Source organism: Streptomyces agglomeratus, from assembly GCF_001746415.1.
In the GTDB taxonomy this organism is placed as follows: domain Bacteria; phylum Actinomycetota; class Actinomycetes; order Streptomycetales; family Streptomycetaceae; genus Streptomyces; species Streptomyces agglomeratus.
This window is the reverse complement of the sequence record NZ_MEHJ01000001.1, coordinates 8,257,377-8,315,047: the sequence shown is the minus strand read 5'-3', so window position 1 is coordinate 8,315,047 and position 57,671 is coordinate 8,257,377. Positions and strand designations below refer to the sequence as shown.

Genomic DNA, 57,671 nt, shown 5'->3' with positions numbered 1-57,671 from the left:
GGCGCCTGCTGCGCAGACTCGCCGGCCTGGTCGCCGACATGCTGGTCACCAAGCACGCGTATACCGACCGGTTCTTCCAGGCCCGGCGCCGCGAACCGATGAGCGTGGCCGCGGAGATGCAGTGGTCCCTGCTGCCGCCATTGACGATGTCCGTACCGCAGGTCGCCGTGTCCGGGGCCCTCGAACCCGCCTACAACATCGCCGGCGACAGCTTCGACTACGCCCTCAACGACAACATCCTGCACGCGGCCGTCATCGACGCGATGGGCCATGGGCTGGACGCCGCCACCATGGCGACCGTCGCCGTCGGCGCCTATCGCCACGCCAGACGCTCCGGCATCGACCTGGCCCAGAAGTACGCGTTCATGGACCGGGCCATCGCCGAGCAGTTCGGGCCCGATCATTTTGTCACCGCGCAGATGATGGACCTGGACGTCATCACCGGCCGCCTGCAGTGGGTCAACGCCGGCCATCCCGCACCGATACTGATCCGCAACCATGAGGTCGCCCGGCAGCTGGAAGGCCCCACCACCCTGCCGGTCGGCTTCGGCGGCGAACTCCCTACGATCACCCAGTACCAACTCCAGCGCGGCGACCGGGTTCTCTGCTACACCGACGGCATCATCGAGGAACGCGACGCCGACGGCGAACCCTTCGGCGAAGAACGCCTCATCCGCTGCATCAACGCACACCCGGACCAAGAAATCCGCGCCGCAGCTCTGTTTCTCTCCCGCGCCCTCAAACAAGAACGCGGCCAACGCACCAGCGACGACGCAACCATCTTCCTGATCGAATGGCGCGGCGCCTCCGCCGACCACCTCGCCGTCCTCGAATAACTCCTCGTGCCGAACTGCCCGCTGCCCCACACCGCGAGCACCCAAGGCGAACAGCGTCCGCACGATGCTCTGCTTCTCAACGTGGCCGACCCGGGGTTCTCCGCCTACCGGGGCCGGCTCACCGGGCCTTCGTACTTGCCCACCCTCGACCCGCCAAGACATCACGGTGCCCAAAGCGCCCACATCATCCGGATGCAGCCGTGGTACGGGAGCACCGGCCCGTACAGCGTGGTGCGAGGACGGAGGGTGGAGGGATGGCCCCGCACCACGCTGGCCTGCCGGCGCCACCACAGGCACCTGCTCGTCAGCATGCCCCACCCCCAACGACCCTGCCCCGACCGAAACGGCGCCGCCCACCACGCTTCACCCGACCGGCCCGTAACCCGGGACCCACCCTCGATGTTGAGCCGGTCGAAGCGTGCCATTCGCGGATTTCGGATTGCGCGCTGTGGGGGCCCCAACGGAGCGGGGCCCCCACCCCAAGCCGCCCCACCCCAGAGCCGGGTAACCCGGATGCCCACAAGACACGCCCCCAGCAAGCCGGGACCCACGCGGCTCGGAGACAGGGCATTCCGGGAAACAGTGACCCAGATGCGTGCTGGTCGCTGGTTCCTGCGACGCGTGTGTACATATCCGCCCCCCACGGATCCGCGTTGCGAGGCCCTGCCCCTCAGGGCTCTCGCCCCCTCTTCCTGCCTGGCGACGGGTGTGCCCCTCGCGCCCTCTGCCATGCCGGGCTCACGGGGAGTCTCAATGATGAAGTCAAGCCGCTTGCGCGACTGGCAGCTCGGGGTGAAGACCCGGTTGTCGCGCAGGAGAGCCCACAGGACGCTGGCCCGGCGCCGGGCCAGGGCGATGACGGCTTGTACGTGTTTGCAACCCTCGCCGCGCTTCTTGAGGTAGAAGTCCCGGTTCGGCCCCTCGCGCATCATGCTGGTCTGTGCGGACATGTAGAACACCCTGCGCAGGCGGCGGCTGTAGCGCTTTGGCCGGTGCATGTTGCCGGTCCGGCGGCCGGAGTCGCGCGGGACGGGCACCAGCCCGGCCGCCGAGGCGAGATGCCCGGCGTCGGCGTAGGCCGTGAGATCGCCGGCGGCGACGACGAACTCGGCGCCGAGGATCGGTCCCATGCCGGGCAGGGACTCGATGATCTCCGCCTGCGGATGGCTTCGGAACGTCTCGCGGATCTGCTGGTCGATCCGCTTCAGCCGGTCGTCCAGGGCCAGGATGTGCCCCGCCAGGTCGGCCACGATCTGAGCGGCGACGTTCTCGCCGGGCAGCGCAGTCTGCTGGGCCTGGGCCGCCTCCAAGGCGGTCGCTGCGACCGCGTCGGCGCCGCGCACGCTGCGGTTGGCCAGCCAGGCCGTCAGCCTTGCCCGGCCGCGACCGCGGATCGCGGCGGGCGTCTGGTAGCCCGTCAGCAGGACCAGCGCGCCCTTCTGCGAGCTGTAGTCGAAGGCCCGCTCCAGCGCGGGGAAGACGCCAGTCAGCGTGTCGCGAAGACGGTTGATCATCCGGACTCGGTCGGCCACCAGGTCGGAGCGGTGAGCGGTCAGCAGTGCGAGGTCGGCGGCCAGCTGGGCCGGCACGTCGATCGCCGCGAAGTCCCGGCGGTTGCGGGCGGTTTCGGCGATGACGTAGGCGTCGCGAGCGTCGGTCTTCGCCTCGCCCCGGTAAGCGCCCGACATGCGGTTGACCGTGCGGCCGGGCACGTAGACGGCCTGCTGGCCGTGGGCCGCGAGCAGGGCCAGCAGGAGTGCGGAGGACGTGCCGGAGATGTCCACCGCCCAGTGGACCTCGTCGGCCAGGTCCAGGATCTCGCCCATGGCGGTCAGGATCGCCGACTCGTCGTTGTCGACCTTCTTCGACCACAGCGTCGCACCGGTCTCATCGACCGCCGCCGCCCAGTGATGCCCCTTGCCCGCGTCGATGCCGGCCCAGGCATGGTCCCGTCGCTCGCTCACTCGCCCCTCCTCGCTCCGAACAGCATGCCGTCGGCCCGAGGAACACCCCGCTGTCATCTCCGTAAAAAGCGACCGAAGCGCACATCTCAATCAGCAGCCAGGGCGCCCCGGAGAGCCGGGCGGCCACTCCTCGGAAGCCACTGAAGGCAGAGAACCATAAGCCACACCCGGCCCTCCCGGGCCGCCTAACAACTTACGGAGCACCATGGAACTGTGGCTTTCTCGGACGAACCAGGTCAGGGGCCCGGCGCTGGAACCGGTGGGCCGGGTGGATGCGGTACGGCTGACCGAGCAGCTGCGCGCGGCGATCGGTGAGGCGCGGCGCGCGGCTGTGGTGCTGGTGCACCGGGTGCGGGACGCGCACCGGGCGCGGGTGTGGGTGGCGCTGGGGTATGGCGGGGGGGTCTATGTCTTTCGTCAAGGCGCTCATGTTGGGTTTGGGGCGGGTTGGTGGCGTGTCGTGCTCGGTGGTGAAGTGTTCAGTGGTGGGGCAGCGCCTCGGCCACGGCGGTCTGGGAGGGAGCGATGGTGGTCCGCCCGTCCTCGATGTCCCACAGTGTGTTCTGCAGCAGCCGGGCCAGGGTCCAGCCGGCCGCGCGCTGGCGGTCCAGCGCGAGCGCCTCGGTCAGCAGGTCGAAGCGGCGCCGCACCGCCCGGGGAGCGTCCCCGGTGGCGTGGAGTTTCTCCCAGCCGGTATCCAGCGCCGGCCACAGGTCGAAGCCCGGATCGCCGACGAGGGGTTCGGGGTCGATGGCCAGCCACGGCTCGCGCTCGGCGGCGAGCACGTTGTCGTAGTGCAGGTCCCAGTGCAACATCCGGTCGCCGGGCTCGCCGGCCAGCTCGGTGACTGCCGACGCCCAGCCGTGCAGCCGACGCTGGTCCTCGGGATCCGGCAGGGTGGCGACGGCCGCCGGCACGGACGCCAGCATGTCGCGCGCGACGTCACCGAGGCCACGCAGGCCTTCGGCCGCCGGGACGGAGTGCAGCCGGGCCATGAGTCCGGCCAAGGCGCTCATGGCCACGTCGTCGTCCTCGACGGAAGCCAGGGTGCGTGAGCCGTCCAGGCGTTCCAGCAGCACGGCGCCGCTCTCCGGGGCGTGGTCGAGCAGCCGCACGATGCCGTCGCCGTTCCACGCCCGCAGCCCGATCAGCGCGGCGGTCGTCTCCTCGCGGGGCATCTGGAGTTTGAGCGCGGCGCGGGTGTCGTCCGTGCGGCGCCGCACCGGCACCACCAGTGAGGCCTCGCCGGACCCGGTGCCGCCGTCGCGCTCCAGTTGCCATCGGTCGAGCAGCTCTGCCACCAGCGCGGGCAGCCGGGCGATCCAGGTGCGTTCCTCTTCACCACCGTTCCTCGTGTACGACGCGACCAGGGCGTCAGGGACTTCGATACCCTGCGGCGAGCTCATGGGGGTTGTCCTTAAGGAAAAGTGGCTTCCCACCGCGACCACGGACGTCGGTGATGAAGTCGCGGCTGCTGTCAGGGTCGAGAGCCTGGGCCTGGAGGTGGTCGTACATCACGTTGTAGTGCTGCACGTCGGAGGGTTTCTCCAGGTAGAGATCGCTGGTGAAGCGTTCCAGGTGCACCACTGCCTCGGGGCTGTCGGCGAACCTCAGGATGCAGAATCGTCCTGCGAAGCCCGGGTGGGCGCCCACGGTGTAGGGGAGGACCTGCACGGTGATGTGGGGCTCCGCGCCGAGTGTGTTCAGGTGCTCCAGTTGTTCGCCCATGATCTCCGGGCTGCCGACGACGCGGCGCAGCGCGGATTCGTCCAGGACGACCCACAGGCGCAGCGGGCAGGCCGGGTCGTAGATCCGGTGCTGGCGGCGTAGCCGCACCCTGAGGCGTGTGGCGGCCTGTCCGGCAGTGAGCAGAGGGCTGGTCTCCCCGATGACTGCGTGGGCGTAGGCGGGGGTCTGCAGCAGGTCGGGGATCGCCATGGGCTCGTATGCGTGGACGGTGGCGGCGTCCTGCTCCAGGCCGACGTAGACGCTCTGGGGAATGTCACCGTAGACGTTCCACCAGCCCTGCTGTCCGGATTCCTTGGCCATCCGCATGAGTGAGTCGATAACCTGCTGGTCCGTCACTCCGTAGATCGCGCATAGATCGCGTACGTCGCGGGGGTTGATGGCGCGGCGGCCGTTTTCCAGGTGGCTGATCTTGGGCTGGGAGACCATGAGCCGCTCGGCCGCCTCTTTACTCGTCAGCCCGCTGGCCTGACGGAGCCGGCGGAACTCGGCTCCCAGGCGGCGCTTTCTGACGGTGGGATTGCTGTTCGCCGCCACGGCGGTCCACCTCCGGTCCAAGTCATCGTGCTGGACCGCAGATTGCCATGGAGCAGGGATTGTTGATCATGTGCCATGCCGTCGTGTTCGTCGGGCAGCCAAAGCGGACTGTGACTTCGTCATTTGCCTCGCAACAGGAACCGCCATGCGTTTCTACCGGGAGTGACCAAAAACGGGCACGCGTGCTTGCTTCACGTGTCAGCGAAGGTGCTTGCATCCCTTGAGCTGGAGGCAAATGCCAGTGTAAGAGTCTTTTTCACCTGCCCGACGAACACGACGGTATGGCGCGTCACCAGCAGCCCTTACCCCATGGCAACCTGCGGTCCAGCACAGCGACTTGGAACCGGAGGTACACCGCGCGTGGCGGCGAAATCCAATCCTGCAGGGCCAGGGCCAGGGCCCGGCCCCGCGGCCGTGACGATGCCCGGAACAGAGGTGTTGCGGGCGTACCGGTTCACCCTGGACCCCTCCGATGCCGAGCGCGCCGCCCTGTCCCGCTATGCCGGCGCTTGCCGGTGGGCCTACAACTACGCCGTGGCCAAGAAGACCCAGGCCCACCAGGCATGGGCCGACCGCCGGGCCGCCTACCTCGAGGCGGGGCTGAGTGAAGCCGAGGCGAAGGAGCGGATCAAGGCCGACGGCGCCGAGCTCACCGACCGCATCAAGGTGTGGGACCACCACCGCAAGAGCCTCACGCTCATCCTCGCCGGCAAGCCGCCGCTGCCCGCGATGCAGCCCCCGGCCGGGCAGGAGGCCCTCGTCCGCCAGCTGGCCGCCGCCCGCGCGGACGCCGCCGGTACCAGCCGTGAACGCGAGCTCCTGACCGAAGGCCGTGCCACGGTCAACGCGCTCAAGGCCAAGGCGTTCAGTGCCGGTTTCCGCACGCCGAACGCCACCGACACCAGCGCCCTGTGGCGGATGGAACGGGACCTGCCCAAGGAGGAAGGCGGAAGCCCCTGGTGGAGGGAGGTCAACGTCTACTGCTTCACCTCCGGCTTCGACCGCGCCCAGGTCGCCTGGAAGTACTGGCAGGACTCGCTCGCCGGCCGCCGCGCCGGCCAGCGCCACGGATACCCCCGCTTCAAGAAGAAAGGCCACGCAGAATCGTTTGCTCTCTTCCACGACGTGAAGAGGCCGATCATCCGCCTGGAGGGCTACCGGCGCCTGGTGATGCCAGGCCTGGGCAGCATCCGCATCCACGACTCCGGCAAGCGCCTCGCGCGGCTCGTAGAGCGCGGGCAGGCCGTCATCCAGTCCGTGACCGTCACCCGCGGCGGCCACCGCTGGTACGCCTCCGTGCTGGCCAAGGTGCAGCAGGACGCGCCCGTGCTGTGGGAGCACGTCCACGACGACGGCATCCGCACCCCGTACCTGAGCCGTGCCCAGGCCGAGAAGGCCGCCGAGAACGGCGGACGCGTCGAGCAGATCGGCCGCCCCACCGCCCGCCAGCGCGCCGGCGGGCTCGTCGGCGTCGACCTCGGCTCCCGCAACCTGGCCGCCTTGTCCAGCCCCCTCGACCCGGCCGACCCGGCCGACCCCGCCCTCGTGCAGTACCCCCGTCTACTCGCCGACAGCCTGGCCAAGCTCTCGAAGGCCCAGCGTGCGATGTCCCGTTGCCAACAGGGGTCGGGGCGGTGGAGGAAGGCCACCGCCCGGGTCTCCCGCGTCCACCAGCAGATCACGGTGCGACGCGCCTCGTTCCTGCACGGCCTGTCCAAGAAGCTGGCCACCGGGTTCACGCACGTGGCGATCGAAGACCTGGACCTCACCGCTCTCACCACATCGGCCAAGGGCACCCGGGACAAGCCCGGCAAAAACGTTAAGGCAAAGGCCCGTCTCAACCGGCATCTCCTGGACGCCGGCCTGGGCAGCCTGCGCAAGAAACTCGCATACAAGACCGCCTGGTACGGCTCGCAGCTCGTCGTCCTCGACCAGGGCGAGCCCGTCATCGCCACCTGCGCGAAGTGCAAGGAGCGAAACCCAAGCTCCGACCCATCGTGCAGCCAGTTCCACTGCCCTTCGTGCGGTGCGGCCGTACACCGACACGAGAACAGTGCCGCGAACATCGTTGACGCGGCGCGCAGACAGCTCAAGACGGTCGCCTCCGATAGGGGGGAGACCCAAAACGCTCGCCGAGCCCCTGCAAGTCCCAGAGTCCGCAAGGCTCCCGGGCAAGGGGCGTTGAAGCGAGAAGACACCGGCTGACGCCGGTGCCACCCCCGGGGAGCGATCCCCGGGCGTCCCACAACAACAACCAACGCCGCAGGGCAGCTACCGCCGAAGGCCCCCAGGCCATTCAGCCGCCGCCCCCACGCGCCTGGGACGATCCGTGTTCTGGCAAATCGACAGCTGCACCACGACACTTCGGACGAGCCAGTGCCTCCCACCCACTCCCCGTCGAAAACCATCCGCCACGCACAGGCACGCCCCGGCGTCGGTCTTTGAGTGCCTATGCCACGTCACCCAGCCGGACGGGTGCGAGGGGCCTGGCACGGCGACGGACCAGACCCCTCGGGACGGGGAGCGTCTTGCACCATTGCAGTGGACGAGCTAGCCGGCCTGCGGGCGCGCGGCCTTCTCACCTCCCGGTCCCTCGAGCGGCGGACAGCCCGGTCCGGCAGCCTGTCGGATGTTGTCGGCTCGGACTCCCGCGGCGTCGAGGGTGACGTCGAAGAGCACCCGGCTGCCGGCCACCAGCGTGCGGTCGGCGTCGCCCCGAGGGGTGCGCAGCATCCCGGCCTCGCTGCGCCCGAGGGGTGCGCAGCGCCCCGGCCTCGCTGGGCATGCTTCTGCCGGCCTGGAGGTGAGCGCGCAGGCTAAGCGGCTAGGGAGTGGGTGCTGCGGGACCGCGAACGCCGTGGCGTAACCGCCGCGGCTGCGAAGCCGGGCGCCCAGCCTCGGGAGGCGGCGCCGTCCGCTGATCCGAACGAGCGGGTGCGGCAGCTGGAGGCCCGGGTGGCCGAGCTCGAGGCAAGTGAGCGCAAGCTCGCCACCGAGCGGGACATCCTGCGCAAGGCGGCCAAGTATTTCGCCGGAGAGACGAACTGGTGATGAGCCGCTTCCAGTTCGTTGACGACCATCGCAACAGCTTCCACGCCTCCCTCAAACGCGAGACCCTCCGGGGCGCCCATGACTACGGTGACGCCCGCACCTGCCGCAGGACCGTCTTTGCCTGGCTGACCCGCTACAACACCCGCCGCCGGCACTCCGCCAACGGCCACCTCAGCCCCGACGAATACGAACGCCGACACCACACCGATAAACTCACGCTTGCCGCGTGATCAATAACCGCGTGCCCACCTTCACGGGGGAAGGCCCATGAGGCCGACACATCGCAGCGTGCGCCGTGTGAACAGGCACGCCCATGTCAGCCAGCCATCCTCGCGATGGGCGCCTGATGGCAGCAGCTTGGACACCTCGTGACAGCCAAGATCACTATCACTCGGCAGCATGAGCAGGGACAGCCCACCCGTCCTCGCTGACGCCCATCCGGTGCCACCGCCGCACCCATTCACAGTGTGGGGGTGATCCCGTTCTGATGTTGCGTATTCGCGTTTTAGCGTGTACTGTAGTTATCGCGAGGTCGGGGGAACGAAGAACCGGCCGAAAAACCATCAACTGACCCTGATTGAGGGGATCTTCATGTCCGGTACACAGACGTTCACCACCCCGGCCGGTGCCACCTACGCCTACACGGTCGAGACGGGCGAGAACGGCGAGGCGGTCTACGACCTGTCCCAGGTCTTCCAGGAGGGCGCGTTCCCGATCGGCGCGGTCGTGGTCCACCCGAACTGGGAGCTGGCCCCGGCCGTCGCGGGTCTGCTGAACGTCCAGTTCGGCAAGGGCAGTCCGGAGGACCGGCACGGGCGGACCGACGTCCCGATGCTCGGTGACGGCGAGCTGCCCTACGTGGTGGGCAGCCACCTGGTCAACCCGGCGGACCTGACCGCCGAGACCAACGGCGAGGACGCGCCGCTGCTGCGCTTCCGCAAGGCCGTCCTCGGGGCGGCCTTCCCGACCAACTCCCCGGCTGAGAACCCGTACAAGGAGACGTTCGACAAGGTCCGGGACCTCGTGACCGGCCTGGTCAAGACCTACCAGGCCGACAAGGCCACCCCGAAGCGTGAGGCCGCGTACGCGAAGTTCCTCGACGGCAAGCGCGCCGGGCTCGTCGAGAGGCTGAACGGCTACAAGACCGCCTGAGCCACCGACCAGGGCAGGGCGGCCCCCCTTTCCCCCACGGGGCCGCCCGCGCCCACCACAACCCCGCCCCCGGACCTCCCAGGGGCCCGGGGCGGGGGCCCGGGACGAGGCGCAGCCCCCACCGCGCGCGCCAGGAATCCTCCGCTAGGAGTCCGAGAAGAGCCAACGGCCAAGGAAGTTCATGAATGACCACACCACCATCCCTGACTGGGCCCGTAGTTGCTCGACAGGAAGGATCAAGTACCAGAGCGCGAGTGAGACCCGAAAGCAGTTGAGGTCTGTCCGAAACGAGGGCGGCCAGTTCCACACTTACACCTGTGACGAATGTGGGTTCGTCCATACGAGTCGGTACCGACCCGGCGCAGATAAGCGCCGCAAGCGCCGTTGGAGTTGAAGGCGCATCGCGAGCGGGCGGACCTCTGCCCCGATTGCCACAGGAAACGGCTGCACGCGCAGTCCTGGGGCGGCCGCACCGGCCGAGGACGTCGTTGCCTTCGCGGGCTCCTCATGCTTCCCCCGCTCCGTTGGGGGCAGGCCGTCGCTTCCGCCGGGAAGCGGCTTCCACAGGCCGTCTGTGTCGCTCCCGCACGCCCACGGGCTCGGGCGATGCAGAGGACACGGGCGGCCCCCTGATCGCCACAGACCGTCGCACATTGCAGGGACATCCCATGGCCACCGACAAGCTCACCGAGCTGCTCGCCCGCGCAACGAACGGCGACCCTGAGGCCGCCGCCGCGTTCCTGCGAGCACGGGCGGTACGAGTCCGCGCGGCAGAGCGCGTCACATCCAGCGCACGGGCCGCCGCTTTGCGGATGATCCGTGCGGACGGGTAGGCCGCCGCGCCCCGGCCGTCCCTCCCGAGCGCGCCCCCTCCTCCCCCGTACCTCTCGCTCGCCCCGCTCAGCGTCTCGCTGGGCGGGGCCGCTTGCTTTCGGCAGCCCTCGCCGACCGGGTCAGCTCCTCGCCCCCGAACCGTCTCCGCTCCCCTGACCCGCTTTCACCTTTCGCCCTCTCACGTCGTGGTCTGACTCTGTCTCCTCTGTTCCTGTCTTCTTCAACTCGTCCTCGTTCCCATCGGCTCTTATGCTCTTCGGCTCCTTCGTCTCGATTGCTGTTGCTGCTCACGCTGTTCCTCCACTCGTCCTTCCTCTCGTCCTCTCCCACCTCTGCTCTCCGTCCCGACTCGGTTCCGTACTCCTCCTCGCTCCAGCCGGCTCCTGCTCCACCGTCGTTCTCCTGTCACTCTTCGCTGGTGTCCTCATGCCCTTGGGGGTCTCGTAGAGAAGTAGTCGGCGCGCGCAGGCCCCCTTGACCGTCCCGTTGAAGTGCAGTTTTGCCTGTCGGGGGCGCAGCGTGGGGGCAAGTTGCAGAGCAAGCTGAAAGGCAAGTTGTAGAGCAAGTTGTAGAGCACTTTGTGGGGCAAGTTGCAGAGCAAGCTGGCCCCTTGGCGTGTTCAGCGGTGCCAAGACCTGCTCTCGCGGGGTGTGATTCCTCTCCTCTTTGGCATCTACGCAAGGGGGAGAAATCACCCCCTCCGGCAAGTGGGTTCTCTGGGGAGGGGAGAGAAATCTCCGCCCCCTCAGGGGGAGATTTCTCCGTTGCCGTGTGTGTGGGGGGAGATTTCTCCGTTGATGTGGGGGAGATTTCTCCCTCTCTTGGGTCAGGGGGAGAAATCACAGTCCGTTGGTGCGTCCCCGGGCCGGGGCACCGGCGCAGGTTGGGCGTGCCGCTTGGCGCCGGCGGTTGTGCCGTCTGGGACGTGGTGGGGTCATGCTCCCTGCGACGCCAGGGTGGCGGCCGGCTCGCTGTCGGAGGTGCGCCCGTCGAGGCAGAGTTCGCGGTAGCCGGGCGTGTAGGTGAAGCCGTGGCCCTCGCAGGTGGCGCAGTCCGGGGCGTGGGCGGTGGGGGTGCCGAAGCAGAGGACCGGTTCTTGGTGGATAGGGGTGTAGATGCCGTCGCCGTGGTGCTCCCAAGTGAGCACGGTAAGGACTTCGCCGGTGCCGTAGCAGCGTCCTGCGCAGTCATGGGGGTGCGGGTCGTCGTCTTCGTCCTGGTCGTCGAGGTCGCGGAAGGCGTCGCGGAGGTAGGCGCGGGCGCGGAGGTCGCTCAGGGCGGTCCACTCTCGCGGTCGGCACCCCGGCCGGGATCGGCCGCGGCGCGGAGCGGTCCAGCGGTCTGCCCTTGACCAGCCCCGGTCGGCCCCCCTTGACCAGCAAGGCCGGTGTCTCGCTCTCGACGCCCGGGCGACGGACCTTCACCGCCCCGACCAAGGGGCGGGTCAAGGGGGCCTGCCGCCACCCCGGACACCCCCTTGACCCGCAGGTCACAAGCTCGCCAGGGATTTTCTCGGCCGGACTGTCACACCGTCGGCCTTTTCGACACCCGTAGCAGCTGAAGGACCCGTTCCTTCAGCTTCCGTCCGAGTGCCCCTGGCCAGACCCCAGACCGCGCGTCCTAGCCGGACGCCGTCGAGACCCAGCGCACCCGAGTCGCCGCCCCGCGGCACCGTTGCGACAGGAGAAGTGTGCTCCGCACAGCAGCAGTACCGAGCAGCCCGCCGCCGGCGGGCGATCAGGCGCGCCCGCAGCGCCGTCAGCGCGTGAAGGTGCCCCTGCGCCTCGTCGCCAACCCGCACTACGCCGACGTCGCGGTGACCGCGTACGTGAAGATCACCGCGCTGGCGTTGCGTCCGGAGGGTTGCACGGCGGCGACCGTGACCATAGCGGAGTACGTGGGCCTGTCCAAGGCCTCCGTCGAGCGCGGGATGACCCAGCTGATGCGCCCCGGGCCCGACGGCGTCGTCGAGCTGTCCTCCACCCGCCGTTCCCTGCCCGGCGGGTGCGGCACCTCGGCGGTGCGACGTACCCGGCCGCTCTCCTCGGCTGAGCGGTTCGTGTGGACCCCCGTCGCGGCGTCCGAGGACCTCACCCCGCGACAGTTGCGCGCGTACGCACTCATCGCCTACGCCCAGGCCCAGGAGATCCCGCTCACCGAGTCGGAGATCGCAGGGGCGTTGCACCACCACAGCGGCCGACGGTCCGGCCAGCCGCTCACCACCGCGGCTGCCGGGGAGATCGTCGACGAGCTGGAGGCGACGCGGTGGATCACTGTGGAGCGGCGCGCTGGCGTGCGCGGCCGCCACCACTTCGTCGCTCACGACATCCCGCCCGCCGCTCAGGACCTGGCCTGTGGACAACCGTTCTCCACGGACGTCGCGTCCTCCTCCACTTCTGGTCCTGGTGAGGGATCGGGTTCGTCGGCTGGTGAGGGATCACTCGCGACTAAGGAAGAACCTAGGACTGACCGACCTGATGACGAGCGAGCCCTCTTCTCACCCGCCGTAGGCGAGGTACAGGTAGGTGAAGGTGTGGAAAACCGCGGTCTGCAACCGTCGCACGGCGAAGGCGAAGGCGGGCTCGCGCTGCGCGCGGATGACCACCAGACCCCCTTGACCAACACCACCAGCACCTACGCCGGACCCGGTCTGAGCATCAGCGCCCGGGTGCACGCCGTCCTTGAGCCGGTCCACTGGCTCTACCGGCAGACCAGCGTCTACATGCAGCGGCGCATCGCCCGGGAAGTCGGCCGACAGTTGCGCTCCGGCGTCGACGACGCCCGTCTGCGGCAGCGCCTCCAGACGCGGGTCTGCCGCACCTTCTCCGACGAGATCCGCGATCCCGGCCGGTGGATCCTCGGTGTCGGCCTGCCCCACTGGGGCTGCGGCATCTTCGACTGCGAGGCCGGCGTCCTGTGGAGCAGCGGCCGCCGGTGCTCAGTGTGCGAGGAGATCGTCCGCGACCGGCGCCGCGCCACGGCGCAGCCCGAGGCGCCCACCCCCGCCATCGTCCATCCCGTCCCTGCTCGTGTTCCCGTCCAGCCGTCCACTCCCGCGGCTCCCCGGGGCCGGTGCCCGGAGTGCGGCTGCGCCGTCCTGGTGCTGAACGGCGCCGAGCTGGCCCCCAGGTGCAAGCCGTGCCGAGAGGAGCACGAGGGTGGACGGGCCAGCGGTGGTCCGTTTCCGTCGGCACACCCCGGAGTGTGCGCGGGATGGGACGGCAGTGGATGCACCCGTCCGGCCCTCGGCTCCACCGGCCTCTGCGTCCGGTGCCGGACCCGCCGGATGGAGCGGGCCGCATCATGAGCCGCCCACTCCACCCGTCGAGGCTCGCCACTCCCGGGTGGCCCCGGGCCACATCCGCCGGATCGCGTCCCACTCGCGGGCGCCGAAGGGCGGAGCTCGGCCCATCAACCGCACCGCGCCCCGTCGGCCGTTCCGGACCAGGGTTCCTCGTAGCGCGGAGGCCCCCTTGACCGGCTTTCCCCACCCGCCGGGATCCTCCTTGACACGCGGTCCGGGTCAAGGGGAATCTCACCGTCCATCGCCGGGCGCCGCAGCACCTCGAAGTCACCGGCGTGGAGTGGGGCCGAGGGGTGCGGCCACAGGATGAGTGGAGGCCACCGAGTCCGATGCGACGGCCGCCTCCGTCCCGGTCCACTCGCACAACCCGCCGTCCATCGCCCGCCGCCGCGCACTGAGTGGGCTCCACCGTGTGCGCGGTGGAGCCCACTCAGTGGAGTGGGGTCCGGCCCTCGCCATCGGGTGTCGCCCATCAGCCACTCCCCCGGTGGACGACACCCGACAGTGGACTCCACTCAATGCCCCCGGGTCCCAGCGCACCGGTAGCGCCCACCGATGGGAACCGGCGGACAGGGCGAGAGACGGCGTCTGCCCGAAGCCCAGACGGGCGGTGGGACATGTCACCCACCCGGGGTGTCCGCCGGCGGCACCTTCTGACGTGCCCTCGCACTTCTCTCCCCCCTTGACCAAGTTCGCCGCGCGAGCTCCCTCCCCCCTTGACCGGCTTTGCCTCCCCCCTTGACCGCGGCCGTGGCCCTGCCGTTTCCCCTTGACCTCGGCCCAGGTCAAGGGGAAACCCGGCGGCCGCTCACCGTCCAGGACCTGATGCGGCTGGGGCGCTGCACCGACGCCAGCGGTAGCCGATTCGACACGGGCCAGCCGAACAGCGGACGAGCGACGGGGTGGACAGGCCTTCTCCCGGGCGCGCACCGGGGCGGGCGGAACGCCGTGCAGAAGTGCTAGCAGCCCGGGGCTTCAGCCCGACCTCGCGATGGCGTCCATCGCAATGGACTGAAGTGTGGGCGGGCGGCGCACCGCGGGGCCTGAGCGTGGATGGACCCGAACACCCCGCGATGGGTCCTGGTCCATCCACTCGATGTACTTCATCCAATCCAGTGGACGGAGCGGGCAACCGGCGCCGAAGTCCACCCACCGGGTGGACTCCGTCCAGGACTCCGCGTTCGCCTTGGTGCCCACCCGATGGAGTGCCGCCCGCGCCATCGGGTGTTATCTCGGGTCAGCGTGACCCGCCGCAGCGACGAGCTGGATGTCGAACTGACGCCGAAGGGTGAGAAGCACGCCGCCGAGATGTGAGTGGCGGACAACCGGCGGAAGCCCGCCCCGGCATCGGGGCGGGCTTCCGCACGTTCCGGGGCAGCACGCCGGAAACTCGCGGGTCCACTCCCATCGCCGCCACTGCGCACCGAGTGGGCTCCGTCCAGTGCTCCGCGTACCGATGGAACCCACTCGGTGGAGAGCCACCAGCGCCATCGGATGTCGTCCATCGGCCCGCACCACCCGATGGACGACACCCGATGGGCCGGGTCTGGTCCGTCCGCACAGTGGGCTCCATCCAACCCAGTACACCGGTGACGTCCACCGATGGCGGACGGTGGACGAGGCGGGAAGCGGCACGTGCCCCACCCAGGGTGGGCCTCAGGCGGGCGGCTTCTCGTGCTGCCCCCTCTGTCCTCCCCGCCCCCTTGACCGGCCTCCCTTCCACCCCTTGACCACGGGCCTGGGCATCTGCCGTTTCCCCTTGACCTCGACCCAGGTCAAGGGGAAACGGCATGGACGTTTCCAACCCAGAACCGCGGAGGCTGGCGCACTGCACCGGTACGGGCGGCCGGTCCAATGGGGCCGGGTAGTCCTCTCCCTGCGCGCACCGGAGCGGTACAGAACGACGTCCAGATGTGATGGCGGCCCGCGGGTCTCAACCCGAGTTGGCGATGGCGTCCATCGCGATGGCGATGGGTGGATGGGCGGGAGCGCCGAGCCCACTCGGTGGCCAGTGCGTGGATGTACGCAGCCCGCAACGAGGGCGCGGTCCATCACTCGGTGGGCTCCGTCCGATCCAGTGGATGGAGCCGGCACCGGCCCCGAAGTCCATCCATGGCCAGTGGCCCCGGCCGGAGTGGGGCACACCCCCACCCACCCCACCCGGTGGGCACCCACCCCCTTGCCCACCCGGGCCACCCCTTGACCACGGCCCCCTTGCCCACCCGGGACATCCAGGTGCCGAGGCCTGTTTTCCCTTGACCTTGTCGCGCCGCGAGAGCAGTCAGACCGCGGTCAAGGGGGGTGTCGGGAGTGTGAGCGCCATCGAGACCAGATGGCGCGAAAGGACGGACACGGACGTGGCCACCACCCAGCACACCCCGGCACTCGACTCTTCCGAGTCCACGCCCCGCTACGACACGCTCACCGTGATGAACCGCGACTGGGCCGCGCTCTGCCGTGACCTCCGGGCGGCGGACCGCGTCGCCGCGTGGGCCGGAGAGCACCCGGACCTCGCCGGAGCGGCCGGCCCCCAGGACGTGGTCGACAAGATCTCCGAACTCCACCGCCGCGGTGACCTCGACGGCCACGACCGCGTGATGCACCTGCTGGTCGAGTGGGCCGGCGGGGCCGGCTTCGACGCTCACCTCGCGTGGCGGGTAGCCGTGCGGGTCCTGCTGCCCAAGGCGGTCTTGATGGCGAAGACGCAGCGGAGGTCCTACGGCCTGCCGTGGGACGACGTGTGTGCGACGGTGCTGGGCGCTGCCTTCGAGGTCGTCCGCACCTACCCGCTCGACCGGCGGCCGCGGCGGATCTTCAACAACCTCGCGCTCGACACCCTGCAGCTGACCCGCCGCACTCTGGCTTCCTGCCTCGACGACGTGGAGGACGTCCAGGACTTCGCCGCCGGCGTCGCGCCCCTGGCCGCAGCCGAGTGCCACGCCCGATACGCGCACGTCGTCTCCAGCGAAGACCCCGACACCCCGCACCGCACGGTCGAGCTCGCCGACCTGCTGGTGCGGGCCGCCCAGATGGAGCTCGTCGACGTCGACGCGCCGGCCCTGTCGCGTCACGAGACGCGGACGGAGGTCCTCGACCTGCTGCTGTGGGCCGTCGAGGTCGGAGCGCTCAAGGTGATCGAGGCGCAGCGCATCGCCCGGTACTACCTGTCCACCTCGCAGCGCCCCGACCAGCGGCACATGACGACCCGGTCCATGGGTCACGAGGGAGACCTGCTGCGGCAGCACGCCAGCCGTGCCGTTCGCATGCTGCGCGCGAAGTCGGATCTCGCGCAGTACTGCGCCGCGGCCTGAGAGCCGCTGGCACCCCTCGGATCGGGCGCCGCAGAAGTTGCTCGAAAAAACCTCGGTCCGACTGTCACACCGCGCGCTTCCTCAACACCTGTAGCAGGCGAGAGGGCTGCCAGATCGGTCCAGCCCTACCTGAACGCCCCGCCCCCACCCTTTCGACTCCGGGAGAACCGACGTGACCACGCCCCCGGCCGGCACCGGCCGACAGCTGCTCGACGCCGACGAGGCCCGTGTGGCCCGTGCTTCGCGCGAGCTGACCAAGATCGCCGCCGCGCTGGTGAGCCGGCCAATGGACCGTGGCCTGCACGAGCAGATGCGCGCCTTCCTCGACAGGGAGTCGGAGGCATCTCTGGCGTCGTGGGACGTGCTGCTGCAGCGCACGCCGGACCAGCTCAAGGAGCGCATCTCGACGGTCCTGACCGTCCAGGCCCTGCGGACGGCGTCGTGAAGCGGCAGCGCCGGCCGCGCAAGGCGGCCAAAAAGCAGCTCGTCGAGGCAGAGGCCTGGGACGAGGAGGTCGACGAGATCCAGGAGACGCCCGCGGACGAGCCGGATGAGACCGGGTGGAAGACGAGCACGGCCCAGATGGCCGGCCTCTCCCGGCTGGCCCGTGCCGGTGTCTGGGCGCTCGTGGTCTCCGGCCCGGTCCTCGGCACGCTCGCGTTCCTCTCCTCGTCCGCTCCCGCCCAGGGCGCGGACAAGCCGGTCGCCGCGGCGACGCCGGCGTCGCCGGTCGGGCCGGCCGGCTTCGCCGAGCTGTTCGTCGCCGCCTATCTGCAGGCTGGCCAGGGCACCGAGCGGGACCTGGCGCCGTACTACTCCGGCTCCGTCGCACTCGCGGTCAAGCCCGGGACCCGCACGGCTACGCAGTCCACCGTGATCGCCTCCCGCGAGGTCCAGCCCGGCTACTGGTCCGTCACCGTCGCTGCCGAGGTCACCGCCCACGATGACAAGGGCAAGTCCAAGCGGCTGGGCGTCCAGTACTTCCGCGTCGGGATCCAGGCCACTGGCCCGGCCGGCGCCGGCGGCACCGAGCAGGGTGCCACCGCCGGCTACGCGGCGACGTCGTTGCCGGCGCAGGTGGCCGCGCCCACCGCGCTCAAGCCGGGCGGTCTGGCGTACGAGACCGACCGCGGGTCGAGCAGCGCGGACCCGTCGGTCGAGACCGCGCGCGGGTTCCTGGCCGCCTACCTGACCGGCACGACCGAACTCGACCGGTACACCTCGCCCGGCACGCGGCTCCAGCCGATCAGCCCTGCGCCGTACGCCGCGGTGAAGGTGACCGGCGTCCAGGACGACTCGTCCGGCTCGGGTCAGCAGAAGGTGCCGGCCGACGGCACGGTGCTGCACCAGCTGGTCCAGGTCGACGCCACCGACCAGGCCGGCAGCCCGGTCTCGCTGAGCTACGCGCTCACCCTCAGGTCCCGCGCCGGCCGCTGGGAGGTCGCGTCCGTCGACGACGCCCCGGCGATCCGCGCGAGCAGTCCGCCCTCGGCGGCGCCGCACGCCACCACCCCAAGCCCCGACGCAGCAACGGCATCTCCTTCGCCGTCGCCGTCGAACTCCTGAAGAAGAGGAATCGTTCATGCACACCCTGGCGGCAGCCAACCCCGACCACGTCGTCCTCGCTGGCGACGTCCTCGACTGGGCCAACACCAAGACGGGCCAGGTCCGCACGCTGGTCCTCACCGTGGCCACCCTCATGGCGATCATCGCCGTGCTGATGGCCTGGTGGAAGACCCGCTCCTTCGTCGGCACTCTCGTCGCCTTCGTTCTGGCAGCCCTTGTGCTCTGGGGCATCAGCAACCTCAACGTCCTGAAGACCAAGGTCGGCTCCGAGATCGACGACACCGCGGCCTCGGTGTCCGTCGTCCACGTCACCGGTGAGGCCCCCGATCTGGCGGGTGAGGGCTGGCGGGTCTCGTGAGCGCCTCGGAGGAGGAGCTGATCGGGCACTCGTACACGCGAGCCCGTAAGCACCCGCTCGTCATCGGCAAGCTCCCGGGAGCCGGCCGGCTCCCGGGAGGGCCCTACACGATCACCCAGGTCATGACGATGGTGATCAGCTTCGGGCTCCTCGTCATGACGAGGGATCTGTGGGCCCACTTCGGCGCCATGAACTTCATCCTCATGGCACTGATCCCGTGGGGTCTGGCCTGGGTGCTGCGGTACGCGCGGCTCGACGGCCGGGACCCGGCACGCGCCGTGCGCAGCCTGCTCATCTACTCCTCCACTCCGGCCCAGGGGCGCCTGGCCGGCAAGCCGCAGCGGGCCGCTCGACCGCGACTGGCGACCGCCACCTGCACGGTGCGCGTCCGGTCCGCCGAGCGACCCGCTCCGGCGGCCGCCGCGAAGCCCGTCCCGCAGCCCGCTCCTGCGGCCAGGCGCAAAGCCCGCCCGACCCCGGTGCCGGCCGCAACCACGGCGGGCCGGGCAGAGCCGAAGACCGGGCTGCAGGCCCTCCTTGCCTCCCTCGACGAGCACTGACCAGCCGCCTCGTCCCACCACCCGCACAGAAAGAAGAACCCCATGCGTCTCCCCGTCCGGCACATCAGCGGCCACCTGATCTGGACCACCGCCGCCACGGTGTGGGCGGTGTGGCGCGTCGACACCGAGAACTACACCCACGCCAGCAAGTCCACGAAGCGCGAGCGGCTGGACGCACTGGAGTCCCTCTTCAAGTCCCTGCGGGGCGAGGCCCTCCTGCTCAGCCTGTGCCCTAGCGTCGACGCCGCGTCGGTCGTCACCCGCATGACCGCCGGCGTCGACCTCGACGCCTCCCCCGAGTACGTCGACCTGGCGCTGAAGGTCCTCGACCAGCTCCAGGACCTCGAACTCACCGGCCGCGTCGACTTCCTCGCCGTCCCCCTGCCCCACCTCGACTTCAAGCAGAGCACCAAGGCCGTCTTCTCCTCCCTCCAGGTCGAGGTCATGGGCGCCCTCGGCCTGCCAGTCGCCCCGATATCCCTCGCCGAAGAGCGCCAGCGCCTGGAGCAGGCCAGCCGCCTGGCCGCCGGCTGGCCCTCCGGCATCAAGATGCGTCCTGCCACAGAGGCGGAAATCCTGTGGATCTACGGTCACAGCGCCCGCCGTGGCCTGAGCGAGCCGCTCCTGCCCGAGGACGGTGCACCGCGCGCCCTGCGCGGCCGCGGCCATACGGTGACCGCCCACACCCAGGTGATCCTGGACGAGGGCGGTCGCGGCACCCGGGCCTCCAAGGGCCCCACCAACCCCTTCAAACGCCGCTACCTGCGCGCCACCAGCGAACACGGAGACTCCTACCAGGCGTTCTGCGTACTCTCCGAGATGCCCGAGGCCTTCCGGTTTCCCGGCAGCGAGTACCTGGCGGCGTTGGACGAGTTCAACTTCCCCGTGGACTGGGCCGTCCGGCTGAACGTCGAGTCCGGCTCGAGGGCCGAGCCGAAGAGCCGGCGCCAGCAGCGCGAACTCGCGCACCAGCGCGGCGAGTACGACGGCGAGACTTCCGGTGTGCCGGCCTCGCTCGACAAGGCGTCCTTCGCCCTGGACGAGTACCGCGACCGGCTCACCGCCTCCAGCACCGAGGTCGAGATCCGCGCCACCGTCGCCACCTGCGTGTGGGGAACCACCCCCGAGGAGGCGGACGAGAAGGCGACGTCGCTGGCCAACCACTTCGGCGGTAACGACTACACCTTGGTCAGGCCCACCGGCGACCAGGTCGCGCTCTTCCACGGCATGCTGCCCGGCACCAAGACCCCGGGCCCGATGCTCGACTACACCCAGTACCTTCTCGCCCGCGACTTCGCGATGAGCATGCCGTTCTGCGGCGCCGGCCTGGGAGACGACTCCGGCAGCCTCTTCGGCCTCCAGCTCAACGGCGGCGGCGTCCGCCCCGTGCTCGTGGACTTCTCCCATGGCCCCCGCGTCAACGCCTCCGCGTCCGCCGCGTTCGTCGGCGAGCTCGGATCCGGAAAGTCGGTCGCCATGAAGTGCGCGATGTACTCGATCCTCACCACCGGCCACCGGACCGGGCAGAGGAACTCCCGCGGCCGCGCTCTGGTCATCGACCGCACCCCGCAGCAGGAGTGGAGCCGGTTCGCGAACGCCTGCTCCGGCACGACCCAGATCATCAACGTCGACGAGAACGCCGGCGTCTCCCTCGACCCCCTGCGCGTCTTCCGCGGCCCGCGCGCCGCCCGCTACACCGAGTCCTTCCTCACCCCGCTCCTGGACATCGGCTCGATGAGCATCGAGGGCATCACCCTCGCCGAGGCCATCGAGGCCACCCGACTCGGGCCCAAGCCGAGCATGACCGCGTTGATGGACACCCTCGCCGACCGGGCCCGCACGCCCGACCCGGACGAACCGAACGACAACGCAGTCCGCGCTGCCGCCTCCGAACTTGTCCGCAAGCTCCGCTCGCTGGCGAAGAAGGACCTCGGCCGCACCATCTTCGACCCCACGCTGCCGGTCGTACGGATCACGGACTCCGACAGCATCGTCTTCGCCGTCGACCGCCTGGGCCTGCCCACCAAGGAGGAACTCTCCGAGCACCGCCTCCCCTCCCTGGAGGTGGAAAAGCGGTTCGGCTGGCGGCTGATGTACCTGATGACAGCGCTCTGCAGGGAGATCGCGTTCGCCGACCCCAACGAGTTCGCCGGCGTCTTCCTCGACGAGTGCTGGTGGCTCACCTCCTCCGCCGAGGGCTCCAACCTGATGCTCGAGCTCATCGCCGACGGCCGCAAGCACAACGCGGGGGCTTTCGCCGGCTCGCACGACCCGTACGACATCGGGCCAAAGTCGGAGATCGGCGACAAGATCCGGGCGCTGCTCAGCCACATCTTCGTCTTCCGCCACCGCGGCAAGGCGCTGGCCGCGCGGTGCCTGGAGTTCCTCGACCTCGACCCGGCCGACGACGAGATGCTCAAGGTCATCACGGAGAACCTCTCTCCGCTCAACGTCAGCGAGGCCGAGCGCGTCCTGCGGGCCGGCGAGGGCCTGTACCGAGACCTCCGCAAGCGCATCGCGGGCATCAAGGTGCTGATCCCCGCGGACGAGAATGCGGCCGCCGCGATCACCACGACGCCCGGCCAGCCCGACGACGAAGCCGACGAGACCGTGGAGTTCGCCGAGGCGCCGGACGGAGTCCTGGCATGAGTCGCCTCCGGCAGCGTGGCCTCAAGCGGCGCCTCGGCCTGATCGGCGTTCTGCTGGCCCTGCTCACCGTGGTGCTGGCCCCTGCGGCCACGGCAGACCCGTCGCCGTCGCCCAGCACGTCCGCGCCGGCGCAGCCGGGGGCCGGCCTGAACCTCAACCAGAAGCCGAAGGACGGCAGTGACGGCAGTGACGGCATCCTTCAGCCGTTCAACGTCACCGACAAGGACGGAGTCCCGATCAGCTCCTACACCGTCAAGACGGACACGGGCGGCTGGAAGGACATCGACCTCAAGATTTGGAACATCGTTGCCCAGCTGCTCTTCGGCGTCTCGAAGTGGGCCATCGGTTTCACCTGTTGGCTGATCAAGTGGGCGCTGAACTTCGGGCTGGCCGAGGTCATAGCCGGTCCCGTCGACGACATCTCCAGCACCATCAAGAACCAGGTCATCGACCGGCTCGGTCTTCCCGGCCTGTTCCTTACGTTCGCGGGCTTCTATTGCGGCTGGCTGATCCTTTTCAAGGAGCGCTCGCGCGGTTTCGCCGAGATCGCTGTCTCTCTGGTCGTGGCCGCCGTGACCACCACCGTGCTCGTCTCGCCGGCCCAGGTGCTCCTCGGCCAGCACGACCAGCCGCAGCCGCAAGGTTCCACCATGCTGCTCTCGGAGGAGGGCCTGTTGGGGAAGTCGAAGGACTTCACCCTGGAGGTCGCCAGCATCGTGCTGGCCGACGATCCCACGAGCGCGAAAGGCAGCGCCGACCCGAACAACGTGGCGAAGCCGATCACCGACGCCCTGGTGGAGGCATTCATCGTCAAGCCCAACCAGCTGATGGTCTACGGGCAGACCTTCGAGAAGGGCTGCGACAAGGCGTTCCGCGAATACAAGCTCAAGGAGTTCCACCTGAACCAAATGGCCGGGCAGTACTGGCAGGACCCAGTCATGGACTCGATCTACAACGACCAGATCGCCGAAGCCCTGAACCAGGAAAACGACAAGTTCGTCAACGCGTGCGGCGTCGAGAAGCCCGAGGCCAAGCAGGCCTCCGCCGACCTCGCGTTCAGTGCCTTGTTCGTCGCGATCGCGGCCGTCATCGTGACCATCCTCATGGTCCTGGTCACCGGCACGTTTCTCACCGCGCAGGGCTGGCTGGCGTTCGAGGCCATCCGCGGCCACTGGGCTCTGTGTGCCGGCATCCTGCCGGGAGGCGGCCGCGCCACCTTGTGGCGCTGGGTCTCCGCGGTCACCAAGGCAGTCCTTGGAATCGGCATTGCCATCCTCTTCTTGGCGATCTTTATCCTGATCGTCCTCGCGCTGATCGACGCGGAAACCGGCGACGTCCTGGCCGTGAAGTTCGTCGTCATCGACGTCACGGCCGTGGCCGGCCTGGCCGGCCACAAGCGCATCAAGCAGATGGCGCAGACCATCGCGGTCAACCTCAACCGCAAGCTCGCCAACGCCCGCGTCGGCGGCTCCCGCCGCTCGGTGTTCAGCAGCCCCGGCCGCTATGCCGAGACCGCTCCCGGTCTGAAGCAGATGTGGGGCGAGGCTCGCGGCGAGGCACGGCGTCTGTCGCAGCCCGTCGGCAAGCGTCTGAAGACCGCCCGTAACGCGTGGGCCGGCTCGCCGCAGGCGAACCGCAAGGCGAGCCGGCTGCGGACTGCGGCCCGGCTCGCCACCAACGCGGCCGCGGCCGTCGGCACCGGTGGTGCGAGCACGGCAGCGAAGGTCGCGGCACAGCAGGCGGCCAAGCAAACCCTGAAGAAGCGCCTGGCCACGGCGGCCGGGAACAAGATGTCCCAGACCAGGGGCGGCAGGGCCACGATGGCTACCGGCAAGACTGCCGCCGCCACCGCCAAGTACGGCGCCAAGGCGACGAAATTCGCCTTCATGGCCACGCTCGGCGCGCCGGTGGGAATCCCCCGTGGCGTTGCCGCGACGAAGCGGGGCGCATCTGCGGCCACCGCCCGTGCCGGGCAGGTGCGCGACCAGCTCAAGGCCGTCAAGGAACGCACCGTCGACAAGAAGGTACAGGAGGCGAAGGACTTCGGCGCCGAGTACAAGCACAACGTCGTCACGGCCGGCAAGTTCGTGGCGAAGACTGGGACGAAGGCGCAGGTGAACCTGGGTCTGGCGCAGATCCAGTCGAACCCCCGGGCCTCGAACCCACCCGGTCCCAGGGCCGGTGCCATCGCGCCGAAGACCCCCGGGAGGCCGCCGGCAGCGGCCGGGGTCAAGACGCCCAGCACGTCCAAGGCGGCCGGTAAGAAAACGCCGGGCACGGTAAGGCCGCCGGCCGCCGGGCCGACCGCGGTGCCGAAGATGCCGACCCCACCCACCCCTGGGCCGCCGACGCCGCCGGCCGCGAAGAAAGCGACGCCGGCCAAGCCGCCGGCTCCGCCCCGGGTGATCCGGCGCGCAACACGGCCGCCCGGCCCGCCCAAGCCTCGGCCGTAGCCGGGGCGCGGCCGGGGCCCATCTGGCCCCGGCCGCCCAGATCACCACACCAAAACCACCTGACGGGGGACCCTCATGCCCAAAACCGATGTCACGTGTGCCCAGCGCGGCACGATCGCGCTCTTCGCCGCGGCGGTAGTCCTGGCGGTCGTCGGTGTGACTCTGCTTCTCGGGCTCCGCGGGGCGGAGCGTCCTGCCGCCTCCGTCTCTACTCCCCGTACGGCCGCGCCTTCTGCCGCTGGGAATGGGTCTGGCAGCGCAAGCCCGGCAGGAGCGTCGCCCGCGGCCGAGGTGTCGGAGTCTCCTGTCGTTTCGGAGCCAAGCCCGCTGCCGGCACCGATCCAGGAAGCCGCTCGGGCTTTTACGACGGCGTGGGCCAGTCACGACGCCCGGCCGGGACGGGACACCTCGTTCGACGACGCGTCCCGGCGCGCTGCCGCCTACGCCGACGGCGATCTCGCCGAGGAACTGCGTACCCACACCAGCGGGAGCGCCGGCGGTCGACAGTGGCAGAGCTGGAAGGAACGCCAGGTCCAGGTGACGGTGACGGTTCTGCGCGTGTCGCTGCCTGATGGGGCACCCGCGCCTACCGAGGACTCCGGCTTCGCACGCGTGATCTACAAGCTCACGGAGAAGGCCGCTGACCGTCCTGTCGCCGAGTCGGAAGAGCACGTGGCACTCAAGCTCCGTCGCGGCGCTGACGGTAACTGGCGCGTGGTGGGCGTGCCCAATGTCTGAGGAGGGCGAGTCCAAGGTCCTGCGCAATGTGGTCGTCGCGGTTCTCGTCTCGTGCCTGCTCGGCTTCGGCCTGATTCTGAGCGCGGTCCTGGCGCTGTCGTCGGCCATCGGCGAAGACAACACCAGCGACGCGCTGGAGAACGCGGGGTTCGGCGGCGGCCTGTCGGACACCAAGGAGATCCCCGACTGGCTGCGCCCGATCATCCTCGACGCGGTGCGGGACTACGGCTGTGCGGAGGTCACCCCCTCGCTGATCGCCGCCCAGCTCTACCAGGAGTCCACCTTCCGTGTGAATCCCCCCAACGGTGGGGCCGACGCCCAGGGCATCGCCCAGTTCATCCCTGGCACGTGGGCCGAGGAGGGCGTTGACGGCAACAAGGACGGCAAGAAGGACATCCTGGACCCGAAGGATGCCGTGCCGTCGATGGTGTCCTACGACTGCAAGCTCGCAGACCAGATCCGCAACGTTCCCGGCGACGTCGTCGATAACATGCTGGCCGCCTACAACGCCGGCGCGTACAAGGTGAAGAAGCACGGCGGCATCCCGCCGTACAAGGAGACCCGGGACTACGTCCGCGAGATCCGGGAGCGGGCCGAGAAGTGGTCGGCACCGATGGACGGCAAGGTCTCCGGTGGTCTGGCCAAGGTCGTGGCCGCGGCCAAGGAAGCACTCAACACCCCCTATGTGCTGGGCGGCGAATGCAAGCCTCCGTTCCAGGGTGCCAGCGGGTGCGACTGCTCCAGCCTGGTCAAGTACGCCTGGAGCAAAGTCGGCGAGAACCTGCCCCGCGTCACGTACGACCAGGTCGACATCGGCAGCAAGGTGAACTCGGTGAACGACCTGCGCCCCGGAGACTTGATCTTCTCCGGCGGCAGCGCATCCAGCCCCGATCACGTCGCCATGTTCATCGGGGGCGGGGAAGTCATCGACGCGCCGCACACCGGCGTCAGCGTCCGGATCAAGCCTCTGTCGTTCTGGAAGGACCGGATCTTGATCATGAAGCGTCCGGACTACACCGAACCTGGCTCGGGCGGCACCTCGGGCACGTGGGTCACCCCGGTCGCCGACGACCACATCGGCACCGGTTACCGGGTGTCGGGTTCGATGTGGTCGAGCGGCTACCACACCGGCGTCGACTTCCCTGTGGGTACGGGGATGGCGATCCGCGCGGTCGGTCCGGGGACCGTGGTCACGGCCGGCTGGAATGTGGCGTACGGGTATCAGGTGGTGATCAAGCACGGGGACGACATGTATTCGCAGTACGCGCACCTGTCCTCGCTGGCCGTTGTCGCCGGTCAGAAGGTGAACGGCGGCGACCGAATCGGGTACTCCGGCGCCACGGGCAACGTCAGCGGCCCGCACCTCCACTTCGAGATACGCAGCGGGCCCGAGTACGGATCGGACATCGATCCACTGCGCTATCTCCGCAGTCACGGGGTCAAGATCTGACCCTGCCGGCGTCACGCGCTCCCCCTGCGGGGCCCTGTAGGTTCCGAATAGAGATGTCGTTTTCCAAGTGACTTGTCAGCAACTTGTCGCACGGCTGGCTGTGATGCCCACGCTCTTTCACCTGTTGTGGTGCGGTGACCTGCACGTCGATTTGGCGATCCCGCTGAGCGACGGCTCTCGGGTCGGTCTCGCGGAGGTGGGACATGGGTGAGCTGACTCCGCGGGGGGTGCTGCGGGTCGGGGATCGAATCCGGTTCGAGGGCCGCACTCAGCAAATCGTCGGGCTGGAGGGAATGGCCTTGCGGCTGGTCAGCGAAGACGGTGGCGCCAACGTTCTTCCAGCCCTACCGTGAGGTGAGCTGAGCGCTGAGAACCGGTTCGGTGAACAGATCACCATGAGGCAGCCCGATACCCAAACCTTCCGCGATGCGTAGGAAGAGTGCTCGCGAACCCAACGGACCGTAGTCGTTGGCCTCCGGGATCGCACCGTATACACGCAGCTCGGGGTCGAATCGCAAGGGCTCGACTCCGAAGCGATCCTCCAGCCGGAGGCTTGTCTCGGAATTGAAGCCGGTGAGCAGGTGGCCATTCTCGGCGTACCAGAATTCCGCCCGGCCGTTGCCATCGAAGTGCAATACAACAGCAGCCGTTCCCTGAGAAACGTCACTGATCAGCTCCGTGCCCTCTACACACCGCCAACTGGCATGCTCCCAGGCCCACGCCCAGTTACCGCACCGGCCAGCAGTCACCAGGTACGCGTCCATGTCGTCGAGACGGTCCTCGAACTCGTCGTGGAAATCATCCTGATCCCGTACGGTCAGAGTCGCGGGATCGGCCCCCATCCGGCCCAGAAGCTGCGGAGCCGCAAGGTCTCGCGCGAACGTGAGACTCACCAACGGCAGGTCTTTCCCGTACATCCAGCCCAAACCTGTCACCGGCACTCCTCGCGACCAGACCCGTATGACGAACGATGTCGTGACCCAACCACGGCAGTCTGCACGCACTCGCGTGCACTTGGCCACAGAGCCTGTTCCGATCATCACTGCCCCAATGTCGGATTAGTCGGAGTTATCAAATACTCACGCAGCTGTCTCGTCGACAATCCGGCCGCGCGGGCCCCGATCCACAAGCTCGGGGGGACATTGGACAAGGCACTTCCCAGGATCTTCGGTGCTGACTGCGCGGAAGTCTGGATGCGGCTCAACGCCGTCTGCAGGAGGCCATGGGCAGCTCCACCGAAGAGCAAGACGGCTGAGTCAGCTGTCCCGTCCGTCAGCATGATTCCGTGAATGCCATGTCCGTTGAGAAAACCGAGGGCGAGCCTTCTCAATCAACATGGCGGATGGCGTCCCGCTGTGTGGTGTAGGGGATCTCCGCGGTTGAGTGCGCGGGTTCTGCTCCCTCGGGTGCACCGTCTGCCGGTGACTGCTCCCTGCTCAACTGGCAGGCCACCGTGCAACTGTCCTGAGTGAACGGGCAGTTCGACCCCAGGGGGTGCACGGTGGCCTTGTCCCAGCATGACCTACTTCGCCTGCTTGAGTCACTACGTTCGGCCGATGGTCTTGAACTTGTCCGAGAGGTCGCCGAGCGGCTGCTTCAGGAACTGATCGAGGCCGAGGCCACCACAAAGATCGGCGCCGAGTGGGGCGAACACACCGGAACCCGCACCACCTGGCGCAACGGGCACCGGGAGAAGACGGTGACCACGCAGGCCGGCGACCTGGAACTCGCCATCCCGAAACTGCGGGCCGGAAGCTTCTTCCCCAGCCTCCTCGAGCGTCGGCGACGCATCGACCAGGCCCTCTACGCGGTCATCATGGAGGCATACGTCCACGGCGTCTCCACCCGCTCCGTCGACGACCTGGTCAAAGCCCTCGGCTCGGACACCGGGATATCCAAGAGCGAGGTCTCCCGGATCTGCGCTGAGCTGGACGAACAGCTCGACGCTTTCCGGACCCGTCCGCTGGACCACATCCGGTTCCCCTACCTGTTCCTCGACGCCACCTACGTCAAGGCCCGTGTCGACCACCGCATCGTGTCCCAGGCGATCGTCATCGCCACCGGCGTCACCCAGGACGGCGGCCGGGAAGTCGTCGGGGTCATGGTCGGCGACAGCGAGACCGAAGTGTTCTGGGCCCAGTTCCTGCGCTCCCTGCGAGAACGCGGTCTGACCGGCGTCCGCCTGGTCATCTCCGACAGCCACAGCGGCCTGGTCAAGGCGATCCGCAAGGTCATGCTCGGCGCCGCCTGGCAGCGCTGTCGTGTCCACTTCGTCCGCAACGTTTTCGCAGTGATCCCGAAAGGGTCGGCGGAGATGGTCGCGGCGACGATCCGCACCGTCTTCGCCCAGCCCACCGCGGACGCGGTCCGCACCCAGCTCGACACCGTCGCTGACATGCTCGGCCGACAGTTCCCCAAGGTCAGAAAGATGCTGCTGGAAGCCAAGGAAGACCTGACCGCGTTCGCGGACTTCCCCCACCAGCACTGGAAGAAGATCCAGTCCACGAACCCGCTGGAACGGCTGAACCGGGAGATCAAACGCCGCACCGACGTCGTCCAGGTCTTCCCGAACCCAGCCGCCGTCCTCCGCCTTGCCACCGCAGTCCTCGCCGAACTCCACGACGAATGGATCGCCTTCCCCCGCCGCTACCTCTCCAACGAGAGCATGGACGCCCTCTACACCGACACCCCGACCGTCCTACCCGCCACGTCAAACGACTGATCGCCTACACCACGAGAAGGGACATGACCACATGGCGCCCCATCAGGTCAACGGCTCGCCATCTGACAGATGCACTGCGACAGGACAACTCGGTACGGCGCCAGCGTCACGCTGTCGGTCCGTGGTCCAGTCTTCGTTGGGTTGTTCCGCTCAGGCCAGCGCTGGTGGCGGCCCGAGGCTGAGGGTTATGCCGTGTCCGGGTCGGCGCCGATAGCACCGACCGAGCGAAGCGAACGCCCGAGGTCTCCGGTGAGGATGCGGGGGTGGCGCCGCCACCACCACAGGTCGGGGCCGGGCAGCCTGTGGAACTGATCGAGTGCTTGTCCGTCGTCGTCGATGGTCCCGGTCTTGTACTGGTCGTCCAGAGCTTTGATCCGTGGGGTCCAGAGCTGGACGACGTGTTCGTCCAGCAGGAGCCACGCCTCATGCAGCCAGTTTCGGCAGTAGAGGTCGTTGGTGTACTCATAAATGTCGTCGCCGTAGCCGCCCTCGATGACGCTCACCAGGGCAGCCCACGCGTCCACCTGGTCAGCGACCGTGAATGCCGTCCGCCAGCCGCGCCGGTGCAACAGCTCTCCCACCTCGGTTTCAGTAGCCACGGGCGTGAGGCTCTCATGCCGAATCCGTCCGGGCGACCGAGATATGTCCCGCCAGACGCTGGCGACCCCGCAGCATGATCAAGCTGAGACGATCTCGCCGTGGTGTGATCACGGCGTCGGAGCCGTCCTGGATAGCCCCGTTCAGCGGGCTGAGCCATCGGGAAACTGGTGACCGTTCTGCGGCGCCAGGGTGCAAACACCATCCGCAAGGGCCGGCCGTGGAGCCTTCCGCTGGAGGACCGGGCACTGCTGGTCGCGGCCTACTGGCGCACGAACGTGACCATGCGGCAACTCGCCCCGCTGTTCGGGGTGTCCAAGTCGGCGGCGGACCGCTTCATCGACCACCTCGGGCCGATGCTCGCGCTCCCGCCCCGCAAGCGCCGATGAGCTATTAGAACTACCGGTACTCCTCCAACCACCAGGTCGTCATCGACGCCGACACCCGCCTGGTCGTCGTGGTCGGCCGGCCGCTCGCCGGGAACCGCAACGACTGCAAGGCATGGGAGGAGTCCGGCGCCAAGACCGCCGTCGGCAAGACCCTCACGATCGCCGACGGCGGCTACCCGGGCACCGGACTGGTCATCCCACACCGCCGCGAGCGCGGCCAGGCCGGACTCCTGGACTGGAAAGAGGAACACAACAAGTCCCACAAGCAGGTCCGCGCCCGCGTCGAGCACTTCTTCGCCCGCATGAAGACCTGGAAGATCCTCCGCGACTGCCGCCTCAAAGGCGACGGCGTCCACCACGCCATGCTCGGCATCGCCCGGATGCACAACCTCACCCTCGCCGGATGAACGAGCGGGTCGCACAGCAACCACCATGCCCGAGGCAACCCGAAGATCATTTACGGACAGCGCTTAGTCGGTCTGTCCAGCCGCTAATGGGCGGCGAGGATCTCCTCAAGAACGTACGACGCATCCATCGGCAGGCCATCGCCATCGCGAACCGCTCCGGCGCAGACGACCAGGGCCTTCCAGAGCGCCCAGCCTTGTCCACGCTCCCAGGTCGCCTCGTCCACCCCTAGTTGATCGCGGAACGCGGCCCGGCTCTTGCCGGTCAGCATCGTCCAGGCGATCGCCAGATCGCAGGCAGGGTCTCCGACTCCGCAGGTGCCGAAGTCGATGACGGCCGCGAGCGCACCGTCCTTCACCAGCAGGTTTCCCGAGGCCATGTCACCGTGGAACCAGACCGGCTGACCGTCCCACGGGGCTCTCAACGCCCGTTCCCAGATCTCCTCGGCGATCTCGGTCCGGATCAGGCCGTCCAACGTCTCCAGGGCGGCCCGGGCCCACCCGTCGTAGGTCGTCAGTGGTCCGCCTCGGAACCAATTGTGCAGTCCCGGGCCCGGTCCGCCTGTCGGGTCGATCCGCTGCAGGGAGACGAGGAACTTCGCAAGGTGGATGGCGAACGCCGTCATGTCCTCGACGACGGCACGGGTCGCAGGCTCGCCACCGATCCACCGATAGACCGACCAGTTGTGCGGAAAACCCTCATCGGGCACGCCTCTGGCCACCGGAACCGGGACCTCCAACGGCAACGCGGGTGCGAGAACCGGCAGCCACCGGTGCTCCTTCTCCACCGCCAGCGCGTACTCCTCGGCAGTCGGTAGCCGCACCAGCATCTCGTCACCGAGGCGAAAGGTGCAGTTGTCCCAACCCTGCGCATCGACCTGCCGGACCTCGAGGTCGGACCACTGCGGGAACTGCGCGGCGATCAACCTGCCCGCCACCGCGGCGTCGACTGGTTTCCGGTCCGGCAACGGCAAAACGTCGGGCGTCTCGTTCATCGGAGGCGACCGTACGGCGCCCCATCGGATCACCACAAGCGATTTCCGATCGCCCCGAACCTAATCCGGGAACTGTCCGTCCCCCAGCCCGAGCGGCTCGAAGCAATGCACCCCAGGCCACTGCCCCGGCAGACGCCGCACCTACTACACCTTCACAACCGGGGGCTACCGAACCGCCCGGCGCGAAACCACCCAACACCGCACCACGGCCTGAGGAAACCGACAGATCTGTCGGACGAATCCTCGACAAGAAGCCTGGACAGCACCTCAGAACACCAGGTCACGTCCCCACCGACCGACAAAACAAATCGGAACCTACAGGCCCGTGGCGCCGACGCGTGTGACCGCTGGCGAAAAGAAGTTGGAGCGGAGTGTCACACCGAGCGGGATCCAGACACCTGTAGCAGGTGAAAGGCCGTTTGCTCTTTGGAGGTGCCGCCGTGCTCCCGACTTCCCGCGTTCCCGTTCCGGCCGCGGCGCCGCCGCGCGCCTCGTCCTCAGGCGGTGGGCGATGACCACGATCGACCTCGTCGACGGCGTGATCGGCTTCATCGGGGACCTCCCCGGCCACGCCGAGCGGCTGGCCGACTCGGTGATGGCCAACGTCTGGTGGGTCGCGCTGGTCGCTCTTGCTGCCGGCGGTGCCGCTGCCGCGGTCCGCTGGGCCCTCTCCCACGGCCCGATGTCCAAGCGAACGGCTCTGGAAGTGCTGCCGACCACCGGCTTCGACCCGAAGCCGGAAGAGGTCATCCGCTTCGGACACCAGATGGCCCGCGCGCACAAGAGCGTGTCGCGCTGGCTCTTCTCCTCGACCCGGACCAGCGCCCTGCGCGTCCGCTTCACCTGCTCCAACGGATCGCTGTCTATGAGGGTCGAGGGCCCGGACCGAGCCATGTCGGTGTTGCGCCACCAGGGCTACGCCCAGGTCGAGATGCGGCCCGTGGAGGGCGACGGCCGTGCCACGCGCGAACGACCGCAGATCCGGCTCGGCTCCTGACGCCCTGACGCACACCACAGACAGGTAGATCATGACCATCGCACCAGACCCGACCGTCGCTCCGCCGATCGATCTCGCCAAGCCGGAAGCGGACGGCCGCAGCAAGCCGGCCACCCAGGAGCTGCACTACGCCCGCGCCGAGCTCGCTCTGGCCCTCCCCGACCACCTCGCCCTGCGCGAAGTACCGCTCACTCCGGACCCGCTCGAGGCGCTGGCCAATGCGGTAGCCGACGTCCGCGAGGACCTCGGCGAGAGCGCCGACGTCGTCCTGGACCTCGTGCCCGTCGCTCCGAACCGTGTCAGCAGCCGCCGCCGGCGCCTGCTGGCCCAGGTCCGCCGCAATCCCTCCGATGGACCGGCCATACCCGGCATGCCACAGCAGCGCACCAACCGGTTCGGCTTCGACCTCGGCCAGGTGATGTCCGAGATCGCCACCGAGGTGAAGGGCAACCAGGGCGGTGGCGCCCGCCAGCGCCCGCACCACCAGCAGCGCACCACCCACCGCGTCACGGACATGAAGGCCGCCATGGGCAAACTGGTCCCCGGCGCCGAGCCCGTCTTCTCCATGCAACTACTCGTCCGCACCTGCGCACGCGACGAGTACCGGGCCCGGATGCTGCTGGACCAGGTCCTTGCCGCCCTGGAGCCGTGGTCCGGCGACAACCACCTCCGTTCCGTCGGTCTCCACCTTGGTGTCACCCGCGTCCGGGCGGACCACTGGATCTACCGGGGCAAGTTCGACCGCCGCTTCGAGACCGGGCTCTTCGTACCGCGCCGTCACTCCTGGGTGACCGCCCAGGAGATCGCCGGGCTGCTCAAGCCGCCCACCAAGCACAACATGGCCCCGAACATCACCCGCTCGGGCGGAGTCGTCCCGCCGCCGCCCACAGCGCTCCCGACGTGGACGGGCCAGCGCGGTCTGCTGCCCCTGGGGTGGGTGGCCAAGTCCGGCGGCGGAGAGCGTCTCGCCGGTGTCCCGCTGAAATACCTGCTCTTCGCCCTGTTCCTCGGCAAGTCCGGCTTCGGAAAGACTGAGATGTCGCTCGTCCAGGCGATCGCGATCGCCCATGGCGGGTTCGGCGTGCTCTTCCTCGACCCCCACGGTGACGGCTGGACCCGTGCCCGGCCGTACCTGGCGCATAAGGAACTGGCCGACCGGATCTGGGAGATCGACCTCACGAGCCCCGAGCTCGACAAGGCGGTCGGCTCCTGGAACCCGCTGTCCATGGAGCGCCGGCGCGAGTCCGAGATCCCCGACCTCGTCCAGTACATCGTCACCGGCTTCGCCGCGGCCCTGAACTGGAGCGACAGCGCCGGCCGTGCGAAGACCATCCTGACGAGGGCGGTCGAGTCCCTGGTGTACCTGTCGTGGCACGTCTGCCGCGCCGGCCGGCCCGACCTGGCTCCCACCGTCTTCCAGATCCGCACGATCCTCACTGATGCCGTCTGGCGCACCAACGTGCTGCCGTACCTGCCCAAGGACATCCGGGACTTCTGGGAGAACGTCTTCCCGGGCTACAGCAAGGAAGCCATCCCTGTCGTCACCAACATCATCGAGCGACTCTCGTCCAGCAACGCAATCAAGGCGTTCCTCGGTTCGAGCCGGTCGACGTACGACATCCGGCACGCCATGGATACCGGGAAGATCGTCTTCGTCTGCCCCGCTGGCACCGGCGACGTCGACCGCATCATTAGCTCCCTGTTGATTTACGACCTCTTCCGGGCCGGCCTCTCACGACGCGATACCCCGCCCGACCAGCGCCGCGACTTCTACACCTTCATCGACGAGCTGACCAGCGTGGACGGCGCGTCCAAGGGCACCCTCGCCCAGATCACCGAGCAGCTGCGCAAGTACAACGTCAAGTTGCTCGCCATGACGCAGATGGCGCAGCGGTTGAGCGCCACAACCAGGCAGGGCCTGCTGCAGAACCTGTCCATCCTGTCGACGACCGCGTCCGACGTCGACGAGGCGACGCTGGTCACCCGCCGCTGGGGCAAGAAGGTCGCCCCCGACACAATCGTCCAGCTCAACCGGTACAGCTACGTGATGTCCGTGACCCTCGAAAGTGGCTCGACCGACCCGTTCCGAGTTCGCGGTGCCTCGGTGGAAGACCTGTACGGCGACTACTACCGGCCGCAGAACGAGGAGCGGCTGGCGCGGGCCATCGACGAGAACCTGCAGCGGCGCTCGGTCCGCGACATCCTCACCGACCTGCGCCGCCTGGACTCGCGACTGCGCCGGTTCATCGTCAGGCTCGACGTCCCGCCGGACGACGACGACCAGGCCGGCGCCGATCTGCCGTCGGATGAGTCCGACTCCGACGAGGCCGCACCGCCCGACCTCGAGAGCCTGGACGGGCCGGTCGACGCCACCGAGTCCCGGAGCGGGGCGGCCAAGCCGCGTGTCCACGACAGCGAAGGAACCGTCATCAGCGGCGCGGAGCCGGCTCCGGCCGATGAAGCCCCCGACAACGTCCACCCGATCAACTCCCACCAGAACCCGTCGAGGCTCGGATGAACCTGCCCCCCGTCGAAGCGGCCGCCGCGGTGGCGCCCACACGCAGCTTCCACGCGATCGGCAGCGAGGTCCTGGCGCTGCTGTACCAGCATCGAGTGCTCTCCACCCAGCAGCTCCACGTGCTGCTGACCCTGCCCGAGAAGCGGCCAGCCCGCCCCGTGTACCTGCGCTGGCAGCTCAGCGAGCTGTACCAGGCCGGGCTGGTCGCCCGGATCCGCGCCCAGGGGCCCGGCGGCCGCGGGCGGGTACAGAGCCAGCCGTTCCTGTGGTTCCTCACCGAAGCCGGGGCGGAGTCCGCGGAGGAGGCCGGCGAGCTGCCCTCGCGGCCGTACCGGGTGACGCCCCAGTCCGTCGCCGGTGCCCGGCAGGCGCACACGCTCGCGGTGAACGATGTCGGGGTCGCCTTCGTCGAGTGGGCGCGCCGGCTGGGTCACGAGTGCGGACCGCTGGACTGGACCCCCGAGGTCGCCAACCGGATCCGCGACGGCCAGCGCCGCTTCGAGGACGACCACGTCATCAGCGACGCCGTCCTCAACTACGTGCACGTGCAGAACGGACGGCGCACCATGCTCAGCTTCTTCGTCGAGCTCGACCGCGCCACGATGACCTCCGCGCGGCTCGCCGCGAAGCTGCAGGCGTACGGACGGCTGTACGAGTACGTCCCGCAGAGCGCGGACCGCACGCGCCGGACCCCGAACGCGACCCGGCCGGCGTGGATGTACAACTACCCGGTCTTCCCCCGGGTCCTGGTGGTCCTTGATGCGGCGCCGCCGAAGGCCGGGGAGCCCGACCGGCGCCCGCAACGCCTTGCCGCGCGCACCGAGGACCTCTACACGCGCGCCGGCGCGGACGTCCGCCTCAGCCGGCTCAAGGGCGACATCACCATCGGCGTCACCACCCTGCAGCAGCTCCAGGAGCACGGGCCCTTCGCCCCGATCTTCACCCCGCTGCTGCGCGGCACGCAGTCCGCCCGCCCTGCCCCCACCGACCTCTACCTCGCCACGAAGTGACCGGCCGCTTTCCGCGGCCCTGAAGGAAGCAGCGCCATGACCAGTACCTCGCTCGAGGCTCCGCCGGACGGCGGGAGCATGATCCGGCTCACCGAGATCCTGCACCGCAGCGTCAAGCTGCGGCAGCGGCGATTCGAGATGCTGCCGCTACGCGGCCAGTGCGCGCCCTTCACCGAGCCCCACGCCCGCAACCCCTCCGACTCCCTGCCTCCGTCCGAGCTCGCCGACCTGATCTCCTCCATGTCCGTCATCGGTCTCCTGGAGCCGGTCCTGGCCGAGGAGATCGTCGTTGACGGCAAGGCGCCGACGATCCGCCTGGTCACCGGGGAACGCCGCCTGCGCGCGATGCGCTGGGGCGCCGTCAACAGGCCGGACAACCCGCACTTCCAGGCGCTGCCGGCCGTGGTCTGCCCGGGGCCGTTGTCCGAGGAGGAGCGTCACATGTGGCGCTTCGTCGAGAACTTCGCCCGCGAGCCCCTCCGGCCCGGGGAGCAGGCCGCCGCGTTGCTGTACCAGCGGTGCGCCATCCTCGTCGGCAAGCTCCTGAAGGCCGGCAAGCCCGTGCCGCAGGAGGTCTACGCGATCCCCGACCCGGCTGAGCGGTTCCTTGCCCTGGAGAAGATCCGCGGCACCGACAGTTCCTGCGCCGCCCCCTGGAGCGAGGTGCTGAACCGTCTCGGGCTGCAGCTCAACGAGCGTAAGGCCGGTGAGCTCGTGCGGGCCTTCCGCGCGCTGCCTCGGGACCTCACCGAGGAGATGGACGAGGCCGCAGTCCGCCTGAACACCCGGATCCGGTTCGCCGAGCTCCGCAACGGCCGGGCGCAGGCTGCCGAGGGCATCTGGGCCGCGCTGAAGTCCACTAAGCGGCTCCACCTACTGCCGACCGCCGTGAACGTCGGTCTGGAGGAGCCAGAGCTCGGACCAGAAGAGATCATCACCGAAGCCGAGGAACGGCAGGACGCGGCAAACGCCGACCGCCGGGCGAAGCTCACCCAGGTCCCCAGCCAGACGGAGGACCAGGAGGAAACCGAAGAAGGCGACGACGCTGCTCCTTCGGTCCTCGGCACGGACGTGGTGGTAGAGATCGCGGAGCCGGAATCCGCCACAGAAGCGATGCCGGCCGACGCCGCCCCGAGCCGCCCGGCTGTGGAGTCCAACACGATTCGCGCCGCGCTGGACGGGATCCGCGGGCTGCTGGTCGAGGTCCGGGCTGGCAAGGAGATCGCCCGGTACGACCGCGGCTCCCTGCGCCTCGCACTGCGCGAGCTCGGCACCCATCTCGACGACGCCTCCGTCGACGGGGCTACGGACCACGACGATGCAATCACCGAAGGAAGCGAAGCCGCATGACCAGTGTCTCCCTGCCCATCCCGACCGTCGGCGTGCCTCTTCCGGGTCGCGGCTGCGACTGCAACAGCTGCGCCTTCTACGCCGGTCCCGACGGCCGGGGCGGCCCGGCGACCGTCGAGCCCTTGTGCACTGGCCAGAACTCGGACTGCCGGTTCTGCGGGTGCTCGGCAGCCGAGGCCGACGCACCGGCGAACGCGTGCGTGACCCGCAAGTGCCCGATCCGGTGCGGGAGCCGGACCGACATAGCCGGGTGGATGGCGGATGTCGGCGGCACCCTGACCTTCGACGACATCAGCGTCGACAGCACGCTGCCCGCTGGCCTGCCGTCCTTTATCCCCATGACGGACGGCTCCGCGGTCACCAAGCTCGACGCCAGCCTGAACTGGCCGGCCTACGGAGTCGGTCTGCGGCGCGTGTTCTCGCCCGACACCCACACGCTCTACAAGCGCTTCACCGAGCAGACCGCCCGCCAGGCCCTCTCTCTCGGGGACCACCAGAAGGCTGTGCTGGTCGGCTACGGCGAGGACCCGCTCGTCGAGGCCTTCTGGACTCGCCGCGGCCGCGACAGGCTCGTCGAGAGGATCGCGGAGCAGGAATGGGACCTTGTCCTGTCGTGCAACTACAGCATCTACGGGGACTGGCCGCGCACCGAGCACCTGCTCAACATGCGCCGTAGCCTGATGCTCGCCCAGGAGTTCGCCGAGGCCGGCGTCAACGTCGTGCCGAACGTGTACTGGTTCCGGCTCGAAGACCTCCAGCGCTACCTCTCCTGGATCGAGGACACCCAGCCGGCCGGCATCGCCATCAACGTGCAGACCGTCCGCGACAACGCCGACTGGGACAGCTGGGAGCGGCCCGGCCTGCACTTCCTCGCCGAGAATCTCCCCGAGGACATGCCGGTCATCCTCACCGGCCTGTCTCGGGCCAACCGCATCGCCGAGATGGCTCAGATCTTCGGCCCCCGGCTGACCCTGATCTCGCAGAACCCGCACCAGTACGCCCTGCACGGCGCGATCATGACCGCCAACGGCCGCGAGGACGTCCACGCCCGGAGCGAGGACGCTTTCGCCGCCACGGTCCAGTACATGGCCTCGCTCCTGCCCAGTCGCTGAAAAAACTTCTTCGCCCGCACTGTCACACCGGCGGCTCCTCCCACACCTGTAGCAGGTGAAAGCACCTTTGGGAGGAGCCTCCATGACGACCGAAACCGACCCCACCGATGCCGAGACGGGGGAGCCGTCGACGGCCGCTCCGGCCTGGCGGCTGTGGATCCTGCTCGTCTGGCACCCCGCGCTCGGCCTCCCTGTCGACCCCGTCGCCGTGCTCGGCCTCGATGAGAGCCGACAGTCGGCCGAGCGGGTTGTGCGCTGGGTCCCCCTCGTCTATGAGCCGGCCGACCCCTGGCGCGAGCGCCTGGGCGAAACCACCACCAGCCAGGGCATCGAGCGCTGGATTGCGCAGTCCGGCGGCGCGTGCTCGCTCGAGCCGGCCGACGTCCCGGAGGGCGCCCTCGACCTCACGCACGCAGCCGATCTCGTTCTCGACGAACTGCTTGCCGAGGTCATCCCTGCGCTCCCCTCGCGGGGTGACGGCTGATGGGCACCGGTAGCAAGTCCTCGCACGCTTCCTACGCGGTGGGACCCACCACAACATCCGAGGCGGACGACGTTGTGGCCGAGGCGCCCGCGCAACCGATGTCCGACGGCGAGGTCCAGGCCAAGGCCGACCTCTTGATGGCCATGGACAACGTCGAGGCGTTTTCGAACCTTGGTCCGGACAGCTGGGCAGAGACACCTTCACCAGACCCCGTGGAGATGTACGACCTGTTCGTCGAGGAGGTCGAGAAGGCCCAGGAGGCCATCACGAAGCTGAAGGAGGCAGGAGCCTCCGACGAGGAGATTGAGGCCCACACCAAGGCGCTGAAGGCGCACACGGTCGCCTACCTGAACTCGCTCGACGAGGATGACCTGCGCGAGATCGCCGAGGCCAAGGGCTTCGAGCACCCCGCGCTGGTGGGCCTGTCCGGCAAGGGGCAACACCCCTTGGTCCACTGGCTGGATCCCGCGTACCCGGGTGACATCCCGTCCAAGGCGAAGATCCAGGCCGCCGCGCTCAACCGGTACAACGAGCTGCTCGCCGGCAAGACGGTCGGCGGAATGACGCTGACCGACCTGCACGAGATCGAGGGCACCGAGCCGCCCCTCAGTGGCGGCGCGTGGAAGGTCACGCCGGACGAGGTCGCGGCCTCCGCCCAGGCGGTGACCGCGTCCGTCGACGCCTGGAATGAGGCGAAGAAGACCTACGGGCCTCAGTCTCAGGAACAGAGGGCCGAGGCCCTGCACACGATGCTCGCGGCCGAGCAGAAGTTGGCGTCGGCCGACTGTCCTGAGCTCGGCGAGGACCTGGCCAAGGCCAAGGCGGAGGCCAAGTCGGCGGTCGACGAGGCTCTCAGCCATGCTTACGTGCCGGCGAAGGCCGTCCAGCCCTTGGTGCAGGAGGCTCTCGCCTCGGGGCAGCTGAGCGAGACCGAGGCGATGCACCTCGGTGGTCACCAGCTCGTGGCACTGATGCGGCCGACCACGCCCGAGAGCGAAGTGGACACGCTGAAGGCCCTGGCCCTCAAGCGGCAGGAGCAACTGGCGAACCTCGACGCCGGCTACGCCGCGCACATTGCGATGGCTCCGGGCGGCGGGCAGCCGCTGAACCTGCCGCCAGCCGGCGACCCGGGCGCGCCGCAGGCGATCGCCGCGTGGGCGAAGAACGCCGGCGACGTCCGGGACATGCAGACGAGCACGAACGGCTGGTACGCCTACACCCAGCAGGCGGCCGGCGACACCCCGTATGCCGAGCACCCGGCCCTCGGGCCGGGGAAGTACCTCCACCCGGGCGAGATCACCAGCGACTTCAAAGCCTGGGCCACAAAGCAGAAGCTCTCCGACCTGCGCGCCGTCGCGGCCGAGCTGGGCATGGACAACAACGCCAAGGCCACGCGTGCCCAGGTCCAGAACTACATCGCCGCGAGCTTCAACAAGAAGTACGACCAGCAAGCCATCAAGGACAAGGTCACCGCGGACGTCGCGAAGAAGGAGGCGGCCAAAGCCGCCAAGACGGCCGTTCCCGCGCCTCTTAAGGCCAACGGCGGGTTGGCTCCGGACGAGGAATTCCAAGCCGTGGCGAGCAAGCTGTCAAAGAGCAGCACGAGCTCAACGGCCAACCAAGTCCCGCCTGTCGCGAAGCCGGTGAAGGCACCGAAGCCGGGGTCGTTCAACGCCAACATCCAGGCGCTGATGGCCGAGGTGCAGCACGTCAAGGCGACCAGCCAGGACCTACCGGTCCGCGTCGACGCCAAAGAGGTCGCCGGCTGGACCTTCGGCCCCGGCACCACAGCGTCCAATCTCGGCGGAACGTACGCCAAGACGGTCCATGCTGCCCCCGACGGCTCACAGTGGATGTTCAAGGCCGACCACAATCACGGTGGTGCTCTGGGGCACACCGAAGCCGCTGCGTCCCACGTCCTGTCGCTGGGTGGCGTGCCGGCGGTGCCGGTGTACCACCACAAGAAGGCCGACGGAACGGCCGGCTCCATCCAGCCGCTGCTCAAGGACGCCAAGCCGTTCACGTCCAGCCCGAGTCAGTGGACACAGTCCCAGGTCGACGCGATCGTCCGGTCGCACGTGGGGTCGTGGCTCGTCGGCGAGCACGACGGTCACCAGGACAACTGGCTGAGCACGCCCTCCGGCGGCCTCGTGCAGATCGACCGCGGTCAGGCCTTCAAGCACTTCGGTGCGGACAAGCTGTCGGTCGACTACGCCCCAGCGGCGGGGCGGGTTCACTCCCGTCCACCAGAAGCTCTACCAGGCGGCCCTGGGCAGTAGTCTCGCCAGCGGGGTCAAGATCAACCCGGCCGCCGCGCACCCGGTGATCAAGAAGTTCGAGTCCATGCCGGACGCACAGCTGCGCTCCATCCTGCACTCCACCGCACACGAGGGTGCCAAGGGTGGCGTGGCGTGGGTGCCGCAGATGCGCAGCCGGGCGGCGAAGGCATTGAAGATCCCACAGTCCCAGGTCAGCAACGACCAGATCGCGACCGCGTTCCTGGACCACGCCGTAGAGAGGAAGAACAACTTGCGCCAGAACTTCTCCGACTTCTTCGTCAAGCAGCTGGGCCTGCCCTCCGGCGCCTCCCTCAAGCACGGCGGTGGTAGCTGATGGGAACCGGATCCAAGTCGAGCCACCAGAGCTACGCGGTCAGCCCCACCGCGCTCGCCGAGGCCCCCGCTGCCCCACTGGACATCACCGGCGCGCCGGCAGCGGGTGAGGGGGCCGACCTTGCGGGCGCGGCCGTGGGAGCTGCGGGGGAGCCCGCGTTCGAGGTGCCCGAGCTGCCCGAGCCGGTTGTCGAGCCGGCTCCCCCTGCGGAACCGCCTGCCGGCGACGACCCGCTGGCGGAGCTGGACGCGCTCCTGGGCACCGAACCCGAACTGGAGCCCGAGCCTGTCGTGTCCGCCGCGCCGCCGGAGGAAGAAGCCCCGGAGGCGTCTGCCGAGGCCGAGGGCGTCGCGGCCGATGGAGAGCTGCAGAGCGGCAGTGAGGAGCCGTCGGCGGAGGAAGCCGTGCTGCTCCAGGTCGAGGACATCGAGGAGGTCCAAGAGGAAGAGGAGGAGACGGACCCGCCGCTGACTCCGGTGCCGGCGGCGCCTCCTGTGGGCGAGCCCACTGGTACGCCGATCCTGGTGGGCGGGGACGACTTCATCAATTCCGAAGCAACCCTGGTTGCCTACGACTCGTCGGACGGCCCGCGGGAGGTGCTGCTCACGCACATCTCCGAGGAGGCCGAGGAGAAGCTGCTTGATGCGTTGAGCATCCCCGGCACGCACATGGAGGAGATCCAGGTCGAGGAGGAGGTCAAGGAGCGCCTTGACCTCGACAAGGAGAAGAAGCTGGCCGAGCTGACCAAGACCGCGGTCAGCTCTGTGCAGCACAAGCTGAAGACCGGCTCCGAGATGTCGGAGGCGTCGATCGCCAAGCACCAGGCGGCCGTCGACGCGGTCGCCGCCGTCCTCAACGACCCGTGGATCAGCGACGACGAGAAGGCCATGGCCCAGCACTACATGGACCAGCTGGACGTCGTGAAGGACAAGATCGACAACGGTGGGGCGGTCATGCCTTGGATGGACGCCTACGAGGTGACCGCGACAAAGATGGTCACCAAGCAGATACCGGTGCCCGACGGGGATCCGGAGCCCGGCACGCTCGCCGCGACGGTCCGCAAGGCCAGCCGGATCAAGGCGAACCTCGACCCTGCGACCGGGCAGACGTCGTGGGACGGGGTCACCCGTTCTTCGGCCAACGGCACGGAGTACGAGATCGATATGGGCGACGGCTGGAAGGCCGTCTACCGCCCGTACAAGGACAACGACCCGGCGAACACGGAGTTCTCGCTGCGGGGACAGCTCGAGGTCCACGCCCCTGCGGGCGCCGGCCACGGCAAGGACCTCGTGGAGCGGCTGGAGCAGCTGCACCTGATGAACAAGCCGATGACCGCGGCCGAGGGCGAGTGGACCTACCTGGCGAACAACATCCGGGCCCAGGGGCTGGAGGGCGCCGCCGGCATGAAGAGCGCCTTGGAGACGGCCCAGGGTCTCCAGGATCTTCAGGTCCAGGAGATCGTGCACCAGCGCATGGAGTCCCTCATGGGTCTCGACAGCGACGCCCTGCAGACGGCGATGAAGAGGATCCACCTGGAGGCATCTCACAAGGTGCTGCCGATGAAGGTCGAGGTTGTCCGAGACGCCGTCGCGAAGGCCTCCGGATTCGCCAGCGGCGCCGAACTCGCGGCCAGCCCGGGCTACGAGCCGACGCCGTCGACCGGAGGCAAGTGGCTTACCTGGTCCCGCTTCGACGTGACCGGGAAGAACGCGGAGATTCAGGGCGCATTCAAGGGTCGATCGCTGACCCACTGCCTCAACGGTGGCGATCTCGCCAGTCTCCTCGGAACGGGGGTCCTGGCCTCCACGGAGAAGCGTGCTGTGATGGGCATCGGTGGCGGGCTCGGCATGAGCGAGCAGTCCGACAAGATGACCGGCGGCGCCAACTCGGTGTTCCTGCGGGTCAAGAAGACGTCCAGCCAGCCGGGCGGCGGCCGGCTGATCTGGGACGACCCGAGTGTGCTCATGCAGCGCAGCGACTACTACGCCTACAACGGGGACCACTACGGCGCTATCAACCCCGCGCACGGCTCCTACAACGCGGGGGCGATCACGCGGGACCCGATGAAGATCGCCAAGTTCTCCGGCAGCAGCAACGAAATCATGTTCCGCAACGGGATCGACCTGCTCGGGGCCGAGGCCCCCAGCCGGATCGTGTGCCACACCGCCGCGGAGCGCAGCAGCATCCTCGCGTCCCTCACCTCGCGGGGCATCACCCAGCTCGGCGGGAAACCCGTCGAGGATGTCCTGTGCACGGAAGCCGACTACTAAAGCTGACCAGGAGCGATTCGATGACAGCAACACAGCAGCAGTGGCGCCGGCGCTTCTCGGACCTCGTCGCGGGCAACCACAGCCCGACCGGGGACCCGGTGGACGCCGGCGCGCGCCTGGTCGTATCGGACCTCGACGGGACGGAGGTCTTCCGCGCCGCCCTCGCCCGGCACCACCGCTTCGAGGACGACCAGGTCCTGTGGATCAGGCCCCTGGTCGGCGGTCAGGACACCGGGGGTGGCTACCTGTTCAACCTCGGCCTGGCCCGGCGGCGATCCCTTCCGGTGGCGCATGCCGACCTCGTGGACGATGGCGTGGAGATAGACCTGACCACGGGGCAGAAGGCACGGATTGAGCCGGCCGACGGCCCCGAGCTCGAACAGCTCACCCGCTGGGACGACTTCACCAACCGCCTCACCCCGGAGGAGGACGCCGCACTGAGGCGGCTGGACGCCGACTCCTGGCACGGACGCTATGCGTGAGCGGCCTCGTCGCCGGTGCCGAAGGGCGGCTGCGGGGCGGGTTGGCATGATGTCCCCGCGGCCCAACGGCCGCGGTGGCCATTGGTCGGCCCCGGCACGGGGATGGCCGGCTGAACCACCTGGCCGGAAAGCCGGACCGCACTCGAGAGGAGGAGACGCATGGCAGACCGAGCACACCCGGTGACCGAGCAGCGGCACGCTGACCTGCGGAGCCGGCTCCTGGAACACGAGCGCGACCTGCCCGTCGACGTGAACTGGCTGCGCCGGCGCGCCAAGCTGTTCGCGACCGTGTCCGGGCGCGACTTCCACCTCGTCACCGATCTTGCGGCGTACGCCTCGATCAGCGGCATGCCCTATCTCTCGCACTATGCCGCCCAGGTGTATTTGGGCCCGAAGGCCGCACGGCTGCGGGTGCCGTTGATGGCCATCAACCTCGAGCTGGTGACCACGCGCGAGGAGGCCGATCGCGCCTTGGCGCACGAGACCATGCACCTGGTCGTCCCTTCGTACGGTCATAAGGCGGCCGCCTTCGCCCGGGCCCAGCTCTTGCTCGACACGGTCGGACAGCTCACCGCCGCGCCGGCGTAGACCCGCGGCAAGCCGGCCGGCCGCCGCCGCTCCCCCCTGTACGTCTTCCCGGGAGAGCAGCGGCTGGCCGGCCGCCCCTTCACCTCGCATGTTGTGTATTCGTTTTCCAATATGTAGTGTGGTTGGTGTTGGGCGGGAGATTCCGCCGACCGGAGCCGCTGTTCGCGGCCTTCGAATCCAGCCCGGTGACCATGACGCGCGCCAGCGTGCCGATCACGGGCCCGGTCCTTCTTCTCGGAGACGCCATGCCGAGCACCATGAGGAAGCCCTTCAACCCCGTCAAGGCCGCAGCCGTCCAGGCCGCGGTGGAGCGCGCACAGACCGGTCAGGCCAGCCAGGTCGGCCCGGACCCGGCTCTCCACAGCCATGACGCCGAGCTCCGCTGGGTGGAGGCGGTACTCCGCCACCGCCTCTCCCTCCACTCCCTTGGCCGCCCGATCGGTATCCGCACCAGGGACGACGACACCCACCCGCTCGTCGCGGACGGCGTGCACTTCCCCGCGGTGGCGCTGTCCATCTCCTTCGCGGACAGGACGCTGGACTTCCTGGCGACCTATGACGACCGCCGCCGCCTCATCTTCGACCTCCTCGCCCCGTGCGCCCAGTGCGGCAAACCGGTGCCCACCGAGGAGATCAACTCCCTGGGAGACCTGGGCGACTACCTCCTCCAGACTCGCGATGGGCTCGGGGGATCTCCCCGCCTCCGCACCTCCCCCGCGCACGCCGCCGACTGCCTCGCACGCGGCGACTGATCGCGCTTCCCCCTCCCCCAACGGGCGCCCCGGCTGATACAGCCGGGGGCGCCCTGCATGGAGCGACACCTCACCATGACGACAGCCACTCCCTCCGCCGGCGCCGGCAAAGAGCCTGTGCAGCACGAGCCGGACCCGCAGCCCGCCCCTGACACGCACGGCCCCTTCGGCCGGGTGGTCACCGCCCCCGAAGACAGCCCGACGTCGGCTTCTTCGACGTGGGTGACGTGGCTGCTGTTCATGGTCCCGCTGTGCATCGCCGAATTGCGGGGCTTCTCAGAACCCGAGATCGCGCGCGTCTCGGCGCGGGCCGCCGACCTGATCTCCAGTCACGGCGACGACGCCCAGTACGGCGGCCACCACCAGCGCAGCGCGCGCACCGCCATCGCCCAGGGGCTTGCCGTGCTCGCGAGAGCCGACGGCGGTGTGACCGCGCTCGGAATCCACGCGTGCATGCGCCCGCACGTCGGATGCCCCGGCACCTCACCCGCCCGCCCCTCCCCTTCGAAACACGAGGAACGAGATGTCTGAGAGCACGAGCACGAATGGCCGCACCGCCCCCAAGCGGCTCCTCACCCAGAACTCGGACCTGAGGAGGATCGGCGTATTCAACTGGACACTGCCAGCTTTTGTGATCGAAATGCCTGACGGCAGCCATTTCAACGTCTGTCCTCAGGCTAGCGCGTGCGCGTCGGTAATCGCGGCACTTGCTGTGTCCCACGCAGGCGTGTCGCATTAGCTGGGGATTCCTATGTCGGCCTGCGCTGCCCTTGGCTGAGAAGCCGTCCTCTTACCGATCTTGGAGTGTGCGAGGCGGACGGGTTTTCGAGGGCGGCGTCCGAATCGGGTGGTCTTTGTGGGGTGTGCGCATAGGGGCAGGGCCCCTTGGAGGCTCCTGGCTGATCGGCGAGGGCCTGTTCGAGTCAGCCATGGCTGAAAGGGCCATTGCTACCGCTTGCGTTTGATCAATAGCGTTGGGCGGCGATACGTCATCCCCCATAGGAGATCTGACGATCCCATGCGCAGAACAACGGGTTGGCCTGCGCATGGCCATAGTCGCGACCGACAGCAGCCTCGCGGCGAAGGCGGTGACCGACTCGCTGGAGGGTTCCCGGAATGCCGCGGCGTGGAATCGGCCGATTCGGCAGCTCGGGCCGGTTCCGGTGGGAGGGGGGTGACTCTCGGTGACGCCAGTGGCGACACCAGCCCGAGACTGTTTCGTCAGGACTGTCCAAAGAAATTGAGGGGAATGTCCTCATGAACAAGTTCATCACCCTGGCCCGGGGCGCAGCCGTAGGAGCGGCTGTACTTACGACGACCTTCGGGCTCTTCACCTCCGGCACCTCGGCTGCCACCGTGGACAGCTCCGCTCAGCACCACTCCATCGCCCAGTTCGGCCCGGCCATCAGCAAGCAATGGCACGCCAAGGTCAAGTGCGACATCGTCCGCAACGGCCACACCTACACCAAGCGCACCGCATGGGGCAACGGCCCTACCGAGCGAGCGGCCGTCAACACCGCCAAGCGCAACATCCCCGTCGAGAAGGGCAGCTACAAGCGACACTGCCGCACCCTGGAAAGCTACCGTCGCTGACCCGCACGGGCGCCGCGCCCGGAGATCGCAAAGGCGGGATATCCGGGGCGCATCCCTTGTCCCACCCGTATCCTGAGGGGAAGGAGGCTCCTATGACCGGCCAAAGCAGGCGCGTCTACGAGATCCACGTTCACGTTCCCGTAGGCAAGGACGCGCAGGAGTTGCAGGAAGTCATCTCGTTGATCCTGTGCCCGGTCCCTGACCACGCGCCGCCCTGCCCCGTCCCCTGGGCCACCGCCGCAGTCGGGACGCAGATCAATGTCGGGCTCTACGCCACCGAGGAAGAGGCCAACCGGCTGCTGGTCGAGATCGCCACCGTCGCCAAGGGGGCGAACGTCACCTTGCACCATGACGTGGACCCTGCCGACTATCAGGAGCTAATCCGGCAGTACGAGATCGAAGCCGGTCCCCGCTAGCTTGAGGCGCTGGGCCTCGCCGCCGGAGAGGGCGGGGTCAGAAGCCGTATCTCAACCAATCATGGAACGTGCAGGTCGAACAGGGTTCCTGGTCGGGTGATCTTCCAGGGGTACGTGCATGAGGGCAGGGCCCCTCGGTAGCTCGGTGATGCGAATCGATCCGAGCAGTACCGGGAGGCCCTGTTGTCGTATGTGTACGCGCCCGTGCCGGTGGAGTTCAACTCGCCCGTCGTGTCGTGCGATTGCCTCGCGCACGTGTACGGCAATGCGGCAGATCATTCGGACCGGGTGCGCCGGTATCCCTCGGACATGAGCGACGAGGAGTGGACGGCAGTGCGGCCGCTGTTGCCCACCCCGTCCTGGCTGGAGGGCCGGGGCGGGCAGCCCGAAGGGTACTGCCACCGGCAGATGTTGGATGCGATCCGCTATCTCGTGGCGGGCGGGATCTCCTGGCGGTCGCTGCCTGCAGATTTCCCCTGCTGGCCGCGGGTCTATGCCTTTTTCCGTCGCTGGCGTGAGAACGGACTGGTCGCGGAGTTCCATGACCGGCTGCGCGGAAAAGTGCGGGAGCGTGAGGGGCGCGAGGCGGAGCCGACGGCAGGGATCATCGACGCGCAGTCGGTGAAGGCCGCCGCGACGGTGCCCGCCGCGTAACGCGGCTTCGACGGCGGCAAGTTGATCAACGGCAGGAAGCGGCACATCGTGACCGACTGCCTGGGCCTGCTGCTGGTCGTGGCCGTGACCGCCGCGAACATCGGGGACCGCGATGCGGCCACCGGCCTGCTGGCCCGACTGCGCGAGCTGCACCGGGAGATCAGTCTCGTCTGGGCCGACGGCGGCTACACCGGCGCGCTGGTCGACTGGGCCCGCGAAAGGCTCGCCCTGACCGTGGAGGTCGTCAAACGGACCGACGACCGAGCGGGGTTCGTGGTGCTGCCGAGGCGGTGGGTGGTGGAGAGAACCCTGAGCTGGCTGATGCATTCGAGGCGTCTGGCAAGGGACTACGAGACGCTGCCCGCGACCAGCGAGGCGATGATCCAGTGGTCGATGATCACGCGGATGGGCCGCCGGCTGGCGAGGCCACATGCCTGCGGCCGGCACTGAAAGCCCCCGACGCCTCCTGCAGCAACCAGCCCCGCTCGCCCAGGCGTCTCGCTTTCGAGCGCACCCCCTCGACCTTCGCCGCCACCGCCGTGTCGATGCCCATCACGGCCGCAATGTCCTTGACCCGCAAAGGCTCGTGGCCCGGCCGGTCCTGCAGCACATTCAAGATCCGCTGATTGTCCGGCGAGAGCACTGACACCGACAGCCCCTCCCGCCAGGGCGGCACGATCGCTCCCGGAACTGACGCGGACACAGCCGCGGGAACGGGAACGGGGGTGGGCACCGTTCCTCCCTCACCCTCACCCTCGGCCTCAGTCACGGCAGTGGACTCGGCGGCGGACGCGGCCAGGGCGTCCACAAGCTCCTCGCGGGCGATCACCCGCCGGTCCAACTCGATCTCACCGGCCTCCAAGGCCGCAGCCGCACGGGTCGCCTCCTCCCGCAGACCCTCCACCCGCTCGCGGGCAGATGCTTCCCGCGCTTCCAGCAACCCCAGCATCGACGCCATCGCGCACCCCTTAACGAACAAGCGGAAGCAGAACGCCAGATGCCTCCCTCACTCCGGCCGAGACCATGCCTGACCAGCAAGAATCAAGCGATCATGTTCGGTTGAGATACGGCTTCTGAGCCATCGTGTCGCTTTGCCTGTCCAGTTGAGTGACGGAGATCATATCGAGTCGCGAGTCCGTAGCCCAAGATCTCCATACGTGCTTCTGTCTGAACTCGATGCCTTGCCCGATCCGAGGCCCGGAGACCGACAGAGGCCAGTAGCGCGAAGTTTGACCACAAGGGCGATGGCGCCGGTCGCGGCAAGCTCCCGCATGGTTGGGGTGTTGATGTCGTTGAAGGTCGCGGAAGTTGTGCGTTTTGGGGGTCAACGCACCGGAGATGGACTCAGACAAGTACACCAGGTGCCAGGGGGCGAGCCATGCGCGGCGAACAAAACGACCGGAGTGCGGCACTCGCTGAGCTGCGCACCCGGCTGAGCAGTGGGCTAGCCCGCAGCGGGCTGACCAAAACGCAGCTGGCCAGGCAGGCAGGTCTGGGGCGGACCTTGGTGTCGGAGGCGTTCAAGGCAGACGGGCCCCCGCCCTCGGCGCGGACGGTGGCCGCACTGGCCCGGGCATTGAAATTGCCTGCGGAGGAGTTGCTGCACTTACAGCGGGCTGCTGCCGCTGCGACTCTTTCCATGCAGCGGCCTGGGCTGGGCCGTCCAATCAGGATGTGGGAGCCGCACGAGCTGGAGATTCATCCAGCCGGTTCGAGCGGGGCGCCTTCCAGCTCACCTGGCTCCGCGATGCGGGCGCTGCCCGGGTACGTGGCTCGTGAGCATGACGTTGTGCTGGCTGATGCAGTACGGGATGCGGCTGATGGCCATAGCCGGATCGTGGTCCTGGTAGGCAGCTCGTCGACGGGGAAGACACGGGCGTGTTGGGAGGCCGTACAGCCCCTTGCCGAGATGGGGTGGCGGCTGTGGCACCCGTTTGAACCTACCCGCGCGCAGGCCGTGCTGGAGGATCTGCACCATGTAGGGCCGCGGACGGTGGTTTGGCTTAACGAGGCGCAGCACTACCTCGGCGACCGGGTAGCTGGTGAACAGATCGCAGCGGCCATCCACCATCTGCTGGTCAGCCCGCAACGCGGGCCGGTCCTGGTGCTGGGCACTCTGTGGCCCGAGTACGCTCAGTACTACGCCGCCCTGCCCGCACCGGGCGAGCCTGATCCTCACAGCCGGGTACGGGAACTGCTCGCCGGCCACACCCTGTCCGTCCCAGACGCCTTCGATACCGCGGCCCTGGCCGCCGCGAGCACTATTGCCCAGGCGGGGGACGTGCTGCTCGCCGACGCCCTCACCCGCGCACGGGACAACGGGCGTATCACCCAGGATTTGGCTGGCGCCCCAGCACTGCTCAATCGCTACGAGCAGGCGACCCCGGCCGCCAGGGCACTGCTGTACGCGGCGATGGACGCGCGCCGCCTCGGTGTCGGCCGCCACCTCCCCCTGGCCTTCCTCACCGACGCTGCCCTCGACTACTTGGCCGACACCGACTACGACCTTCTCACCGACGACTGGGCCGAATGCGCCTTCGCTGAACTGGCCCAGCCAGTCCACGGAAAACAAGCCCCCCTGCACCGAGCCACTCTCCGACCCACTCGGCGCCCACCCACGCCCACCACTGCTCGCGGATCTCTACCCCTGCAGCCAGCGAGGCCACAGGTCCGACTCGCCAACTACCTGGAACAGCACGGCCGCACCACCCGCGAACACCTGTGCCCGCCCGCCTCCTTCTGGCACGCCGCCCACACCCACCTCACCCAGCCCGACGACCTGAATAGCCTCGCGGAAGCAGCCGAAGACCGGCACCGCCTGCAATGGGCCCACCACCTCCGCCTCCAGGCCGCCGACCACGGCGACACCCGTGCCTTGGTCGGCCTGGCCGTGATGCGAGAGGAGGCCGGGGACTGGGAGGGCGCCGAAGCCCTCTACCGCCAAGCCGGCGACCATGGCGACCCCCGTGCTCTGGTCGACCTGGCCGTGATGCGAGAGGAGGCCGGGGACCGGGAGGGCGCCGAAGCCCTCTACCGCCAAGCCGGCGACCATGGCGACCCCCGTGCTCTGACCAGCCTGGCCGTGATGGGGGAGAAGGCCGGGGACCGGGAGGGCGCCGAAGCCCTGGCTCGGCAGGCTGCCGATCAGGGCAGTACCAGCGCCCTGACCAGCCTGGCCGTGATGCGGGAGAAGGCCGGAGACCGGGAGGGCGCCGAAGCCCTGGCTCGGCAGGCTGCCGATCAGGGCAGTACCAGCGCCCTGACCAGCCTGGCCGTGATGCGGGAGAAGGCCGGAGACCGGGAGGGTGCCGAAGCTCTCTACCGCCAGGCCGTCGACCACGGCGACATCCGTGCCCTGTTCCACCTGGCCGAGTTGCGGGAGAAGGCTGGGGACCGGGAGGGTGCTGAAGCCCTGGCTCGGCAGGCCGCCGACCACGGCGACGCCGCTGCCTTGCACCGCCTGGCGATGATGCGAGGGGAGGTCGGGGACCGGGAGGGCGCTGCATCTCTACTCTGGCAGGCTGCGGAGCACGGCAGTACGGCTGCTCTGTATCGCCTGGCGGAGATGCGTGAGGAGGCCGGGGACGGGGAGGGCGCCGAGGCGATGGCCTGGCAGGCTGCGGCGCACGGCAGTACAGCCGCCCTGTCCCATCTGGCGGAGAAGCGTGAGCAGGCCGGGGATCGGGACGGGGCCGAGGTGTTGGCCCGCCAGGTCGCCGAGCACGGCAGTACGGCTGCTCTGTATCGCCTGGCGGAGATGCGTGAGGAGGCCGAGGACCCTGAGGGCGCCGAGGCGTTGGCCTGGCAGGCTGCGGCGCACGGCAGTACAGCCGCCCTGTACCGCCTGGCGGAAAAGCGTGAGGAGGCCGGGGACGGGGAGGGCGCTGAGGTGCTTCTCCGGCAGGCTGCCGAGCACGGCAGTATCGACGCCCTGTACCGCCTGGCGGAAAAGCGTGAGGAGGGCGGGGACCGAGAGGGCGCGGAAGTTCTTGCCCTCCAGGTCGCCAACCACGGCGGCGTTGCCCTGCACTGGACAATGATGCGGGGGCTACTCAACAGGCTTTGGCCGAACGGTCTGGACGCGGACGGTGCGCCGACGTCCCCATGGCAACCGTCAGCGTTCACCCTGCGCGGCCGACACGAGCCGCCAGACGCGCTCCGCGACGGTGACCGAGTCGCAGGCGAACCCCACCCCGACAACCGCACTGATCTACCGGATCGGCAAGTCAAGGTCGGACGCACCGTCCGCCGCGGCGCAGCGGCGGGTAGCGGCCGGCCCGACGACCGCGCCGCTGTCGACGCAGCTGCGGGGTGCCGGGTCGGACTCGTGCTGCTCGATGACCGCAATCCCAGCGTCGACGCGTCGAGTCGCATCGCGCTGCGGCTGCACGCCGACCCCGGCCACCCATGGGCCGTGCCAAGCTCCCGCCAGCGGCCAACCTTGGAAGTGGTGGCAACCGCGCTCGGGTCGGCTTCCATTGTGCCCGGCCGCGGTTTCTACGACCCTATTGACGTCTTGGAGTTCACCTTCGTGCCCCGACGGCCCGGACGCCATCTCATCCGATTCACCCTGTATGAGACCGCCAGCGGTGCCGCACTGCAGCAGGTGGAGACCACGCTGACGGTCACCGAGGCTGCCCCGGACAACGAGGCGCTCGTACCGACAGCCGAGCGCCGGCGGAGGTGAATCAATGTCGACTCACCTTCCTGTACATGTAGTTCAGGATCCCAGCAGCGGTTTCCGGCGCCTGCCGCACCTGGCGGCTGTCGAACCCGACCTTCGTGTCAGCTTCGACATCCTCGACGGGGGCCGTTTGCAGGCACGCATGTCTGGGCCTGCTCTGCCCAGCCTGCGCGGCGGCGAACACAAGGCCGTCTTGTCAGCGAGTCCTGTCGAAGTTCGCTCCGCAGCCGCCCGATTGTGCCGACGCTGGAAGCAGATCTTCGTTGACCACCAGCCCAAAGATGCTGGCGGCCGTCCGCAGTCCGACCGGCGGCGCCCATACGCTTCGGCCGCCGATCTGCGGCACGAACCTGAAGCCGAGTTGGTGGCCATCCTGTCCCAACTCGCCCGAAGCGGCGCCTCCGTCCTCTTCGATGTGTTGTTCGGTGGGGAAGACGAGCGTGTAGAGATCTTCCGCGGCTATCTCGCGATGATGCTGGCGGGCGAAGGCCTACGGATTCGCTTCGACTCCCACGATCTCCACCTGCCGTGGACCATGTTGTGCCTCAGGCCCCAGCACCTTGCCGACGCTCCGCTATCTGCCGGAACAAGCGAACTTGATGCGCTGTTCTCCCTATTCCTTGGGCACCGCCACCAGATCGAGCACACCGGTGACGCCTACCAGAGGCTGTGGCTGCCCATGCCCGAACCGGGACCCGTGGCCGTGAGTCTTAACCACGACACGAGGATTGGCCTCAAGACCTGCGCCCCCGCTGTCGCCTTTACCCTCGGCGAGGGAACCCGCTGCGAAATCCGTACCACGTACAACGACCTCGTGCGCGACCTTGGGAAAGCCGACTTCGACGAGCAGCTGATGTACTTCTGGGGTCACGGAGGCTTCGAGCCCAACGGCTCGGAGGCCGCTCAACTCGTCATCCGGCTCTCCGACGAGATCCCATTCGATGGCCACACGGTGCGTGAGGTCCGCTCCGAACATCGGCGCACCGGTATCTTTCACCCGTTCGTACTGCTCAACGCCTGCCAGGCTGGCCACACCGCGGGCGACGCCGACCGCGCGTTTCTCGGCCGGGTGCTGGTTGAGCATGGCGCGCAGGGTGTACTTGGCCCGCAGATCGACATGCCGCAGGCATTCGCTGCTGAGTACGCACGGGAGTTCGTGCGTCGATTCTTGCGCGGCGGCCCGGACGACACGGCAGGCCGCATCGCCTACGACCTGTCCCGCCATTTCACGGCCGAGTTCCGCAACCCTCTCGGATTTGCGTATGCCCTGCACTGCGGCATGGACGCCCGGGTGCGTTTGCCTGAGAGAACGGACCAGTACGCATGACATCATCGCGCCCCCTGACCAGCGATTTCGTCGCGGCGATCGACCTCGACGAAACCGGCTGGCTGCTGGACGAAGACACCGGCGAGCCGGTTGCCGAGCATCACCTCGCCCGCTACTTCGCCGAGCGTCTGGCACCACCGTCATGGGCCACCGACATCATCGTCTACGTCCACGGCTGGCAGACCTCGCCACGCTCGGCGGCCCGCGCGGCTAACCGGCTCCGTGACCTCTCTGAACACGCCTTCATCACCTCCCCCAACCGCTACCCCAGGCTCGCAGAGGGTGGTTTCCGCCCCTGGATGCTCGCGGTCCGGTGGCCGTCCTCCAGTCGGGTTGGCCGGTCCGGCTACGAGCAGATCCGGGAGCGCGCGCACGCGATGGGAGCCCGCCACGGCACCGGGTACGCCGCCCATGTGATCGGCCGGCTTTTGGGCTACCTGGACGCGGAGCGGCCCAATCCGGCCGGCGCCCAGGTCCTCGCCAACCGCGAAGGCCAATGGCTCCACCTGGTGGGGCACTCCTTCGGTTGCCGATTCCTGGGCGAGGCGGTGCAGTGGGCTGCGGAGGCCTCGCTCGGCGACACGCTGAGCTGGACTGTGGCCGAGGAACTGCCGTCCCGGCCCTTCACAGCCGACAGCATGCTGCTTTTCCAGATGGCGGCGCCCCGTTCTGCCTTTGGCTCTCTCTTCCCGTCTCTCTTGCCTGGGGGTGACGGAGGACACGACGGAGCGCCGCTGCGTGGTCCGGTCGTAACGACGTACTCACGACACGACCGGGCCACAGGCTTCTGGCACCTACGTGCCGAAGGCGAGCGAGGCATTGGCCACAGCGGTATGGCCTCAGTCCCTCTGGAGCCGTACCGAATTCGGATGCGGCGGGCCGTCGAGCGGTACCCCTTCGACAACCTCAACCATCGGTTCGTCAGCATCGACGCTTCTGACTTCTACGTGCGGGGCAAGCGACTAAACCCAGCGGGTGCGCACTCGGACCACCTGCGGCTCGAGTCGGCGCACCTGTTGCTGTCGTTGGCGGACTGGTCGCGCTGACCGGAACAGAGATTGAGCAGCAGACACCCGGCCGATCGCCGGAGTCGGCCAGCCGTTGACCGGCAACCGCAACGGCTGAAAGGCGCGAGATCTATCTGGAAGAGAGCACGTCGTCCGCATCACCACGGTCATTGCGGACGGCCCGCCAGGGAGGTGACGTCCGGCCGTTCGCGGTTCGAGGAGCGGAATGATGTTCGTCGGTGGGGGCCGGCCGTGGGTGCGGTGGGCACAGGGTGGGCACTGGTCGGCGGGGCGGCCCGTGTCCTTGTCGGGTTGTCCGGTGCCGTCGGGCTGTGGCGCTGATGGATGCGCTGGCGGCCGCCGGGGCGGCGGTGGAGATGGGGCGCCGGTGAGGCAACTTGGCAACTTGCGCTGCCGCCTGTTGGTGTCCTTCATCGGCGCGGCTACCACGCAGCAGCCGATCGATCGCGGCGCGGATCGCTTCCGCATTTCCGGCACGGCCCGCGTCACCGATCTGTGGCGTGTCACTCGCTGTCCGATGCAGCGGCCCCGCCGTCGTGGTCTCCTCCACCGCCGGCTGGGCCTGCAGTACGCCCGGCCCCGAAAACACCCCCGCGGGCGTGTGGCGCCACCTCGAGGACGCGTTGCGTATTGTTCTACCGTGATGTACTTTAGCGCCTGCCCCTGCGCGATCGGGGCCGGCGCAGTGGAGCCGACGGTGCCGGCTCCACCTTGAGCTCGACCGACCAGGCCCCCACCCGCGGGGCCACAACCACGGCCTGCGGGTTCACTGCCGGTCCGACAAGGAGTAACGGTGATTCCCGCCGACGCTGATGAACTCGTGACCTCACAGGACATCGCGGAGAAGTACGAGGCCAACGAGGGCAACGTGGCCTACTGGACCACGCTCCCGGGTTTCCCTGAGGGCTGGCCGTCAGGTCCGGGACGGACCTTGGTCCGCGATGCCGCGCTGGTGGACAAGTGGCTGAAGGAGAACCTCCCGATCCACTGGGCGAAGGGGCAGGACTCGGACAACCCGTTCGGCCTGCCCGCCGGCAGGCCAGAGGACTTGGTGACGCTGTCGGACATCTGCGCCTGGGAGGGCAAGGCTCTCGGGCGGACGGAGCCAGTGCCGGAAGCCACCCTGCGCGGCTACATCTCCAGGAAGGTCCTACCCGGCCCCGACCGCACGCCGCAGGACGGCAAGCGGCCTGAGGTCACAGAGCGGAAGTGGTTCCGCGAGACGGCCTACAAGTTCGTGAACCGTCCGCGGCGCATGCGCCGGCAGACGAAGGCCGAGGAACCGGCAGGCACCGAGCAGACCCCTGCAGCCGACAGCGCGCCTGCGGGCCGTTCGACCACCGCGCGCACGGAGCACCTGGACGCCCAGGCCATCGCGACCACGTACAGCGTCAGCGGGCAGACGGCCCGGGGATGGATCCGCGCTGAGGGGTTCCCTGAGGCAGGCGAGCACGGTTACAGCGCCGCCGAGGTCGACGAGTGGGTGCGCGAGAATCGCCGGCGGACCTGGGTCACGGCCCAGCGACGCGCTCAGCTGTCCGGCCACGCGTGGGCCGAGTCATCGGCATCTGACAAGGACGCCGGCGCCCAGAAGGATCTCGCCGACACGACGCCGGCGGCGGAGCCGACCGCCGACGCGCAGGGCGAACAGGCGCAGCTCACCGCGGAGATGATCGGTCCGCGGTACGGCGTCTCCGAGTACACCGGCCTCCAGTGGACCAAGGTCAAGGAGAAGCGCGAGGGCGACAAGGTCGTTCGCCGGGCTTTCCCAGCACCTCGGAGCACGCAGCCACGCACCTATGACCAGCACGAAGTCGACGCGTGGGTGGAGAAGCACCGCCCGCATGTCTGGGCGGCTTTCAAGGGAACCGGGCCGGCCCTGGTCCACGATCTGCCCGAAGGGGACCCGCAGGACCTGCTGGACATCTACGACTTCGCCGAGGTGCTGGGCATGACCACCCGCGGCGAGGCACTCGCGCGCGAGACCGTCCACGCCTACCTAGCTCGCGGCCAGGTCCCATACCCCGACCGAACTGCCGATGACGGCAAGAAGCCGCGAGTCTTCCAGGATCACTGGTATCGCGAGACGGTCTACAGGTTCGTCCTCAGCCGCAGGGGGTCCGGCCGCTTCGGTCCCAGGCGCTAGGAGGCCTTCGCGGCCGAGTCCCGGCTGCCGG

41 protein-coding genes and 7 pseudogenes (1 of these 48 only partly in view) are annotated in these 57,671 nt (G+C 68.8%); 40 read left to right on the top strand and 8 right to left on the bottom strand.

Going from position 1 to position 57,671, the window contains the following annotated elements; all coding sequences use genetic code 11:
- A pseudogene (locus tag AS594_RS36580) lies at positions 1-836 on the top strand (PP2C family protein-serine/threonine phosphatase) (it extends 401 nt beyond the left edge of the window).
- A 762-nt stretch (positions 837-1,598) separates the two neighbouring features.
- Here the strand turns inward: AS594_RS36580 and AS594_RS36575 are convergent.
- The 3 genes and pseudogenes from AS594_RS36575 to AS594_RS36565 all read right to left on the bottom strand — a co-directional run bounded on the left by AS594_RS36575 (position 1,599) and on the right by AS594_RS36565 (position 5,083).
- Positions 1,599-2,800 (bottom strand): annotated as a pseudogene (locus tag AS594_RS36575) (IS110 family RNA-guided transposase).
- 479 nt (positions 2,801-3,279) lie between these two features.
- Positions 3,280-4,206 (bottom strand): aminoglycoside phosphotransferase family protein, encoded by a 927-nt coding sequence (locus AS594_RS36570; protein ID WP_069935917.1) that lies wholly within the window; start codon positions 4,204-4,206, stop codon positions 3,280-3,282.
- Entirely contained in the window at positions 4,175-5,083 is a 909-nt protein-coding gene (locus tag AS594_RS36565) for a helix-turn-helix domain-containing protein (RefSeq protein WP_079148853.1), read from the bottom strand. The genes AS594_RS36570 and AS594_RS36565 overlap by 32 nt, the downstream gene beginning before the upstream one ends.
- A 420-nt stretch (positions 5,084-5,503) precedes the next feature.
- Between AS594_RS36565 and AS594_RS36560 the strand changes: the two genes are divergently transcribed.
- On the top strand, positions 5,504-7,288 hold the full coding sequence (locus tag AS594_RS36560) for an RNA-guided endonuclease TnpB family protein (RefSeq protein ID WP_167368117.1): 1,785 nt from the start codon (positions 5,504-5,506) through the stop codon (positions 7,286-7,288).
- 345 nt (positions 7,289-7,633) lie between these two features.
- Here AS594_RS36560 and AS594_RS36555 read toward each other — a convergent pair whose 3' ends face one another.
- The gene (locus AS594_RS36555; protein WP_069935915.1) at positions 7,634-7,816 is read right to left on the bottom strand and encodes a hypothetical protein; all 183 of its coding nucleotides are present in this window, start codon (positions 7,814-7,816) and stop codon (positions 7,634-7,636) included.
- 102 nt (positions 7,817-7,918) lie between these two features.
- Here AS594_RS36555 and AS594_RS36550 point away from each other — a divergent pair, with 102 nt between their 5' ends.
- From AS594_RS36550 to AS594_RS45085, 4 genes and pseudogenes are all read left to right on the top strand, one after another.
- On the top strand, positions 7,919-8,134 hold the full coding sequence (locus AS594_RS36550; RefSeq protein ID WP_079148851.1) for a hypothetical protein: 216 nt from the start codon (positions 7,919-7,921) through the stop codon (positions 8,132-8,134).
- A gap of 47 nt (positions 8,135-8,181) precedes the next feature.
- Positions 8,182-8,364: pseudogene (locus tag AS594_RS36545) on the top strand (hypothetical protein); the annotation flags it as partial.
- 361 nt (positions 8,365-8,725) lie between these two features.
- A complete protein-coding gene (locus tag AS594_RS36540; RefSeq protein WP_069935913.1) occupies positions 8,726-9,286 on the top strand; it encodes a hypothetical protein in 561 nt (186 codons plus the stop codon).
- 668 nt (positions 9,287-9,954) lie between these two features.
- Entirely contained in the window at positions 9,955-10,119 is a 165-nt protein-coding gene (locus AS594_RS45085; protein WP_167368116.1) for a hypothetical protein, read from the top strand.
- Between the two features lie 935 nt (positions 10,120-11,054).
- Here AS594_RS45085 and AS594_RS45555 read toward each other — a convergent pair.
- Entirely contained in the window at positions 11,055-11,267 is a 213-nt protein-coding gene (locus AS594_RS45555; protein ID WP_069935912.1) for a hypothetical protein, read from the bottom strand.
- Between the two features lie 618 nt (positions 11,268-11,885).
- Here AS594_RS45555 and AS594_RS36530 point away from each other — a divergent pair.
- The 10 genes from AS594_RS36530 to AS594_RS36485 all read left to right on the top strand — a co-directional run bounded on the left by AS594_RS36530 (position 11,886) and on the right by AS594_RS36485 (position 26,509).
- The gene (locus AS594_RS36530) at positions 11,886-13,427 is read left to right on the top strand and encodes a hypothetical protein (protein ID WP_069935911.1); all 1,542 of its coding nucleotides are present in this window, start codon (positions 11,886-11,888) and stop codon (positions 13,425-13,427) included.
- A gap of 2,354 nt (positions 13,428-15,781) precedes the next feature.
- Complete coding sequence (locus AS594_RS36525; RefSeq protein WP_079148904.1) at positions 15,782-16,735, top strand: hypothetical protein; 954 nt, start codon at positions 15,782-15,784, stop codon at positions 16,733-16,735.
- Positions 16,736-16,907: 172 nt separating this feature from the next.
- Complete coding sequence (locus tag AS594_RS36520) at positions 16,908-17,180, top strand: hypothetical protein (RefSeq protein WP_069935909.1); 273 nt, start codon at positions 16,908-16,910, stop codon at positions 17,178-17,180.
- Positions 17,177-18,301 (top strand): conjugal transfer protein, encoded by a 1,125-nt coding sequence (locus AS594_RS36515; protein ID WP_079148850.1) that lies wholly within the window; start codon positions 17,177-17,179, stop codon positions 18,299-18,301. The genes AS594_RS36520 and AS594_RS36515 overlap by 4 nt, the downstream gene beginning before the upstream one ends.
- Before the next feature lie 16 nt (positions 18,302-18,317).
- Positions 18,318-18,659, top strand: a complete 342-nt coding sequence (locus AS594_RS36510; RefSeq protein WP_069935908.1) for a hypothetical protein — start codon at positions 18,318-18,320, stop codon at positions 18,657-18,659.
- Positions 18,656-19,219, top strand: a complete 564-nt coding sequence (locus AS594_RS36505; protein ID WP_069935907.1) for a hypothetical protein — start codon at positions 18,656-18,658, stop codon at positions 19,217-19,219. The genes AS594_RS36510 and AS594_RS36505 overlap by 4 nt, the downstream gene beginning before the upstream one ends.
- Positions 19,220-19,261: 42 nt before the next feature.
- Positions 19,262-21,868 (top strand): ATP-binding protein, encoded by a 2,607-nt coding sequence (locus AS594_RS36500; RefSeq protein ID WP_069935906.1) that lies wholly within the window; start codon positions 19,262-19,264, stop codon positions 21,866-21,868.
- Positions 21,865-24,321: a hypothetical protein gene (locus AS594_RS36495; RefSeq protein WP_240509218.1), complete on the top strand. Its 2,457-nt coding sequence runs from the start codon at positions 21,865-21,867 to the stop codon at positions 24,319-24,321. Before AS594_RS36500 ends, AS594_RS36495 begins: the two co-directional genes overlap by 4 nt.
- A gap of 291 nt (positions 24,322-24,612) precedes the next feature.
- The gene (locus AS594_RS36490; RefSeq protein ID WP_069935905.1) at positions 24,613-25,059 is read left to right on the top strand and encodes a Cif family virulence factor; all 447 of its coding nucleotides are present in this window, start codon (positions 24,613-24,615) and stop codon (positions 25,057-25,059) included.
- Positions 25,052-26,509: a peptidoglycan DD-metalloendopeptidase family protein gene (locus AS594_RS36485; RefSeq protein ID WP_240509217.1), complete on the top strand. Its 1,458-nt coding sequence runs from the start codon at positions 25,052-25,054 to the stop codon at positions 26,507-26,509. The genes AS594_RS36490 and AS594_RS36485 overlap by 8 nt, the downstream gene beginning before the upstream one ends.
- Before the next feature lie 344 nt (positions 26,510-26,853).
- Here the strand turns inward: AS594_RS36485 and AS594_RS36480 are convergent, their stop codons facing one another.
- Positions 26,854-27,444, bottom strand: a complete 591-nt coding sequence (locus AS594_RS36480) for a DUF6461 domain-containing protein (protein ID WP_069935904.1) — start codon at positions 27,442-27,444, stop codon at positions 26,854-26,856.
- Positions 27,445-28,010: 566 nt separating this feature from the next.
- Here AS594_RS36480 and AS594_RS36475 point away from each other — a divergent pair.
- Positions 28,011-29,231, top strand: a complete 1,221-nt coding sequence (locus AS594_RS36475) for an IS256 family transposase (protein WP_069931460.1) — start codon at positions 28,011-28,013, stop codon at positions 29,229-29,231.
- A gap of 185 nt (positions 29,232-29,416) precedes the next feature.
- Here the strand turns inward: AS594_RS36475 and AS594_RS36470 are convergent, their stop codons facing one another.
- Positions 29,417-29,830, bottom strand: coding sequence for a hypothetical protein (locus AS594_RS36470; protein WP_069935903.1), 414 nt, complete (start codon positions 29,828-29,830; stop codon positions 29,417-29,419).
- 74 nt (positions 29,831-29,904) lie between these two features.
- Between AS594_RS36470 and AS594_RS36465 the strand changes: the two are divergent.
- Positions 29,905-30,624: pseudogene (locus AS594_RS36465) on the top strand (transposase).
- Positions 30,625-30,707: 83 nt separating this feature from the next.
- Here the strand turns inward: AS594_RS36465 and AS594_RS36460 are convergent.
- Positions 30,708-31,616 (bottom strand): aminoglycoside phosphotransferase family protein, encoded by a 909-nt coding sequence (locus AS594_RS36460; RefSeq protein WP_069935902.1) that lies wholly within the window; start codon positions 31,614-31,616, stop codon positions 30,708-30,710.
- 511 nt (positions 31,617-32,127) lie between these two features.
- Here AS594_RS36460 and AS594_RS36455 point away from each other — a divergent pair.
- From AS594_RS36455 to AS594_RS36350, 22 genes and pseudogenes are all read left to right on the top strand, one after another.
- A complete protein-coding gene (locus AS594_RS36455; protein WP_069935901.1) occupies positions 32,128-32,613 on the top strand; it encodes a hypothetical protein in 486 nt (161 codons plus the stop codon).
- A gap of 31 nt (positions 32,614-32,644) precedes the next feature.
- Complete coding sequence (locus tag AS594_RS36450; protein ID WP_069935900.1) at positions 32,645-35,131, top strand: type IV secretory system conjugative DNA transfer family protein; 2,487 nt, start codon at positions 32,645-32,647, stop codon at positions 35,129-35,131.
- Positions 35,128-36,141, top strand: a complete 1,014-nt coding sequence (locus AS594_RS36445; protein ID WP_069935899.1) for a replication-relaxation family protein — start codon at positions 35,128-35,130, stop codon at positions 36,139-36,141. The genes AS594_RS36450 and AS594_RS36445 overlap by 4 nt, the downstream gene beginning before the upstream one ends.
- A gap of 36 nt (positions 36,142-36,177) precedes the next feature.
- Positions 36,178-37,491 (top strand): ParB N-terminal domain-containing protein, encoded by a 1,314-nt coding sequence (locus tag AS594_RS36440; protein ID WP_069935898.1) that lies wholly within the window; start codon positions 36,178-36,180, stop codon positions 37,489-37,491.
- Entirely contained in the window at positions 37,488-38,603 is a 1,116-nt protein-coding gene (locus AS594_RS36435; RefSeq protein WP_069774200.1) for a DUF4417 domain-containing protein, read from the top strand. The genes AS594_RS36440 and AS594_RS36435 overlap by 4 nt, the downstream gene beginning before the upstream one ends.
- Before the next feature lie 82 nt (positions 38,604-38,685).
- Positions 38,686-39,087 carry a hypothetical protein gene (locus AS594_RS36430; RefSeq protein ID WP_079144195.1) on the top strand — a complete coding sequence of 134 codons (402 nt, stop codon included), beginning with the start codon at positions 38,686-38,688 and terminating at the stop codon, positions 39,085-39,087.
- A complete protein-coding gene (locus AS594_RS36425; RefSeq protein ID WP_069935897.1) occupies positions 39,087-41,366 on the top strand; it encodes a hypothetical protein in 2,280 nt (759 codons plus the stop codon). Before AS594_RS36430 ends, AS594_RS36425 begins: the two co-directional genes overlap by 1 nt.
- Positions 41,367-41,430: 64 nt before the next feature.
- A complete protein-coding gene (locus AS594_RS36420) occupies positions 41,431-41,700 on the top strand; it encodes a hypothetical protein (RefSeq protein WP_141747232.1) in 270 nt (89 codons plus the stop codon).
- Complete coding sequence (locus tag AS594_RS36415; protein WP_079148848.1) at positions 41,700-43,970, top strand: hypothetical protein; 2,271 nt, start codon at positions 41,700-41,702, stop codon at positions 43,968-43,970. Before AS594_RS36420 ends, AS594_RS36415 begins: the two co-directional genes overlap by 1 nt.
- 20 nt (positions 43,971-43,990) lie before the next feature.
- Complete coding sequence (locus tag AS594_RS36410; RefSeq protein WP_069935895.1) at positions 43,991-44,452, top strand: hypothetical protein; 462 nt, start codon at positions 43,991-43,993, stop codon at positions 44,450-44,452.
- 159 nt (positions 44,453-44,611) lie between these two features.
- Entirely contained in the window at positions 44,612-45,040 is a 429-nt protein-coding gene (locus AS594_RS36405) for a hypothetical protein (protein WP_069935894.1), read from the top strand.
- 191 nt (positions 45,041-45,231) lie between these two features.
- Positions 45,232-45,792 carry a hypothetical protein gene (locus AS594_RS36400; protein WP_069936068.1) on the top strand — a complete coding sequence of 187 codons (561 nt, stop codon included), beginning with the start codon at positions 45,232-45,234 and terminating at the stop codon, positions 45,790-45,792.
- Positions 45,793-45,867: 75 nt separating this feature from the next.
- Positions 45,868-46,323, top strand: coding sequence for a hypothetical protein (locus AS594_RS36395; RefSeq protein ID WP_240509216.1), 456 nt, complete (start codon positions 45,868-45,870; stop codon positions 46,321-46,323).
- Positions 46,316-46,498, top strand: a pseudogene (locus AS594_RS48120) (GP88 family protein); the annotation flags it as partial. The gene AS594_RS36395 and the pseudogene AS594_RS48120, both read left to right, overlap by 8 nt.
- Before the next feature lie 551 nt (positions 46,499-47,049).
- Positions 47,050-47,385, top strand: a complete 336-nt coding sequence (locus AS594_RS36390) for a hypothetical protein (protein ID WP_069935892.1) — start codon at positions 47,050-47,052, stop codon at positions 47,383-47,385.
- A gap of 92 nt (positions 47,386-47,477) precedes the next feature.
- Positions 47,478-47,801, top strand: coding sequence for a hypothetical protein (locus AS594_RS36385; RefSeq protein ID WP_069935891.1), 324 nt, complete (start codon positions 47,478-47,480; stop codon positions 47,799-47,801).
- Positions 47,802-48,110: 309 nt separating this feature from the next.
- Positions 48,111-49,028 (top strand): annotated as a pseudogene (locus AS594_RS48115) (IS5 family transposase).
- Positions 49,029-49,833: 805 nt separating this feature from the next.
- A pseudogene (locus tag AS594_RS46790) lies at positions 49,834-50,052 on the top strand (helix-turn-helix domain-containing protein); the annotation flags it as partial.
- Between the two features lie 396 nt (positions 50,053-50,448).
- A complete protein-coding gene (locus AS594_RS36370) occupies positions 50,449-53,142 on the top strand; it encodes an SEL1-like repeat protein (protein ID WP_240509327.1) in 2,694 nt (897 codons plus the stop codon).
- A 4-nt stretch (positions 53,143-53,146) separates the two neighbouring features.
- A complete protein-coding gene (locus AS594_RS36360; RefSeq protein ID WP_107393258.1) occupies positions 53,147-54,466 on the top strand; it encodes a CHAT domain-containing protein in 1,320 nt (439 codons plus the stop codon).
- Entirely contained in the window at positions 54,463-55,512 is a 1,050-nt protein-coding gene (locus AS594_RS36355) for a hypothetical protein (RefSeq protein ID WP_069935887.1), read from the top strand. Before AS594_RS36360 ends, AS594_RS36355 begins: the two co-directional genes overlap by 4 nt.
- 775 nt (positions 55,513-56,287) lie before the next feature.
- Positions 56,288-57,640 carry a hypothetical protein gene (locus tag AS594_RS36350; protein ID WP_069935886.1) on the top strand — a complete coding sequence of 451 codons (1,353 nt, stop codon included), beginning with the start codon at positions 56,288-56,290 and terminating at the stop codon, positions 57,638-57,640.
- The last annotated feature ends 31 nt before the right edge of the window (positions 57,641-57,671 follow it).

Excerpts from the sequence above, each read along its gene's own strand:
- AS594_RS36385 (WP_069935891.1), top strand. The coding sequence starts at position 47,478 with ATGACCGGCCAAAGCAGGCGCGTCTACGAGATCCACGTTCACGTTCCC.
- AS594_RS36510 (WP_069935908.1), top strand. The coding sequence starts at position 18,318 with ATGCACACCCTGGCGGCAGCCAACCCCGACCACGTCGTCCTCGCTGGC.
- AS594_RS36360 (WP_107393258.1), top strand. The coding sequence starts at position 53,147 with ATGTCGACTCACCTTCCTGTACATGTAGTTCAGGATCCCAGCAGCGGT.
- AS594_RS36415 (WP_079148848.1), top strand. The coding sequence starts at position 41,700 with ATGGGAACCGGATCCAAGTCGAGCCACCAGAGCTACGCGGTCAGCCCC.
- AS594_RS45085 (WP_167368116.1), top strand. The coding sequence starts at position 9,955 with ATGGCCACCGACAAGCTCACCGAGCTGCTCGCCCGCGCAACGAACGGC.
- AS594_RS36425 (WP_069935897.1), top strand. The coding sequence starts at position 39,087 with ATGGGCACCGGTAGCAAGTCCTCGCACGCTTCCTACGCGGTGGGACCC.
- AS594_RS36430 (WP_079144195.1), top strand. The coding sequence starts at position 38,686 with ATGACGACCGAAACCGACCCCACCGATGCCGAGACGGGGGAGCCGTCG.
- AS594_RS36395 (WP_240509216.1), top strand. The coding sequence starts at position 45,868 with ATGACGACAGCCACTCCCTCCGCCGGCGCCGGCAAAGAGCCTGTGCAG.
- AS594_RS36555 (WP_069935915.1), bottom strand. The coding sequence starts at position 7,816 with ATGCTGCGCACCCCTCGGGGCGACGCCGACCGCACGCTGGTGGCCGGC.
- AS594_RS36455 (WP_069935901.1), top strand. The coding sequence starts at position 32,128 with ATGACCACGATCGACCTCGTCGACGGCGTGATCGGCTTCATCGGGGAC.
- AS594_RS36540 (WP_069935913.1), top strand. The coding sequence starts at position 8,726 with ATGTCCGGTACACAGACGTTCACCACCCCGGCCGGTGCCACCTACGCC.
- AS594_RS36570 (WP_069935917.1), bottom strand. The coding sequence starts at position 4,206 with ATGAGCTCGCCGCAGGGTATCGAAGTCCCTGACGCCCTGGTCGCGTCG.
- AS594_RS36355 (WP_069935887.1), top strand. The coding sequence starts at position 54,463 with ATGACATCATCGCGCCCCCTGACCAGCGATTTCGTCGCGGCGATCGAC.
- AS594_RS36445 (WP_069935899.1), top strand. The coding sequence starts at position 35,128 with ATGAACCTGCCCCCCGTCGAAGCGGCCGCCGCGGTGGCGCCCACACGC.
- AS594_RS36400 (WP_069936068.1), top strand. The coding sequence starts at position 45,232 with ATGACGCGCGCCAGCGTGCCGATCACGGGCCCGGTCCTTCTTCTCGGA.
- AS594_RS36495 (WP_240509218.1), top strand. The coding sequence starts at position 21,865 with ATGAGTCGCCTCCGGCAGCGTGGCCTCAAGCGGCGCCTCGGCCTGATC.
- AS594_RS36440 (WP_069935898.1), top strand. The coding sequence starts at position 36,178 with ATGACCAGTACCTCGCTCGAGGCTCCGCCGGACGGCGGGAGCATGATC.
- AS594_RS36390 (WP_069935892.1), top strand. The coding sequence starts at position 47,050 with ATGAACAAGTTCATCACCCTGGCCCGGGGCGCAGCCGTAGGAGCGGCT.
- AS594_RS36500 (WP_069935906.1), top strand. The coding sequence starts at position 19,262 with ATGCGTCTCCCCGTCCGGCACATCAGCGGCCACCTGATCTGGACCACC.
- AS594_RS36405 (WP_069935894.1), top strand. The coding sequence starts at position 44,612 with ATGGCAGACCGAGCACACCCGGTGACCGAGCAGCGGCACGCTGACCTG.
- AS594_RS36485 (WP_240509217.1), top strand. The coding sequence starts at position 25,052 with ATGTCTGAGGAGGGCGAGTCCAAGGTCCTGCGCAATGTGGTCGTCGCG.
- AS594_RS36450 (WP_069935900.1), top strand. The coding sequence starts at position 32,645 with ATGACCATCGCACCAGACCCGACCGTCGCTCCGCCGATCGATCTCGCC.
- AS594_RS36560 (WP_167368117.1), top strand. The coding sequence starts at position 5,504 with ATGCCCGGAACAGAGGTGTTGCGGGCGTACCGGTTCACCCTGGACCCC.
- AS594_RS36435 (WP_069774200.1), top strand. The coding sequence starts at position 37,488 with ATGACCAGTGTCTCCCTGCCCATCCCGACCGTCGGCGTGCCTCTTCCG.
- AS594_RS36410 (WP_069935895.1), top strand. The coding sequence starts at position 43,991 with ATGACAGCAACACAGCAGCAGTGGCGCCGGCGCTTCTCGGACCTCGTC.
- AS594_RS36420 (WP_141747232.1), top strand. The coding sequence starts at position 41,431 with ATGCCGGACGCACAGCTGCGCTCCATCCTGCACTCCACCGCACACGAG.
- AS594_RS36460 (WP_069935902.1), bottom strand. The coding sequence starts at position 31,616 with ATGAACGAGACGCCCGACGTTTTGCCGTTGCCGGACCGGAAACCAGTC.